Here is a 56,940-nt window from a genome sequence, read left to right as displayed (position 1 = left end):
ACGCTCTGGAGAAGGTGTACGGGAGGCACGCCGGCCAGATCCGTACGATCTCCGGTGTGTACCGCAACGAGGCTGGGGAGTCACCTTCCGTGGACCGTACCCGGACGCTGGTCGACCGGTTCGAGGAGGCGGAGGGGCGCCGTCCGCGCATCCTGGTCGCCAAGATGGGCCAGGACGGCCACGACCGGGGTCAGAAAGTGATCTCGACGGCCTTCGCCGACCTGGGCTTCGACGTCGACGTCGGCCCGCTGTTCCAGACGCCGGCGGAGGTGGCGCGGCAGGCGGTCGAGGCGGACGTCCACATCGTGGGTGTCTCCTCGCTGGCGGCCGGACATCTCACCCTCGTACCGGCGCTCCGTGAGGAGCTGGCCGCCGAGGGCCGCGACGACATCATGATCGTCGTGGGCGGGGTGATCCCGCCGCAGGACGTCGAGGCGCTGCACGAGGCGGGTGCGACGGCTGTGTTCCCTCCCGGCACGGTGATCCCCGACGCCGCCTTCGATCTGGTGACGCGCCTCGGTGCCGCGCTCGGCCATGAGCTGTGAGCCGCTGACCCGATGGCTCCGACGATCGATATCGACAGCTATGTGAAGGGAGTGCTCGACGGGAAGCGGGCGCACATCGCGCGCGCCATCACTCTCGTCGAGTCCACCCGCCCCGATCACCGGGCGCTGGCCCAGCAGTTGCTCCGCGAGCTGCTGCCGCAGTCCGGCAACGCCCGGCGCATCGGCATCAGCGGGGTGCCCGGAGTCGGGAAGTCCACTTTCATCGACGCACTCGGCACGATGCTCACCGGGCTCGGGCACCGGGTCGCGGTGCTGGCGGTCGATCCGTCCTCCAGCCGCACCGGCGGTTCCATCCTGGGCGACAAAACCAGGATGGAACGGCTCGCGGTCGATCCGGCGGCGTTCGTACGCCCCTCCCCCACCGCCGGGACACTGGGCGGGGTGGCCAAGGCGACCCGGGAGTCCATCGTGGTGATGGAAGCCGCGGGTTACGACGTGGTGCTGGTGGAGACGGTCGGCGTGGGCCAGTCGGAGACGGCCGTGGCCCAGATGGTCGACACCTTTCTGCTGCTCACGCTGGCCCGTACCGGTGACCAGCTGCAGGGCATCAAGAAGGGTGTCCTGGAGCTGGCGGACGCCATCGCGGTGAACAAGGCCGACGGTCCGCACGAGCGGGACGCGCGTGCGGCGGCCCGTGAACTGGCGGGCGCTCTGCGGCTGATGCACCCGGCCGACGCGGCGTGGACTCCCCCGGTGCTGACGTGCAGCGCCCGAGAATCGACCGGTCTCGACACCCTGTGGGAGCGGCTGGAGCAGCACCGTGCGCTGCTGGATTCGACGGGGCGGCTCGCCGCGAAACGGCGCGAGCAGCAGGTCGACTGGACCTGGACGATGGTCCGGGACGAGCTGCTGGACAGTCTGCGCAGCCATCCCGAAGTCCGCGCCCTCACGCCGGCTCTCGAACAGCGCGTGCGCGAAGGCGAGTTGACGGCGACACTCGCCGCCGAGGAGATCCTCGCCGCGTTCCGGGGCGAGACGCGCAACGGCTGATCCGCGGTTCCTCGGCCCTCACCCCGCCGTGCGGTGCATGGTGAGGGCCAGGTGGACCTGGAGCCGGTGGTCGCCGTGGCGCCACTGCGGGCCGAGGAGCGCCGAGATCCGGTCGATGCGCTGGTAGAGCGTGTTGACGTGGATGTACAGAGCGGTGGCGGTACGGCCCAGATTGCCGTCGCAGGTGAAGTAGGTGAGCGCGGTCCGCACGAGATCGCTGCCGCGGGTCGCGTCGTGGTCGACCAGCGGGCCGATCGTACGGCGGACGAACCGGTCGAGTTCGTCGCGGCCCGCGGGGCCCAGCAGGATGCCGTGAATGCCGAGGTCCTCGCGGCAGGCTCCCTCGCCGGCGCGGTCCAGGGCGATCAGTACGTCCAGACAGCGGGCCGCGTCACGGTGTGCCTCGACGACAGCCGCGGCGCCGGGTGCGGCCCGCTCCGCGCCGACTGTGACGGGGTGTCCGGTCGCGGTGGTCAGGGCTTCGGCGAGGGTGCGGGCGGCGCTGCCGGGATCGTCGGCGCCGGGCAGCAGCACAACGGTGTTGCCGCCGTACTCGCCCGCGACACCGCCGGAGCCGGCCGCATGACCGCCCGCCAGTTCCGTGACGCGACGGCGTCTTCCGTGGTCCCCGCCACGGGCCACCAGCACCGCGTGGCGGCGCTCCAAGTCGAGGCCCACGAGCGCGGCCCGGCGGCGCAGCCCTTCGGGGTCACGGTGCGGGGCGCCGAGCAGGTCGTCGAGGATCTCGCCGCGCAGCCGGTGCTCCACCTCGGCGACCGTGCGCTCGCCGAGCAGCATCAACGCGGCGGCCTGCGCGGCCCGTTCGAGGGCGTGGATGTCGGAGGCGTCGAGTCCGCCGCGTACGAACAGCAGCGTGCCGAGGTGCTCGTCGGCGGCAACGATCGGGGTGACACAGGCGGTTCCGCGTACGGCGGAGCTGCGACGCTCTCGCGCCTGTGCCATCTCCGCCACGAGAGCTGCCCGTTCGGGTGGTGCGGCGCCGGCTGCGGCGAGTGGCCGGTCCTGTGTGTCGAGGACGAGGACGCTGCCGCGCAGCACCTCGGCGAGCGCCGTGGCCAGTCCCGTCGGTCCGCCGCCGTCGAGGGCGACGGCGGTGAGCTGTTCATGGACGGCGGCGGTCTTGCGGACCTCCTCGAAGAGGGTGGCGTTCTCGATCGCGAGGGCGGCGTGGTTGGCGAGGGAGATGAGCAGGTCGACCTCGTCGGGTGAGAACGGCCGCACCCTGCGGTTGGCGGCGAACAGCACGACCAGAACCGGTACGTGCCGGGCGGCCTGGCCCAGTGGTACAGCATGGGCAGCAGCAGCTTCCTCTACACGCCGGATTCCTGCGCGGCCGGGGCCGCGTGCAAGCTGGTCGTCGCGCTGCACGGCTGTCTCAGCGACAACAGGTTCGTCGGTGACCGGTTCGCCCGCGAGTCCCATCTCAACGAGTACGCGGACACCAACAAGCTTGTGATCCTGTACCCGCAGACCGACATCAGCCTGCTGCGCGGCAACCCGCAGGGCTGCTGGGACTGGTGGGGGTACACCGGCGGCGACTACGCGCAGAAGTCGGGACCGCAGATGCGGGCGATCCTCAACGAGGTGCATGCGCTCGGCGGCTGAGCGCGGGTGTGCGGGTCAGGGGCGGTGGCTGCGGGGCGGCCACCGCCCCTCCTGTCGTCCCGGCGCGATTCGCGTCCGGCGGGTGGTACAGTGCGAGTGGCACGTGTGTACGCCCCAGTTTCGGGCGCCGGTGCCGGTTCTCCTTTCCGAGGCTGTTTCTCCCGTCCTTCCCGGTCGGCGGCGCAGCCTCCCGCACCACCTTCTTTCAGTCCGGTACGGACTTTCCTGCCCGTCGTCCGGGGCGTGACCACACCGCCCCTCACACCCGCCGGGCCCCTCATTCGCCATGTCCGCGAAAGGACCACCCTGCATGACCACCACACTCGAACGCTCCCTCGACCAGCAACCGACCCCCACCGCCGTCACCGGTGTCCTGGACATCACGCGCCAGGGGCACGGTGCTCTGCGCACCGACGGCGGCCACCCGTCCCCCGTCGACGTGCAGGTGTCCGCCGGCCTCGTCCGCCGGTACGGTCTGCGCAGGGGCGATCTCGTCGAGGGACCCTGCGACCGGGCCCGCTCCCTCACAGCGGTCGAGCGCGTGAACGGACGCACTCCGCAGGCGCTGCGCGACCGGCCGCACTTCGCCGATCTCACCCCCCTCCACCCCCGGCAGCGGCTGCGCCTGGAGACGCCCGGCGGCAGTCCGGCGACGCGCGTCGTCGATCTCGTCGCCCCGGTCGGCAAGGGACAGCGCGGGCTGATCGTCGCCCCGCCCAGGACCGGAAAGACCGTGCTGCTGCAGCAGATCGCCGCCGCCGTCGCGGCCAACCACCCCGAGTGCCATCTGATGGTGGTGCTGCTCGACGAACGCCCCGAGGAGGTCACCGACATGCGCCGTACCGTGCGGGGTGACGTGCTCGCGTCGACCTTCGACCGGCCCGCGAAGGAGCACATCGCACTCGCCGGACTCGCGGTGGAGCGTGCGAAGCGGCTCGTCGAGCAGGGGCAGGACGTCGTGATCCTGCTCGACTCGCTGACCCGGCTCTGCCGGGCCCACAACAACGCCGCCACCGCCGGTGGCCGCACCCTCAGCGGTGGCGTCGACGCCACTGCCCTGCTCGGCCCCAAGCAGCTCTTCGGCGCCGCCCGGCGCACCGAGGAGGGTGGCTCGCTGACGATCCTCGCCACGGCGTTGGTGGACACCGGTTCCCGCGCCGACGACTTCTTCTTCGAAGAGCTCAAGAGCACCGGGAACATGGAACTCCGGCTGGACCGCACACTGGCGGACAAACGGGTCTACCCGGCCGTGCACATTCCACAGTCCGGCACCCGCCGCGAGGAACTACTGCTCCCTGCCGCCGAACTGGCCGCCGTCCGAGGTCTCCGGGGCGCACTGCACACCCGGGACGCGCAGGCGACCCTCGAAGTGCTGCTGGACAGGATCCGGCAGACCCCCGACAACGCGACGTTCCTCCGCCGCATCCGCGGCACCGTCCCCGCTGCCTGAACCTTCCCGGCGGAAGTAGAACCCTCGGCATAGCATGACGTGTTCACGTATCAGCACAGGGAGAGCAGGCACATGGAGTTCCGCCGACTCGGCCGCAGCGGTCTGACGATCAGTGAAATCGCCTACGGGAATTGGATCACCCACGGCTCCCAGGTCGAGGAGGACGCGGCCGTCGCCTGTATCCGCGCCGCCCTGGACGCCGGAATCACCACCTTCGACACGGCGGACGTCTACGCCGAGACCCGCGCCGAGGCCGTCCTCGGCCGGGCGCTCAAGGACCAGCGCCGCGAGAGCATCGAGGTGTTCACCAAGGTCTACTTCCCGACCGGCCCGGGACAGAACGACCGCGGCCTGGGCCGCAAGCACATCCTCGAATCGATCGACAACTCCCTGCGTCGACTGCAGACCGACTACGTGGACCTGTACCAGGCGCACCGCTACGACCACTCCACGCCGCTGGAGGAGACCATGGAGGCGTTCGCCGACGTGGTCCGCTCCGGCAAGGCCCTCTACATCGGCGTCTCCGAGTGGACGGCCGACCAACTGCGCGCCGGACACCGGCTGGCCCGCGAGCTGAACGTTCCGTTCATCTCCAACCAGCCGCAGTACTCGGCGCTGTGGCGCGTCATCGAGGCCGAGGTGGTGCCCGCCTCCGAGGAACTCGGCATCGGTCAGATCGTCTGGTCGCCGATCGCCCAGGGCGTGCTGACCGGCAAGTACAAGCCGGGGGCGCAGCCTCCGGCCGGTTCTCGGGCGACCGACGAGAAGGGCGGTGCGGACTTCGTCGCCGGGTGGCTCCGCGACGACGTCCTGGAGCGCGTACAGCGGTTGCGGCCGCTCGCCGACGAAGCCGGCCTGAGCCTTGCGCAGCTGGCCGTCGCCTGGGTGCTGCAGAACTCCAACGTCTCCGCCGCGATCATCGGCGCCTCCCGGCCCGAGCAGGTCACGGAGAACGCGAAGGCGGCGGGTGTGACGTTCGACGCGGACCTCCTCAAGGCCATCGACGACGTTCTGGAGCCGGTGGTGGAACGGAACCCGGCGCTGACCGCGGGCCACGGGGGCGACGACTGAGAGTGCCCGGCAGTAGGCAGCCCGGGTGAAGGAGCGGGGCTCGGGTGCGTGCATCGCAAGGCGGAGGATCGAGCCGACGCGAAGGGGGTCCCCCATGCCCCGTCAGGGCTATGGGGAAGTTGGTGATCGACGACAACGCCGCGAGGTGCGTGCACCGGCCCCGCAACGCCACGACGCCTACGGCCGGGCACTCCGAGTCGACCGGTCACCCGCGACGGGGAGGGCCGGGCCCACCGTCCGGGTGACCCTGCCCTCCCGTCCGGGGCGTTCCGACGGCGTGTCGGCGTGCGCCCCCGGTCACAACGTGCTGGTCCCATGGGTCACACGTACGACACTGCGCGACGTAAGGAACGTGACCGATGGACGAACAGGAACTTCTGGCGGGGCGCTTCGAGCAGCACCGGCCCCGGCTCAGGGCGGTGGCCTACCGGATGCTCGGATCTGCGGCCGAGGCGGACGACGCCGTCCAGGAAACCTGGCTGCGGCTCACCCGCACCGACGCCGAAGCGGTGGAGAACCTCGGTGGGTGGCTCACCACGGTGGTCGCGCGCGTGTCGCTCAATATGCTGCGCGCCCGCGACACCCGGCGTGAGGACCCCTGGGAGACGCACCGGCCGGAACCCGCCGTGGGACACCAGGACGGCACCGGTCCCGAACAACAGGCGGAGCTCACCGAGTCGGTCGGTCTGGCAATGCTCGTGGTGCTCGACACGCTGTCGCCGACGGAGCGCCTGGCGTTCGTGCTGCACGACATGTTCGCCGTGCCGTTCGACGAGATCGCCCCCATTGTGGAACGCACCCCCGCCGCGACCCGCCAGCTCGCCAGCCGTGCGCGCCGACGCGTCCAGAGCACCGTGCCGATGCCGGCTCCCGGGTCGGATCCCGCCCGCCGTCGCGAAGTCGTCGACGCGTTCCTGGCCGCGTCGCGCGAGGGCGACTTCGAGGCGCTGCTGGCCCTGCTCGACCCGGACGTCGTCCTGCGCGTCGACGCCGCGGCCGCCCTGTCGGGCGCGGCCGCGGCCGTCGGGGCCCAGGCGGTCGCCGACACGTTCTCGGGGCGTGCCAAGGCGGCGCAGCCGGCGCTGATCGACGGTGTTCCGGGCGCCGTCTGGGCTTCGGGTGGGCAGCCGCGGGTGGTCTTCGACTTCACCGTCGAGGACGGCAGGATCGTCTCGATCGATCTCCTCGCCGACGCCGATCACCTCGGCCGGATGGATGTGCGGATCCTCGACGCCTGAGCGCGCGGCCGGCCGGGCCCACTGCTCCGAGGGAGCAGCGGGCCCAGGTCCTGTCGCCGAACTGCCGTCGTCGCCCGCAGAAGCGGTTCGGCGACGGGACCTCGGGACTCAGGCGGGCTGGATGAGGCCGATCGCATTGCCGTCCGCGTCCTTCAGCGAGGCGGTGAGCTTGCCTCCGCCGACGTCCTGGATCGCCTGCACGGTCTCCGCACCCGCTTCGAGGAGCTTCTTCACGTCGGCCTCGATGTCGTCCACGTGCCAGTAGGCGAGCGGACCGGTCATCCCCTTGCTGTGGCCGTGGGGATCCAGACCGATGTCCTGACCGGCGACCCGGTAGCCGACGTAGTACGGCTCGTCCATCACGGGCTCCGCCCCCAGCAAGATGTTAAACAGGGACTTTGCCCCGGCCAGGTCCTTGACGGGGTAAATGATCGTCTTGATGCCTGCGGTCATGGCGTGCTCCTCGTGTCGCGTGTTCTGCTGCCTGTCACAGCGACGGAACTCCGTCCGTCGGTGCTATGACACGCGCCGCCGGAGGAATGTGACCGGACCCGATGAGGAATTCCGAAATCAGCCGCGCGCGGTCATCGACGCCGTGTGCTCACGGACCTGCGCCGGCGTGAGATAGGCGTCCGTGTACTCGAAGTCGCGCAGCGTGGCGGGGTGCCTGGCCTGGAATCCGGTGCGTACGAAGTCGTCACCGGCGATCGCGTTGAGCATCCAGTTGGTCATGACCCGGGCCTTGGCCACATTGGTGCGCAGTGCTGACCAGTGATAGCCACGGGCCACGGCCTGCGCGGTGATGCCGTGCATCTCGATACCGAGCGGCTTGGAGACCGCGTCCTTGCCGCCGAGGTCCACGACGAGCCCGAGGTCCCTGTGGACGTACGGCTTCAGCGGCTGGTGGCGCAGAGTCGCGATCAGGTTGTCGGCGAGCCTGCGTCCCTGGCGCATGGCGTGCTGCGCGGTGGGCGGGCACACGGCGCCGTCACCCTTGATCAGGTCCGGGACGGCGGCGGCATCGCCGAGCGCGAAGACGCCGTCGAACCCCGGCAGGGTCATCTCGGGTGTTACCGCCAGCCGGCCCCGTACCGTTTCGGCGTCGAAGGTGGCGACCAGCGGGCTCGCGGTGACACCGGCCGTCCAGATCAATGTGCGGCAGGGCAGTACGCGGCCGTCGGTGAGCGTCACCTTGTCCGGTTCGGCTTCGGCGACGGAAACGCCGAGCGATACCTCGATGCCGCGCTCGCGCAGGACTGCCAGGGCGCTGAGCCCGAGCTTGTCCCCCAGCTCGGGCATCAGCTTCGGGGCGATGTCCACCAGGTGCCACTTGATGAGCTTCGGGTCGAGCCGGGGGTACTGCCTTACGGCGTTCATGGTGATCCGCTGCAGACACGCCGCGGTCTCGGTGCCCGCGTAGCCGCCGCCGACGACGACGAACTGCAGCCGGGAGGCCCGTTCCTCCTCGTCGTGGCTGGCATCCGCCAGGTCGAGCTGGGCGATCACATGGTCGCGTACATAGGCGGCCTCGGCCAGCGTCTTCATGCCGCGGGCGTTGTCGAGCAGCCCCGGGATGTCGAACGTACGGGTGACGCTGCCGGGGGCGAGGACGATGTAGTCGTACGGTTCGTCGACGATCTCGTCGGTGATCTTACGGATGACGCAGATCTTCGCCTTCGGGTCCACGCCGATCGCTCCGCCGGGAATGATCCGGGTGCGGTGCCGACGGCTGCGGCGCAGCGACACCGCGACCGATTGCGGGGTGAGGACGCCCGCGGCCACCTGGGGCAGTAGTGGCAGGTAGAGCTGGTAAGAGAACGGGGCGACGAGCGCGATGTCCGCCTCGCCGAGGTTGAGTCCGCGCTCCAGTCGGCGTACGCACTCGACCCCGCCAAATCCGGCGCCGACGACGAGAATCCTGGGTCGTGCCACGGTGTTCGTCCCTCCTCGGGTCTGCGCGGTCGCCCGTACTCCTGCCCGGTCACACGCGCCCATCACCCCTCATCCTCACGAACCGCGTCCGACTTCGCCCGCTGAGGGCGGCGGAACGGACGACGGCAGGGAGTCAGCGGGTCAGCAGGGTGAGGGCCGTGCAGGTGCCACTGACCGCGCCTGCGGTGACGACGGCGGTCGCGATGCAGCGTGCTCTGAGCGCGCGGTAGCGGTCGTTGTACTCGCCGCGCAGTTCCATGGCGCGGGCCGAGATCCGGGACAGCATCGCCCGGGATGCGGCAACCCGCTCCGCCGTGTAGACGCGTTCCACGTCCTCACGCTGGGCGGTGGTGAGCCAGGGCAGCTCGCCGGTGAACCGGGAAGCCCGTCTGCGCGCCTCCTCGACCTCGGCGTTCCACAACAGGTAGCCCTCCATCTGTGCCAGGCCGCGGGCGGTGCTGTCCTTGTCGTCGTCCATGCGTCCTCCTTCACCGGGGCTCCGTCACGCCAGGTTCCGCCCCGGACCCCCGGGGGCGGTGTGCGGGCGGTTCTGCGCCTCGTCGAGGGTGCGTACGGCGGGGTGGTGCAGGTCGAACGCCGGGGATTCGGAGCGGATCCGCGGCAGGGTGAGGAAGTTGTGCCGCGGGGGCGGGCACGACGTCGCCCACTCCAGCGAACGGCCGTAACCCCACGGGTCGTCGACCTCGACCGGCTTGCCGTACTTGGCGGTCTTCCACACGTTGTAGAAGAACGGCAGCATCGACAGTCCGAGGAGGAACGAGGAGATCGTCGAAATCGTGTTCAGCGCGGTGAAGCCGTCGGCGGCGAGGTAGTCCGCGTAACGACGCGGCATGCCCTCCGCGCCGAGCCAGTGCTGCACCAGGAACGTGCCGTGGAAGCCCACGAACAGCGTCCAGAACGTGATCTTGCCGAGCCGCTCGTCCAGCATCTTGCCGGTGAACTTCGGCCACCAGAAATGGAATCCGGCGAACATCGCGAAGACCACGGTGCCGAACACCACGTAGTGGAAGTGCGCGACGACGAAGTACGAGTCCGAGACGTGGAAGTCCATCGGCGGCGAGGCCAGGATGACGCCGGTCAGACCACCGAAGAGGAACGTCACCAGAAAGCCGATGGACCAGAGCATCGGAGTCTCGAAGGACAGCGATCCCTTCCACATCGTGCCGATCCAGTTGAAGAACTTCACGCCGGTCGGTACCGCGATGAGGAACGTCATGAACGAGAAGAACGGCAACAGCACACCACCGGTGACGAACATGTGGTGCGCCCACACGGTTGCCGAGAGGCCCGCGATGGAGATGGTGGCGCTGATGAGACCGATGTATCCGAAGACCGGTTTACGGCTGAAGACGGGGATGATCTCGGTGACGATGCCGAAGAACGGCAGCGCGATGATGTACACCTCCGGATGGCCGAAGAACCAGAAGAGGTGCTGCCAGAGCAGCGCGCCGCCATTGGCCGCCTCGAAGACCCGCGCCCCGAACTTGCGGTCCGCCTCCAGCACCAGAAGGGCCGCTGCCAGCACCGGGAAGGCCAGCAGGACCAGCACAGCGGTCAGCAGAACGTTCCATACGAAGATGGGCATCCGGAACATCGTCATGCCGGGTGCGCGCAGGCAGATGATCGTGGTGATGAAGTTGACCGAACCGAGGATCGTGCCGAAGCCGGAGAAGGCCAGCCCCATGATCCACAGGTCGCCGCCGATGCCCGGCGAACGGACCGCGTCGGTCAGCGGGGAGTAGGCGAACCAGCCGAAGTCCGCCGCCCCCGCCGGAGTCAGGAAACCGGCCACGGCGATGATCGAGCCGAAGAGGTACAGCCAGTACGCGAACATGTTCAGCCGTGGGAACGCCACATCGGGCGCGCCGATCTGCAGTGGCATGATCCAGTTCGTGAACCCGGCGAACAGCGGCGTCGCGAACATCAGCAGCATGATCGTGCCGTGCATCGTGAACAACTGGTTGAACTGCTCGTTCGAGATGATCTGCGTGCCGGGGCGGGCCAGCTCGGCGCGCATGATGAGTGCCATCACGCCGCCGACGACGAAGAACGCGAACGAGGTGACCAGGTACAACGTGCCGATCGTCTTGTGATCGGTGGTGGTCATCCATCTGACGACCACATTGCCCGGTTCCTTGCTCCGTACCGGCAGCTCGTTCGCGTACGACTCGTCTGCCTCGTCCGCCCCAGCTGTGCCCATCGTCGTCACTACGACGCTCCTTCGATCGGTCCTTCGCGGGTGGACTCGGCACCCGGCCGGGCGCCGCTCCCACCGGGGCGGCCGGCAGGTCCCCCGGCGCGTCGCGCCAGTCTCCTGGTGCAGCAAACCAGCCACGGGACCGACGTGGGCTGCCCGGCGCCCACCACGGCGTGACATTCACCCATCAGGGTGCGCTGAACCGCCGCGGTGTCCGGTCCGGATCAGCCATGAACTCGGCGGTACCAAGGGGCGGCCGGGGCGTTCGCAGCCGTGTGCGCTCCGGCATCCGGCGGCGCCGGCGTCACCGTCGGCGGGGCATCCGGTGCCGTCGATGTCACACGTCCCCAACCCGGCTTCCGTGAGCATCCGTTGCTGCCCACGACGCGGCCCAGGCAGAGATGAGTGGGCAGGGTGTCGATGCCCGTGACCTCGACGACCAGAGGGGCGCCCTCGACGGGGTGGGGAGCTGGGCGTGGATGGCCTCGTCGATCCGGTCCAGGGTCACCTGGGCCGAGGGCGAGTCAGGGCCGGATGTGTTTCAACATGAACTCGGGCAAGGCATACGGGCCGGCTTGTGGAGCCTCGGGATCGGCAGAGACGTCGGCGTCGGTGATTCGCGACGCATGTGTTTCGGCGTTGTCGATGGGCGTGCAGGCCAGTTCGGATTCCGCAGAAAGCTCCCAGAAGCGGCGGGTGTTGGCAGAGACGACGGCGTACACCGTGGCAAAGCGCGTGGAGAGCGGGGCGGTGAGCGCGGCGCGGCAGAAGCCGAAGGCATCGCGCGGGCTGAGCCAAGTCGCCGGATGACGCGACTCGGTGGGTGCCCGGCGGATCGACGCCGGTCGGCGGGCCCGCCTCTCCAACCCCGACCTGGAGGGCCACCCTCGGGTCGCGGCGGCGACCCGAGGCAAGCACCCCGCTCCGCCCGAGGAGGCGGCGGGGTGACACGTGGAGCCGGCGGAGGGGGCCTGACCCCAGACGTCGGCCCTGCGCCGCCCGGAGTCCACTACTCGATGACGAGCTCGACCGGGATGTTGCCGCGAGTCGCGTTGGAATAGGGGCAGACCTGGTGGGCCTGCTCGACCAGCTTGCGGCCGGTGGCCTCGTCGACGGCCCCGGGCAGCTCCACGCGCAGCGTGACCGCGAGACCGAAACCCTCCCCCAGCTTGCCGATGCCGACTTCGCCGGTCACGGCGGCGTCGCTGACGTCGACTTTGGCCTGCCGGCCGACGAGGCCCAGGGCGCTGGCGAAGCAGGCCGCGTAACCGGCGGCGAACAGCTGCTCAGGGTTCGTGCCCTGGGCGCTCCCACCCATCTCCACCGGAATGGCCAGCTGCAGATCCAGCTTGCCGTCGGGGGTGACGGCGCGGCCCTCGCGGCCGTGGGTGGCGGTGGCAACGGCAGTGTAGAGCGCTTCCATGGAAACCATCCCTCTCGAAAGTCATGTTCCAGCGGCGCTGTCCGACCGCCTCCCCATCAGGAAAGCACACAATTAAGTTGTGCGCAATTGAATGGCCCGCAGAGGTACGCTGGATTCATGACCTTCACGCCCGGCCCGAGCCGCGAAGCCCCGTCCGAGGCCGACTACCTCCGCCTCGACCAGCAGATCTGCTTCTCCCTGAACGCCGCCTCACGCGCCTTCGGCGGCATCTACCGCGTCCTGCTCAAGGACCTCGGGCTCACCTATCCTCAGTACCTGGTGATGCTGGCGCTCTGGGAGCACGGCGAACTGCCGGTGAAGAAGCTCGGCAAGTATCTGCGGCTGGACTCCGGCACGCTGTCGCCGCTGCTGAAGCGCTTGGAGGCGGCGGGCCTGGTACGGCGCGAGCGCAGCGCCCAGGACGAGCGCTCGGTGTACATCGACCTCACCGACGAGGGCGCCGCACTGCGCGAGCGGGCGCTCGCCGTCCCCCGCCGGATCGCCGCGGCAACCGGCTTCGGCCTCGACGAAATCGCCGATCTTCAGGCCCGCCTCAACCGCCTCACGGCAGCGCTGGACACAGCGGTACTGGAGGAGAACCCGAACTGCGCCGACGGAGCGTTCGAGGGATAGCGCCGTACAGCGAGCAGGCGGACAGGACCTCCCGAACACGCCCGCAGGGATCGCCTGTTGGATCATGGCCGAACAACCCCCGATCCACCGTGCAGGCCAGTGCCCGGCCCATGCGGCGATGGTCGGCATCGGCGAGCACAGCGTGGAAGGCCACGGCGGCCCCGGGCCCACAATCGCGAACCGAGTGCGAGATCAGTCGCCGTAGGCGTAGAAGCCGCGCCCCGACTTACGGCCGAGGGCGCCCGCGGCAACCATGCGCCGCAGCAGCGGCGGGGGCGCCTCAAGCGGTTCCTTTGTCCTCTCCGCGGGCAGCCCTCGGCCGCCGTAGAGGTCCGGGGGCCTCCGGTTGCCTCGGGGCCGGCCTACTGCCATTCGGCATACGCACCGGGGTCGCAGAGTTCGAGAACGATCTCGCCTGTCTCCGGGGCAGCTTCCGCCACGGGGCGCACCCGCGCGCCGACGTGCACCAGGTGCGGCGCGGCGCCCACGACACGGCACCGGAACACGAAGCCCTCGGGCAGCCGGACGAGGGACTCGTTGCGTGCCGCCTCTGTGTACCGGTGCACCACGCTGGTCCGCACGACGACGCCGAGACCGTCACTGCGTACGGAATCCAGATCGCTCGACGCGCACACAGGGCACAGAAGCCGCCTGAAGGACGCGGTGCCGCACCAGCGGCAGAGCTGATAGATCAGTCCGGCTTCACCCTGCGCCGCCGGTGCGGCACCGATCGCTGAAACGGAGTGGGACACGTCTCGACCCCCTGAACTCGGCTCGGTGCGTCAGCGTCGTGGCTCGACACAGACGCCCACGCATCATATGGAACTGAGTGCCGAGACGTAAAGGTACTGAGTTCCTTCTCTGTGATCAGTCCTCGGCGAGAGCCGACTCGATCCTCTGCACCACACGCCACATCGGCGTGCTCCTGGAGGCGACCACCACGACGACCTCGTCGTCGTCCGCGGTCGGCCCTGCGGCGCCCGCGGCCTTCGCCCCCCAGACTTCCTGCACGACACCGAGGGCATGGTCCACCGCGGCCTCGGCGTCACCCTCGCCACCCGAACGCAGCCACGACCGCAGGCCGTTGTTGTGCGCGGCGACCACGGCAGCGGCGATCACCTCGGCGTGCAGCGGGCCGTCCGGCGTGCCGACATAGCGACCCCGCAGGTATTCGGCCATCGTCCGTTCGTAGCGGCGCACCACGGACAACTCATAGGTACGCAGGCCGGGAACCTCCCGCGTGAGGCGGTAGCGCTGGACCGAGAACTCCGGATTCGCCGCATACATCCGCAGGACGAGCCGGGCCGCATCGCACACCGTGCTCACCGGGTCGCCTTCGTCGGCGGCCTCCAGCAGCGCGGTCATGTCGGCGAGGCAGCGCTCGTGGTCGGGGAAGACCACGTCCTCCTTGGAGGGGAAGTAACGGAAGAACGAACGCCGTCCGACTCCGGCCCGGGCAACGATGTCGTCCACGGTGGTCCGCTCGAAGCCCCGTTCCAGGAAGAGCTGGAACGCCGCTTCGGCGAGCACCTCCCGCATGGGGGGTTTCTTCACTGGTCTGCGTGCCTCGGTCATGCCCGGAACCTAACACCGATCCCAACCGTTCGACACTACGTACCTTTACAGAGGGTACTGAGTGCCATATGGTCATCTCAGGACCCACACCCAAGTAGGAGAGCCGGCGTGAGCTTGAGGATCGTTGTCTGTGTGAAGTATGTGCCCGACGCCACTGGCGACCGGCACTTCGCCGATGACCTGACGCTGGACCGTGAGGATGTGGACGGTCTGCTGTCGGAGCTCGACGAGTACGCGGTGGAGCAGGCGCTGCAGATCGCCGATGAGGCGGACGATGCGGAGATCACTGTGGTGACGGTGGGTCCGGAGGATGCCAAGGACGCGTTGCGCAAGGCGCTGTCGATGGGTGCGGACAAGGCCGTTCACGTCGAGGACGACGATCTGCACGGTACGGATGTGATCGGTACGTCGCTGGTGCTGGCGAAGGCGGTCGAGAAGGCGGGTTACGACCTGGTGATCTGCGGTATGGCGTCGACGGACGGCACGATGGGTGTGCTGCCGGCGGTGCTGGCGGAGCGTCTGGGTGTTCCGCAGGTCACGTTGCTGTCCGAGGTGAAGGTCGAGGGCGGCACGGTGACCGGGCGTCGGGACGGTGACAGTGCCAGTGAGCAGCTGCAGGCGTCGCTGCCGGCGGTGGTGTCGGTGACGGACCAGTCCGGTGAGGCCCGGTATCCGTCGTTCAAGGGGATCATGGCGGCGAAGAAGAAGCCGGTTCAGTCCCTGGATCTGGAGGACCTGGAGATCGGGGCGGACGAGGTCGGTCTGGCGGGTGCGTGGACCGCGGTCGATTCCGCGGCGCAGCGTCCGGCCCGTACGGCGGGCACGATCGTCAAGGACGAGGGCGAGGGCGGCAAGCAGCTGGCCGAGTTCCTCGCGGGCCAGAAGTTCATCTGACCTGTCGGCCTGTTCGGCCCTGTATGTCCCTCTCACCCTCGTTTGTGCAGGAGATTGAAGTCCCATGGCTGAAGTTCTCGTCTATGTCGACCACGTGGACGGTGCCGTCCGCAAGCCCACTCTGGAGCTTTTGACGCTGGCCCGCCGGATCGGTGACCCGGTCGCGGTCGCGCTGGGCGGTGGTGCGGCCGGCACCGCGGCGGTGCTCGCCGAGCACGGTGCGGTCAAGGTCCTGACCGCCGAGGCGCCGGAGTTCGCCGATTACCTGGTCGTGCCGAAGGTCGACGCGCTGCAGGCCGCGTTCGACGCGGTGTCCCCGGCCGCGGTACTGGTGCCGTCGTCCGCGGAGGGCAAGGAGATCGCGGCCCGGCTCGCGGTCCGGATCGGGTCCGGGATCATCACGGACGCGGTCGACCTGGAGGCCGGTGAGCTGGGTCCGGTCGCCACCCAGTCCGCGTTCGCCGCGTCGTTCACCACCAAGTCCCGTGTCTCGCACGGCGTCCCGGTCATCACGGTCAAGCCGAACTCGGCGCCCGTCGAGCCGGCCCCGGCCGCCGGTGCGGTCGAGACCCTGCCGGTCACCTTCTCCGCGCAGGCCACCGGCACGAAGGTCCTCTCCCGCACCCCGCGCGAGTCGACCGGGCGCCCGGAGCTGACCGAGGCCGCGATCGTGGTCTCCGGCGGCCGCGGGGTCAACGGTGCGGAGAACTTCGGACTCATCGAGGCGCTCGCCGACTCCCTCGGCGCGGCCGTGGGTGCCTCGCGCGCCGCGGTCGACGCCGGCTGGTACCCGCACTCCAACCAGGTCGGCCAGACCGGCAAGTCCGTCTCCCCGCAGCTCTACATCGCCTCCGGTATCTCCGGCGCGATCCAGCACCGGGCCGGCATGCAGACCTCCAAGACCATCGTCGCGATCAACAAGGACGCCGAGGCCCCGATCTTCGACCTCGTCGACTACGGCATCGTCGGCGACCTCTTCCAGGTCGTCCCCCAGCTCACCGAAGAGGTCAACTCCCGCAAGGGCTGATGCCCGTGCAGCGTGTCGTGCGGCGGTTCCGCACGACACGTCTGCTCACCGTCTCAGACCCGCCGCCCGTCGCTGGTCGTGCAGTGGCACAGCCACGCGGGAAAGGCGGGGGAGACAGGCACTGCCCGTCTCCCCCGCCTTCGGTATCCGTGATCAGCCTGCGGCCGCCTCTTCGATGAAGTCCGTGACCGGGCCGGGCCGGGAGGACAACGAGGCGTGGCCCGCGACCAGTTCGATGGTCTTGCGCGGATTCATGCGCTGGGCCATGCGGCGTTCGTTGTCGGGGTGGATCATGCGGTCCGCGGTGGAGACCTGGTACCAGCTCGGCTTCGCACGCCAGGCCGCCGAGGTGACATTGTCGCCGAACGTCGATGCCAGCGGAGCCTTCTGCGTCACGGCCATGACCAGCGCCTCATCGGCCGACAGGTCCTGCGCAAAACTCTCGTGGAACTTGTCCTGCTTGATCCACAGGTAACCGTCGGAGTCCGGGGCGAGGTTCTCCACAGCGGCCGGCGGCATCTCCTGGCTGATCGCACCGGGACTCTCCCCGGCATCCGGGGCGAACGCGGCGATGTAGACGAGACCCTTCACGTTGGGCAGATCTCCGGCCTCGGTGATGACGGCGCCTCCATAGGAGTGCCCGACCAGGAGAACAGGCCCGTCGATCTTCTGGACCATCTTGCGCGTGCGTGCGGCGTCGTCGGCCAGCGAGGTAAGCGGCATCTCCACGGCGTGCAGGGAGCCGAAGCCGCGTCTGTGCAGCTCGGTGATGACCTTGCCCCAGTGGGCGGCGCCTCCCCAGAAGCCGTGGACCAGAACTACGGCGGGTTTGTCAGCCATGGCATGTGCACCATTTCCCTCTCGCCGGGGGGTCTGCTTGCATCGGCAACGCTAAGCGGACCGCCCAAGGGTCGCCACCGCACACAGATTCACTCAATCCTGTCCACGAGGCAGCCCCTGACCACGGCTTTCCGGCACGGGTCAGCTATCGGCCGGCGGCCTCCTCGCGTTCCAGCGCACGGATCAGGGCCTCGAACCCGCGGCGACGCCTGCGGTGTCCCCGCTGGTCACTCGCTCCACCAGGAAGCCCCGGAGGGTCGCGAGGATCATCTCCACGACCTCGTGCCTGCGTCGGTCTGACCAGTCCTCGGGACAGATGGACAGGAGGGCGGCCAGGCACTGCTGCGAGACCTCCCGGCCGGGCTCGGCACAGCGCGATCCGCTACGACGACACCCCGGTCAGCCCCCGCTTACGCCCCGCCCACGTCTGAGCGCTGTGCTCCAGACCATCCGCACAGCGGGCCTTGAGATCACCGGAAGCCGGCGCCCCCTGATGCGCACCGACCGCGCGCAGCACCATCTCGTCCTGGGGCGTGAGGTGTTTGAGGCGGTCACGGATCGCCACCCCGCAAGGCCCGGGCACCACGAAGGAGGCTGTCAGCTTCCGTAAACCACCCACCACACCACTCCCACCCAAGTCGGACCCTGCCGCCCAGCCCAACGAGCCACAGCCGCCAAGGTCACCGATTCGACCCCAGAACGCCCGTTCCCACCCCCACAAACCCACCCACAGGACTCACTCCCGCACGCCACCACTCACTTCGGCTCAGTAAACCGACAGCAGCTCGCAACCCCCTACAGCTTCCACTTTCGGACGCGCTGAACCGACTGCACCCCCGCGCGTCCGCGTGCGCGCCGCGGTACAACTCCGTGTCAGGAGTTGCGGAGCATTCAGAGGTTGGCGTCCAGGAACTCCCTGAACTGCGTCCTGTTCATGGGTCCGGTCCGAGTCGCTGTCACTTCCCCCTGCTTGATCAGGAGAAACGAGGGCGCGCCGGTGACCCCGTAGCGTCGGGTCGGTTCCGCGCACCGGGCCATGTCGGTCCTGACGACGGTCAGCCGCTCCCCGTACGCGTCGGCCATCTCGCGCACGAGGGAGTCCATCTCCCTGCACACCTCAGCCACCTTCGCCCAGGTCCCGCAGAAGTACGCAAGCACCGGTGCGTCGGCCCTGGCCAGAACAAAATCGAACTCAGCGTTCTCCAGCGGCTGGTGGACCCGACTCGCCATCGGCGCTCCTGAGGTGGTGATCAACACGGCAGTACCCATCATGACCTGCCCCTGCCGCCGAAGCATGCGCGGGCCGGGCGGTACGCGGAGGCCGGGGCGGGCCCGGCCGGTCGCCGGTACGGCGCCCGCGGAGCCGACGACGGGAGGGCAGTCGATACCCAGGACCGTCACGGCGGGTCGTGCCCACAGCCGGCAGGCGATCGTGCCGGTCCCGGCGAGCCGCAGAGAATTCCCGCGTTCGCGCCGGAACTGATCGTCGTCGTATTCAGCGCCCTGCCGTGTGGCGTCGCGGTCGAGACCTTCGATGCGGGTGCTGCCGTCGGCCGGGTCCCGTAGCGAGGTGAGGGCCCGGACGAGGGGGCCCGACCCGCCAGGTCATGTCCGGGGCGCGATCCCGGCATCCCCGGTAGACGTGCAGCCGACTGCTTCAGCACCACTCGTGCGGCTCCCGCCAGGACCCGCTGTCGGGAACCACTGTCACTCCGACCTGTACGTTACGAGCGATCATTCGCCAGCGACGAGAAGGAACGATGACGTACCTCCCGAGACCTTCGACCGAGGCGATACTCCATGCTCTGCCGGGCCTTGCGCCTTTTGCGCGCGAAGCCATCGTGCTCCACCCCCAGCGGGGAGAACCGGGTCCGGAGAACAGTTCGATCGGCGGCCCACTGCTCTGGCCGCGCGACGAACCCTGGCCTACGTGCGCCGTGCCCGACGAAGTCGAACCTGCGGGCCGCCCGGCTACGGCCATGGTGCCGGTCGCCCAGATATTCGAGCGGGACATGCCGGGGCCGTGGTGGCCCTCCGACCGCGATCTCCTGCAGATTCTGTGGTGCCCCAACGAACACTGGGATCCCCCCGCGCAACAGGCCGACGTCAGCCCCATCGTGGAGGTGCGATGGCGGCGAGCCGCGGACGTCGACACCCCACTGGAGGCCCCTCCCTCGCCTTCACGGCACTCCGAGGACGGTTATCTGCCGGAGCCGTGCACCCTCACCGGCGAGTTGCTGACCGACTTCCCGTTTCGGGAGCAACTGCCGTCGGAGATCCGTCCGGCGCTGCAGGAGTTGGTACGCCGGACCGGCAACGGCGGCGACGTGATCACTCGTCTCGCGGGCTGGAAACTCGGGGGCTGGCCGACCTGGCACCTGACGCACCCGGTGGTCTTCCGTTGCCGCACGTGCGAGACCGATATGACACTGCTGTTCACCGTGGCCAGCGATGACGAAACGGGAGTCATCGTAGGGCGGTGACTCCTCCACCCCGTGAACGGGGTGGCTTCTCGCTATGCCGGTTGGGCTTCGCGACGGACCAGCCCGGCCCGTAGAACGTTGAGAGCACCGACGGTGTCCGCGTGCGCGCTGTGGCCGCACGAGACGCAGTGGAACGTCTCCTGTGTGGGCCGGTTCTCCTTGGCGGTGTGCCCGCATTCGGGGCATCGCCGGGAGGTGTTGCGGGGGTCCACGGCGATCACTTCCCGCCCGGCGCATTCTGCCTTGGCATTCAGGATCGCGAGGAACACCCCCCAGCCGGCATCGGCGATCGAGCGGTTCAGCCCGGCCTTGGCCGCTGCCCCGTTGGGCAGGAAGCTGCCCGGCTGGTCGGGGTCGGGCTTGGGGGCGGGTGCCCGGCTCATGTTGCGGATCTTGAGGTCTTCGTGCGCGATGAGGTCGTGTTCCCGCACGAGGCCGAGGGCGGTCTTGTGGGCGTGGTCGAGGCGCTGGCACCGCACCTTGCGGTGCAGACGTGCCACAGCCTCTACCGCCTTGCGGCGGCGCTTGCTTCCGCGCTTGCACCTGCTCAGTGCCTGCTGAGCTGCTTCGAGCTTCGCTGCGGCCTTTCGCCCGTGACGCGGGTTGGGCACGAACTCGCCGTTCGAGCCGGCGAGGAAGTTGGCAATGCCCAGGTCGATGCCGACCACGCTGCCGGTCGCGGGCAGCGGCTCGGGCCGGGGCCGCTCGGCCGTCAGGATCACATACCAGCGCTTGCCCTCACGCTTGACCGAGACCGTCTTGACATGGCCGACCACCGGCCGGTGCTGGTGCACCTTGACGTGCCCGACACCTTGCAGGCGCACCCGCGTGACCGGGTCGTGCGCGGTGGCATCCCAACGGCAGCCGTCTCCGTCCCTGGGGAACTCCACCGTGTCGAACCGGCCCACTGTGCGAAAACGCGGATAGCCCGGCTTCTCACCGGCCTTGACACGACGGAAGAACGCCGCGAACGCCTTGTCCAGACGCCGCAGCGTCGCCTGCTGGCTGGAGAACGACCAACGGCCCTGACGCTCCGGGTCGAACGCCCGGATCTCCTTGAGCTGCGCGGACTGCTGCCCGTATCGGACCGTCGTCTTCGAGGCGTGCCGGTAGGCGTCGCGGCGCTCTTGCAACGCGCCGTTGTAGAGCGCGCAGTGATCGCGCAGCATCTCGCGAAGGGCCTGGTCCTGCCGGGCGGTGGGTCGCAGGAGGAACGTGTACGCACGGATCATTCAGCCCACCCCCTCCGACTCGAATCGACCTTAACCGTAACATTGGTTCATGTCACCACGTTGGGAACCAAACCCCGACGTACGGCGCGGCCGTCACGTCATCCACCACCTCCACACGCAATTGATGTTCGTCACCAGATACCGGCGGACCGTCTTCAACGACGAGATACTGACACGCTACGAAGAGAGGAGTTCACCGGCCACGTCAACCAGGCCATCATGCACGGCCGCTTCTGGTCCGGCTCCTACTTCACGGGGTCATGCGGCGGCGCACCCCTCCACGTGGTCAAGGACTACATCGAGAACCAGAAGCGGCCCGACTGAGCACGGCTCCGCGGGCGAGGCACTCCGGAGCGAAACCGCGGCGCTCCGCGCCGCAGGGTTCAGGATCGGATTCCCTCCCCGCCTGAAGGCGGGGATTCCCTCCGAAGAAGAGGGATGGGGCGACCTGCGGATCTTCGTCTGCCCCGCCGACCGTCGTCATCCTTTCCAAGTGGACCTGCACTGAACGGGGCTCGCCATCGCCGTACGACGCCCCGGACACACCCCGGCGGTCCGGTCGTCGATCGGCCGTAGAACCCCCTGCACACCGCCGCGCCGGCGCATCCGCCGCGGCCGCCCCCGGGCGTGCCGCAGCACCGAACGGGTGACGACCGTGCGGGCGGCCGAGTGCCGACCGCTCACCACCCCGTACATGCGATAGATCGACATCATGATGAATCGAGTCCCGGACGAGGGGCTGACCAAGGTCCCCGGCAACAGCCTGATCACCCAGACTCCCGAAGAGGGCCGTGAACTGGCCTTTCTGATCGCCCGCCACACCATCCACGTTATTCAGCCGGACCTTGACGTACTCAAGGGCGGCCGTCAGGACTATGCGACGACCCCCGAGAGCCTCATCGCGGCATCCCATGTGGTGGCCGTGGAGTTTGCCACCATCGCAGCCGCGAACAACTACTGGCGCAGCTGATCCTGCCGTCGGAGCCGTCCGGTCGGCCGAACCGGTTTCCGTGGGCGGGCTCCCCCGCACATATGCGTCCCGCACCACGGTCATGGCCGCCCGGCAGACCGTGGACGCGATGTACGCCGCCCTGCCGCGTGCCTACCGCGATACCTTGCAGGCTGTCCCCTCGCCCGGGATCGACATCAACATGACGCAGCGTCTCGCCACAGCGGCGCCCGCTCGGGGCTGTCCGGCTTCGCAGCGCTCTTCAGGAACGTCCACCTCGTCGGGAGCACCAGCGGGATCGTGCGGTTCTTCGACGCGGGCCACCAGGTCGTCGCGGTGGGCCGCGCCCGCGGCGCCGCGCAGCAGCCGACAGCTCATCGACGCGCCGTCGTGCATGTGCTGACCGTGAGGACTGTTTCGCGCCGGGCCGCGTCCGCTGCGCGAGCCTCGCGCTCACGTATCCGCGCGGCGCCGATACCGGCCGAAACCCGGGAGGCGGGCCGGCGCGAGTGCAGACGGGAAGAGCCGCGGGGGCGACAGCGAGCAACTTGACGAGGGTGCGGGCGCCGGTGCGGCGCCACTTCGGGGGCAGGGGGTCCTCCCCCTCGCGCTGCACCCGGAATCCGCCCAACAGTTGGATGCTCAGCAGACGGTGCCCGCGCTGCCCCTCGGCAACGTATGGCTCAGCTGTCTCCTTCACGGGCGATGCTGTATCCAACACGCGTTGCCGGAGCACGGGCGCCTGTTGTCGTACTCCTCTCCTGGCCGTCTCTTCTCATGTCGGGAGAGGGAACCGGGCCCCCTCAGGGACGGCGCAGCGCCCGAGGCAGGACGAACCACAGGCCGGCGAACATGGCGACCGTAGCCGCAGTGATCACCACAGCCGCCGTGAGTCCGAGCACGACGTCCATGAGAAGCAAGGTGGCGCCGCTGAGCGCGAGTGCGAGAAAGACGAGGCCGACTTCGGTGAGCCGGGCCGACAGGGCCACGATGCGCACCTTTTCGCCTCGGTGGAACAGCGCCCGATGCAGCGCGACCGGGGTCGCGAGAATCGCGGACGACACCACGGCGAGCAGCAGCGTCGCCACATAGGTGTAGCGCTCCATGGCGTCGAGCGTGGGAAACCTGCTGGTGAAGGCCAGGCCGAGGAGAAACGCGAAGACGATCTGCACACCGGTCTGGATGACCCGCAGTTCCTGCAGGAGTTCGATCAGATTTCGGTCGGCCCGTTCTTCGGAGGTCTCCTGACGGCCCGGCTGCCGACTGTCGTCCCGCTCTGCGTCCACGCGCGACATCCTCCCTCCCGCCTCCGGGATCCAGGGGGGCAACGCACCGGACCACCGCATCGGCGCACGGCATGTGGGCGAGGCCGTTGCAAGGACGCCAAGGCCCACGACGGCGGGCCGTGCCCAGGGAATGAACAGGCTGAGCTCACCCGACATCGAGGCCCGATCCCGTGGCGGACCGGCTTGAAGCAGGCACACTGCTCCATCATTCGGCGGAGGGTCCTCCGGCAGGTGGCCGGATCCACCGCCGACGCGGGTCACAGCAGGTCTTCGATGGTGATGGGCAGCTTGCGGATGCGGCGCCCGGTGGCGTGGTGGATGGCGTTGGCGATCGCTGCGGCCGCGCCGACCTGTCCGACCTCCCCGACGCCCTTGACACCGAGCGGGTTGACGATCTTGTCTTCCACCTCGACGAGCTCGATCTCCACCTCGAGGGCGTCGGCGTTGCCCGGGACGAGGTAGTCGCCCAGGCCGGAGGCGACCCACCGGCCGCGGCTCGGGTCCATGTAGTTCGCTTCGAGGAGGGCTTGGCCCAGTCCCCAGAGCATCCCGCCCATGAGCTGGCTGCGGGTTGTTTTGGGATTGAGTACCCGGCCGGGGCGAAGGCGCCGACCATCCGCCGGACCCGGGCGAGCGCGAGGTCGGGGTCGACGGCCACCTCGGCGAACTGGGCGCCGAAGGTCATCATCCCGTAGTCGTGGGTCTGGGGTCCGGGAGACCAGGCGCCGACGGCTTCGACGTCGGGAAGGAAGTTGCGGTGGAGCAGGTCTCCGTAGCTCTCCCCGGTCTCCGGCTGATCGCGCAGCATCATGCGGCCGTCCTGCACGGTGACGGTGCTGGGATCGGCGCCCTGCAACGGTGATTGTGAAGCGGCGACGGCCTGGGCCACCAGCTGGTTGCGCAGGTGGGTGGCCGCGGTGTGGACCGCGGCGCTGATCATGCCGGATCCCGAGGAGCCGACCGCGGCCGCGATGGTGGGCAGAGCGGTGTCACCGCCCTCGAAACGGCAGCGTTGGGTGGCGGCCACGCCCTGCGTGGCGTCGTAGAGGGTGAGCCGGTCGCCCCGTGTCGGTGAGTATGGACTCGCCTGCAGCCCCCGCGTCCGTGAGCCGCCCGGGGTGCCAGGCGCCGAAGGTCCGTACGAGGTCGTCGCCACGGGAGAGCACCCACGCGGTGGCGACCTGTGCGACCGGTGCTTCGAGGTCCTCGGCGACCGGGCGCAAGACCTCGACGCGTACGAGGTCCCTGTCGACATCCTCCCGGGTGAAGCGCGGAAATCCGGGCTTCGTCCGGGTCCATCGGCCGGTCCATGGACCACCCACTGAGCAGGCCGCGGGAGCACAGCTTCTCAGTGGAGCCGATGGCGCACGCGGTTCCCTGGAATGTCAGTATCCGCCCACCTCGGACGACCGCAAACCGCACGCCTTGCCCTGCACCTCGTCGCGGATGTGCCTGTCCGTCGCACGACGGAACCGGCGGGAATCGGCATGATCAACCGCCGAGAGCGAGTAGGCGCGGTGACGAGCAGGGCTCAATGAGGCCGAGGCCACAGACGCACGGCGAAGCTGGTCCGGAGCCCGCGAACTCACCCCTCACACATCGTCGCCCTTGCCACTCCAGGCGGCATGAGCCCAGCTCTTCAGGGGGTTCCGTCGTGGTCGGGGTCCGGTTCGGGCCGGAGAACCGTTCCTCTCCGCTCGCCGGGACCCGTCACGCCGGGCTTTGGCGCGTCGTCCCGGGCATGGTCGCCGGAGATCACGCCTGGCACGGTCACAGCGGGCCCGGTGCCCTGGATCTCGGTCCAGCTCGGGGAGTGCAGTCCGGATGACAGCTGGGTGTAGGTGACCGCGGCGGGCCAGCGGGTCCCGGAGTCGAGGATCAAGCTGACCGCGCCCCGCAGCAGCAGTCCTTCGCCGCCGGGAGCGGTCAGCCGGGCTGTCCAGGGCCGGTCAGGGTCCGCCGCGCTGCGCTCTTGGGCGACGGTGACCTCGGCCCACACACGGACCAGGGTCCCGTCGCTGCGCTCCACCGTTGCCAGCCCCTCGTAGGGGTTCATACCCCCAGTCTGCGCCGACTCCGGGCTGTCGCGCAGCGAGGGGAACCCGCCGACAGCACCCACCAGCCATGGCGGCTCGCAGGGCGGCCTTCCCTCGGGGCCCGTCCGGGGAAATCCGGCGCTGTCCCGGGTGGCGTGCGGGGCGTAGTGGGCGTATGCGTGGAGTGCATGCGGTGGCCCGGTACGGGATGGTGCACGGGGCGCGCGAATCGCCACCCGAGCTGCCGCGCACAGGTCGGACGGGAGGAAAGGTGCGGTGTGATGCCGGCAGGATCCAGTCGTAAGCGGGAGCGGCAGTACGAGCACATCAAGGAGAGTGCCGAGAAGCGCGGTGTCTCCGAGGAGCGTGCGAAGGAAATCGCCGCGCGCACCGTCAACAAGGAGCGGGCCCGCTCGGGAGAGGCGAAAACGGCGAGCAGGGCATCCCTGCGCGATCCGAAATCCGCCTCACAGCGTGGCGGCGAACGGTCCCATCGCGGAGCGCAGGGCCCCACCAAGGACCAGCTCTACGAAGAGGCGAAGAAGAAGAACGTCGAGGGCCGCTCGACGATGAACAAACAGGAGCTGCGCGAGGCACTCGGCCGCTGACAGCCCCTCGTGCGGGGGCGAGGAGACGAATCCTGATGACGCCTGCACGTCACGTCACTCCGGTGTGCGGTACACCGTGCTGGGTCAACCTCATGACCCGCGATCTGCGCGCCACGCAGGACTTCTACACGACCGTTCTGGGATGGGAGTTTCGCCCGGGCAGCCTGGGAACGGGTTTCTCGATCGCCTCTGTTCAGGGCCGACCGGTGGCCGGACTGGCTGAGGTGGCGCCCGGCCTGCCGGTGGCCGGGGCGTGGACCCCGTACTTCGCCGTGGAGGACGCGGATGTCACCGCAGCCCGGGCCCGTGAGCGCGGCGGCACCATCGCCGTCGGCCCGGTGCGCTTCGGCCTGGGCCGGGGCGTGATGGCAGCAGACCGCGACGGAGCCGTCTTCGGCTTCTGGGAAGGCCGCACCCTGCCCTGGTCGGCCGGCCGCGGCAACGCACCGGCCTTTCTCGAGCTGCGCACCCGTGACGCGTTCGACGCCGCCATCTTCTACGCCGAGATCTTCGACTGGGCCTCCGGCGAACCCGGCGGCTGCGAGGTCACCTACGCCTACGAGCAGGACACCGTCACCGTCCGCCAGGGCAAGAACACTGTGGCCACCCTGCGCGGAGGCGGCGTCGGGGAATCTCCCGACCCCCGCGTGCGGCCGCGCTGGCACGTGCACTTCCAGGTCGACGACGTGGAATCAGCCATCGTCGCAGCACGCGCGACCGGAGGAACCGCAACCCCCGTGGCCCCCTCGCCCGGCGGCGGGACCGAATCCGTCATCAGCGACCCCGGCGGCGCCCTTTTCACCGTGTGCACCAGATCGGTACTCGCCGGGCCGATGACCACAGCCGACCAAGAACCGGTGTGACCGATACCGGGAGACCGGCGATGGCGGCGCCGCACAGCCGGGATGGAGATCGCCGCAACCGGTGATACGGTCCCGCGGCCGCCGTCCTCACAGAATCGGCGGTCCCGGTGTCCGGGGCCACCGAGGTGAGCAGTCGTCTCGCTCCGGTCGGCCTGGCGCGGCAATCACCTCGCCAGAGGTCCGGTCGGAAAGGTACAGCCGGTCGCCGTGCCACCACGGAGACTCCACCGGACCGTTTCCGGCGAGCAAGGATGATCGCCGAGACGGTCTCATCACGGGCGACGATCTCCCCGGCTGAGGGTCGTCCCGTAATCCCTGGCAGAACGGCGCTGGGCCCGGCTGGAGCGCACCTCCCCCGCGACCTGGTCCACTTCTTGCCGGGGCACGACGACGCAGAGGTCCAGTCGACCGCCGACGCGCAGGCAACGGCATCGTCGACGCGGCTTTCTTCTCGGGCGACGTACTCAACATCATGTCTTCCACGCCTTGAGCAGGGCGGACGCGACACAGTGAGCGAAACTCTCCGCCCCGGAAGAACTACGCCTCCGGTGACCGAGCACGGTGAAGCGGCCCCACCTCGTCCTTCGCGTCAGGCGAACGCTCTCACTTCCCAGCTGTCTTCACCTCACAGTGGTGACCATGCTGAACCGAGTAGCCGTCCTTTCCGACATTCATGGAGTCCTGCCCGCGCTCGAGGCCGTGCTGGCCGAACCGGAGGTGAGCGCCGCTGATCACATCGTGCTCACCGGCGACATCACCGCAGGTCCCCAACCGACCCAGGTCCTGGACCTGTTGACCAGCCTCGGCGACCGGGTCATCTGGATCAGTGGCAACGCCGACCGCGAGCTTCTGGAGTACCGCCGCGGGCAGCGCGACTCGATCCCTGATCCGATCGCCCCTTGGGCTGCCGAACAGCTGCGCGAGGACCACCTCGCCCTCCTCGGCCGGCTGCCGCGATCACTCTCCCTGTCCGTGCACGGCCTGGGCAAGGTGCTGTTCTGCCACGCCACCCCCCGGAACGACGAAGAGGTGGTCCTGGTCGACTCGCGCCTCGATCGCTGGAAGGAAGTGTTCAGTGGGCTCGACACCGACATCCGCACCGTCGTCTGCGGCCATATCCACATGCCATTCGTCCGCCTGGCCCACGGCCGACTGGTGATCAACCCCGGGAGCGTGGGCATGCCCTACGGACGGAGCGGAGCCCACTGGGCCATCCTGGGCCCTGGCATCGACCTGCGCGTCACCGACTTCGACATCGAGGCCGCCGTCACCCAGGTCAGCCAGGACTCCTCGTACCCCGAAATCGCGGAGTGGGCCGACTATTTTCTGCACGCGCGCGCAACCGACGCAGACGTTCTCGAAGCCTTCGGCCCGCGGGACGGACGCGAGCACGCAGGGTGACCGTCTCCTCCGTCTGCGACAGCAGGCGGCACAGCACCGACTACACCATCAACGATGACCTGCCCGTCTGCATCCCCGTCGGCGCACCGCCCTGATCCACTGCTCGGCGCCGGCCCGTCGGCAGAGGGGCACTCCCCCATCCAGCTCAACATGGCGCCCCGATCTGTGGCGTTCTATGGTCGAAATTGACTACCGGAGCGGAGCGCAGCGTCCGTGACGGTGGGTGCGATCGGTGAAGCGTCCCAGGAGCTGGACCCGCACATACAGGGCCGTCGGCGGGACGGGGACCGTCGCCGGTGCGACGGCTCGGGAAAGTCAGCCGGGAGGAACCACGATGAGCACGTTCACCACTGCTGACGGGACAGAGATCTTCTACAAGGACTGGGGCAGTGGGCAGCCGGTCGTGTTCAGCCACGGCTGGCCTCTCAACGCCGACGCATGGGATGGCCAGCTCCGCCTGGTCGCGGAAAACGGCTACCGGGCCATCGCCCACGACCGGCGCGGGCACGGCCGCTCGGGCCAGCCGTGGAACGGTAACCACATGGACACCTACGCCGACAACCTTGCGCAGCTGATCGACACCCTCGACCTGCGCGACGCCGTCCTGGTCGGCCACTCCACCGGCGGCGGAGAGGTGGCCCGCTACATCGGCCGCCACGGCACCGGCCGCGTCGCCAGGGCTGTGCTGCTGGGTGCGGTGCCTCCACTGATGCTCAAGACCGAGACCAACCCGAAGGGCCTGCCGATGGAGGCGTTCGACGCCATTCGCGAGGGTGTCACCGGCGACCGCTCCCAGTTCTACTGGGAGCTCGCGGATCCCTTCTACGGCTTCAACCGGCCAGGGGCCACCGGCTCGGACGGGATGCGCCGGGCCTTTTGGATGTGGAGCATGCAGGTCGGCCTCAAGGGCGCGTACGACTGCATCGAGCAATTCTCGGAGCAGGACTTCACCGAGGACCTCAAGCGCTTCGACGTTCCGACGCTGATCGTGCACGGTGACGACGACCAGATCGTGCCCTTCGTCGCCTCGGCGCCCAAGTCCGCCGAACTCATCAAGGACTCGACCCTCATAGTCCACTCCGGCGCCCCGCACGGCCTGGTCGGCGAGCATGAGAAGGCCTTCAACGCGGAACTGCTGGACTTCCTCAAGGGCTGACCGCCACCCACCTCCGGCCGGGCGACGCGTCCGCGCCTCACGAACGATTGTTCCGCCACCGTCCAGAACCAGCCGCGAGGGGAGCCTTGGTATGAACGACCCCGGATACGCCGGCGAGACGACCGCACTGCTTGTCGTTGACCCGTACAACGACTTCTTGTCCGAGGGCGGGAAGTTGTGGCCGCGAACAAGGGCAGTTGCCGAGCAGGTCGGCCTCCTCGACCACATGCGTCAGGTCCTGGCGGCCGCCCGTGCCTCCCGTATGCGCGTCTTGTTCGTGCCCCACCGACGGACTTCCCCAGGCGATTACGACACGTGGGCGTATCTGTCCCCCTCGCAGGGCGCAGCGCGCAAAGAACAGGTCTTCGCCGCGGGTACGTGGGGCGGAGAGTTCCACCCGGACTTCCAGCCGCGCGAGGGAGAACTTCGCGTGCACGAACACTGGTCCGCCAGTGGCTTCGCCAACACCGACCTGGACTTCCTGCTGAAGCAGCATCATGTCTCAAGGATCGTGCTGATCGGCATGCGGGCGAACACCTGCATCGACACCACTGCGCGATTCGCCCAGGAGCTCGGCTATCACGTCACGCTGATCAAGGACGCCATCGCCGCGTTCCGCCCTGAGGAGATGCAAGCGACGTTCGAGCTCAACGCTCCGACCTATGCCCACGCCATCCTCACCGCGGACGAGTTCACCTCAGGGCTGACCCAAGCGGCAACCAGCCCCTGAGCGGATTCATTCACGGGTTGTGAAGTCGGTTGTGTTTGGGAGGTGCCCAGGTCCGCGGGCGGGTGATGTTCACCAAGTCTTGGTCCTGGCTCGCTGGATGAGATGTTGTTCCCATCCATCGCAGACGTGGCGGTGCTGTGGACGCGAACGACGAGGCGAAAAGCGTTGGGGCCCGGAGCACGGCCGCAACGGAAGCATGTCCTGATTGAGGGAGCAGGTCGAACCGGATGCCTACCTGCGGTCTCCCGTCAACGTACCCACTGCGGGACAGCGGGTGGTCCCCTGTCCGCGGGTCCGCAGGTTCCCGGACGCTTCATGCAAACGACGGACGTTCGCCGAGCCGATGCCAGGGCTGCCCCGGCGGCACAGCAGGTGGACAGAGCGGTTGCGTTCGACGCTGGCCGCAGTCGGCCTCGCCCTCGCTGGCCGGGCCGACGGCCGGTGGATCGGCTACCTGTTCGTGAGGTCTCCACCCTGGCCACGTCGCCGGCGAACCCGTACCCGCTCTGGCATCCGCGCGTGATCTCGCCTCATACTCTGTCATGCGGAGATCCCAGGTGGCGTGTAGTGACGCAAGTAGTCGCGCAACCGCGGTTCGAGCCGTGACAGGTCATCGCCGTTGACCGCATGCCAGAGACGGTTCTCGATCCAGAACCGATAGGCGAACTCACCAGCTGCGCTTCGGCCGCCACGGCAGTGCTGGGGCCGGTGGACGCGGGTTCCACCTCGCTGGTGTCGAGTTCGAAGTAGGCGGTACCGCACCCGCATGTGCAGCGCGCTCGCACGTTGAGGTACGGAACCTGCCTTCGGAGCGCGACATGAACCGGATCGTCCGCGTGCAGGACCAGTGCAAGCACATCGGCTACGTCGGCAGGCAGGCCCTCGGTCATCCCCTCACCGTATCTGACCAGCGACCTTCGGTTCTGACCATGCCGGGCCGCCCCGTAACAAGGTGCCTGGGTCCGCCGCCTGGAAGTCAGTAGCCGTCGCCATAGCCACCATGACAGGGTCCCTCTCCCACGGCGGATAGGGACCGACCCGGATGACCAAGGAAGAAGCCATTCAACTGCTGCGGAGACTCGAACGAGAGCCCGCGTTGGGTCGGCACGTCGGATCGGACCCGACGAACTGCAACCCATCGTCCACTGCGCCGTCATGCTCGACAGATGGGACGACGACTGGGACGTCTCGCTTGAGACGCTCAGGGCAGATGCCGTCCAGACAGCGCAGGACCTCCTGAGGAACTGTGCCGGACGGATTGACGACTCGTCCCATGTCGCACACCAGCGATGAGGCCTTCGATGTCTGATCAAGCAGGGCGAACCGTCACGGAAGTTTCACCGAACCCCAGTCTTGAAGTCACCAGGGTCCTTGCCAGGGCAGTATCGGGATGCTCCTGCCGCGGCCGGGCGGCGGTGACTGTCCTCCGCTGTTCATCCGCGGCGTCGTACGTCCGGGCAGCCGACCTCCGGGGACGCGCCATACGGTTCGATGGCGGTCCTCACACCGCTGACGCTGCCGGACAGACACAGTTGGCCGCCCATCACCCGCAGGTCGACGATGAACTGCACGGTCTCGCCGGAGCGTTGCGGGCCGTGGATCCGCTCGTCGATGTAGCCGAGACCACGCAGGGCCTCCCGGACGCGCGACGGCGTCGGGCCGGGCATGCGGTTGAGGGCCTTGGTGATGCGGCGGGCGTGAAGGGGTGCCTCGCACCTCTCGACGGAGTCCAGCTCGACTTCCCCCTTGGCGGTTTCATCGGTCCGGGGCTCACCCGTGGGCGGCGGTTCAGCCGGGAGGGAGAGCTCGGGCAAGGGCGCGGTGGGCGGCGCTGTTGGAGCCGGCTCCACAGGCGGCGCCTGGCTCGGAAGGTCCGCCTGACACGGTTCGGCGACGGAGATGAGGAGTTCCATGAACGCGAGGAACTCGGAGTCGCCGGGCTCGGCGGCACCGGGCTCGGCGGCACCACGGCCGAGCTCGATACGGTCCCCGCCGCCCGCTCGCTCGGCACCACAGGAGGTAAGGGCGAGTGCGCACAGCGCCGCCAGTGCCGCGCCGCGCCAGACGTGGGACCGCCGGCGCGTACACCCCATGCGGGCGCCCCTCGTGGAAATTTGTGTCATGGCTGCAGTGTGGGGTTCGAGCGGTGGACCTCGCATGAGTACCAGTACTCAGCACCAAGGCCGGGAAATGGACGCCGGGCAGGATTCCCCGCTCGGCCGCAGAAAGAACCACCCGGTACGACAGCGGCTCCTGACACCAGGCCTCGTCGGCTGCGGAACACGTCGCCGCGAGTGCTGAGGCAGGCCCGACGCCGGCCGCCTGGGCCCGGTGGGCAACGTGGTTGGCCACGGGCGCCGTGGCTCAGCGGTAGGCGTACACCAACGGGCGGGCGGCACCCGGACCCGGCCTGTTGAAGGCAGCAGGATGGGCGACCACGGCTGCTTGATCACGCCGTCGGCCGGTAACGATGACTCAGCCCACGCTCATGCCACAGGTCAGGTTCACCACTGATCCCGACATGGCGGCGGCGCCGTCCGAGGCAAGGATTGCCGCGGTGCGAGCCACGTCGCTCAGGCTGGGCAGGCGCTTGAGCAGTGTCATGTCTTCAAGGAAGGCACGGAATTCGGCATCGGGCATGGCCAGGTCCGGCGCGACGGACGTCTCGGCGATGCCCTGGGGCCGCAAACAGACGCCCCTCACGCCGTCAGGTCCCACGTTCGGCCGCGAGTGTCCGGCTGAGCGCCTCGACGCTCGCGCAGGCGACCGCGAATCCACCGGTCCCCGCGATGGCCAGCGTGGCCGGCGACGCGGAGAGCGTGAGATTGGCGCCCGACCCCCGCTGGACCATGTGTCGTCCGGTGATGCGCGAGGTGAGGAATTGCGACGACGCCCAGGCCGTGATCGGGGACATGAAGTCGGCAAGGGAAAGTTCGAGCAGCGCAACGCGCTGTACCGCCTGGATACCGATCACGTTCAGCACCACGTGCGGCGCCCCGCCCGACCGGCCCCCTCCGCGAGGTAGTAGCCCTCGACGTCGGACTCGTTGGTCGCGTCGACCTGCGCGGCCTGAGCGGCACCCCCTTGGCAACAATCTCTCGCTGGACGTCCTGCACGGACGTTGACGTACGACCGCTGAGGAAAACTGTCGCGCCTTCCGCGGCGAACTGACGCACGCCGGCACTACCCACCGCGCCACCAGCGCCGAAGACCACAGCAACCTTGCCGTTGCGGCACCGGCCGACACGACCCTGCTCGCCGCGGCGGCGCCAGGACGCCTCCGAGCCACCCGTTCCCGCGTCACGCAACGTCACTGATCCATTACCAGTCCGGACTCAGCGGCTGTCGTGACCCGGTGCGGCTCGACATCGCCGCGTCGGGCGCATCGCGGCACACTGAGAACAGCAGATGGGGATCAGCGCCTCACCTGCGGGATCACCGAGAGTCGGGGCGGTCACCCGTCGGATGGGTGATTGCCCCGACGGCGACGGAGGTGCCTTGGCCGTGAGAGGCGACGCACTCATGATCATCGATGGTTCCGGCGTGATCATGGAGTGGAGCCACGAGGCCGAGTCCTTGCTGGGCCTGCCTGCGTCCGAGGTACTGGGCTCTCCCGCAACGGGACTCTTCACGGTCAGCAAGGGTGGTATCGGCGGGGAAGAGGTACGGCTGAGCAGCCGGGACGGCCCCATGGCAACGTGTGAGTTGTGGGTGCGGCCGGTGATGAGAGACGGCGCTGTGGCCTGGGAAATCGGGCGACAGCCGACGGAACCCGCGGGCGCGGCCAGTGCAAGCAGCATCAGTGCCGGTGAGATCGAGACCCTCTTCAACCAGTCACCCATCGGCTTGCACATCCTCGACCCCGAGCTCCGGGTCGTGCGCATCAATACGGCCACACTGGCCATGCACGGAGTAACGGCCGAAAGCGTACTGGGCCGGCCACTCACGGAGGCGTACCCCTTCGCGGACCCTGCGGCCGAGGAAGCCGTGGCCCGCCGAGTACTGGAGCAAGGCCTGCCGGTGCTCGACCGCTTGGTGCGCGTTCGTTTTGATGCTGATCACGGCGGGAGACGAGTGTTCTCGGTATCCGCCTTCCGGCTTCGGAACGACCAAGGTACGGTCCTCGGGCTTGCGATCTTCACCGTCGATGTCACCGCCCGGGAGCGGGCGCACACACACGCCTCTGTCCTCGCCGATGTTCGCGAATGCGTCGGCCGAACCCTCGATGTGGTTGCCACCTGCCAGGAGGCAGCGGATGTCCTGGTGCCCGGGTACGCCGACATTCTCGTGGTCGAGGTGGTGGACGACGTCGTACGGGGTGAGGACCCCCCACTCGGTCCGCTCAGCCGGGATGTGCCCCTACGGCGTGCCGCCTTCCGCAGCCGTGCCGCGGAGCCTGTGCATCCGCTCGGCGATGTACGCAACGTTCCGTACGGGACCCCCTTCGGACGGGCTCTGTCCGATCTGCGCCCCCGGCTCCTGGAACTGACTGCCGAGAGTGCGTGGTTGGCTGCGGACCCGGCACGGGCCGAGGCCATCCGCGCGGCGGGAGCGCATTCGCTCATCACGGCACCGTTGACGCTCCGCGGCACGGTGCTGGGGCTGATGAGCCTGTACCGCTGCGGGCAGACCGAACCATTCGGCGAGGACGACGTCGACCTCGCCCTCGCACTGGCCGCCCACACCGCGCTGTGCGTCGACAATGCCCGCCGCTTCACCCGCGAGCGGAGCATCGCCGCCACAACCCAGCGCCGACTCCTGCCCCAGAGCCCCTCTCCGCAAACAGGCCTCGACACAGCATGGCTCCACCTCCCCGCAGACCGGGGCGCGAGCTGGTTCGACGCCATCGCCCTTCCTGGCGCCCGCACGGCTCTGGTCACCGGCCATGCGTCCGGGAACGGAATCTCCGCCGCCACCACCATGGGGCAACTGCGCACCGCCATCCACGCGCTGGCCGCACTCGACCTGGAACCCGACGAACTCCTCGCCCGACTGCACGACACGACCGACCGTCTCGCCGAGGAACGCGCGGCGCTCCCGTCCGCCGATCCGCTCCACAAGGAGACGCTCACGGCAGGCTGCGTCTACGGGGTCTACGACCCCCTCACCCGCATCTGCACCATCGCCCGTGCGGGTCACCCCGCACCGATCGTCGTCCATCCCGACGGCACGACCCGCGTCTGCGATGTCCCGACAGGCCCCCCGCTGGGATGCACCCAGAACATGCCCAGGGCTTCCGCGAGCCTCGAACTCGCCGAGGGCAGCACCCTCGCCTTCTACACGTCAGCCCTGCTCCCGGAGGCGGAGACGGAGACGGAGACAGATCCTGGCCTGCTCCGGAGCGTCCTGGGCCGATCCGACCGCTCTTTGCAGTCCCTCTGCGACGACGTCGTCTACGCACTGGGGAACGAGCGCCCACGAGGCGACGCCGCGCTTCTCCTGGCACGAACCTCCGACATCGCCTCCGGCCACGTGGCCACCTGGCAACTCACCCACGACGCGACAGCCGCCGGCGAAGCCCGGGCGCTTGTCCGGCGCCAACTGGCCCAATGGAACCTGGACGAGGAAACGGCCTTCACCGCGGAGCTGATCGTCAGTGAACTGGCCACCAATGCCCTGCGCTACGGATCCCCTCCCCTGCAACTGCGCCTCATCCTGGAGCGCACACTCACCTGCGAGATGACGGACGCCGGCGACTCCGCACCCCATCTACGGCACGCCCGGGTCGTGGACGAAAGCGGTCGAGGGCTGTTCATCGTCTCCCAACTCGCCCACCACTGGGGCACCCGCTACAGCCAGAACGGCAAGACCATCTGGACCGAACAGAACCGCTCGCCCGATTGAAGGCTGATGAACCGCAGGTCCGCCATCGTCCGATCCGGGCATGGCGAGGCTGCAGGACGAAGCTCCGCGTCCCGGTCGGAACGAGGCGCGACTGCCAACGGGATGACGCACTGCCAGCAGAAGGGGACACCCGCTCGTCGATCATCGGCGAAACCCGGACGGCTCGTGCCGGCGAATCTGCTCGGGCGGTCCCCTATCTGTAGCGATCAGGCAGGGCCCTTCGCCTATCGCCGGGGTGCAGGTGCCACCGCGTCGAGTGCGATCCGGACAGGGCGCAGCACGACTTCACCGGCCTTCGAGCCATGCCGACCCTGCACCCCGCAGACGGAACCGGAGCAGTGCGGTACAGGCCGATTCAGGCTCTTCCGGGCGATGGCTTTCGCACGGTTGTCCGTCGTGCGCGTGGCACAAATCGTTGATCGGCCTGGCCGCGCATTCTGCATGGAGGCGGATGCGTGCAGGAGTGCGCGGCCGACCGGCCCCGGTCAGCGGTGCGGCCGCTGCCGCGCACGCCTCGACATGACCAGGAGCGACCAGGAGGCCCTCGTGAGACGGCACGTCGACCGCAGTCGTGCACAGCCCCGATGCATGGCGCCCTCCTGTGTGCCAACCGGCACAGGATGCCGATCTTTCCCCAGGCGGCCCCGCGTCACGGACGTCTCGGCGGGTCCGGGGCGACCGAGGGGAAGAGGAGCTGGATCCGTCGTGCGGGGGCTGGGCATCGACTTCGTTCCAGCGCCCGCAGGCGCCGGTCACACGCCAAGGGCCGGCGCCACGCGTCACCGGGCTGCTGCCGCGACAGAAGCGACGGAAGCCCGAGCCCTGCTGGTCGACCTCCCACACGGACATTCACCGCTGTTTGAGGCGCACCCCTGGAGCAGCAGCGATGTCACCGATGCGGCCGTTGCTGCGCCGTTCTTGTCGTCCAGGTCGGCGGTCGACCGGCCGGGGGCCGGAGACAAGGGAGGGCGGAGGGCGTGCGGTTTTACGCCCACTCGGGGTTGCGGCCACTGGCCGCGAGGGCGCGGTCGAAGGCGGGGCCGTCGGCCGACGCTTCGAGGGCCGGGCCGTAAGAACCATTGGCGCGGGCCTGTTCGGCCAGCTGCTCGACGACAGTCAAGGTGACCTCAGCGGTCTCCTCGCTGACGGTGAAGGTGCGGCCGATCGCTCGGCTCAGGTCCCAGCCGTGCAGAGCGAGTTCCTGCAGAGTGATCGCCGCAGCGAACTGGGCGGGCATCTCGCCGGGGCCGAAGGCGGTCATGCCTTCGTACGCGGCGGGTTCGGCCCAGGCCGCGGCTGCCTTGAGGGCGAGATCGGCGACGGTCGCGGGCTCGGCGGCCGTGGTCTCGGGAGTCTGCGGCTGCTTGCGGGCGGCGCGCTCTGAGCCGGCCAGCACTCCGGCGAGGTGGCCGAGAAGCTCGGCAACGGTGAACTTCTCGCAGGGGGTGCGTGTTTCGAGCTGGTCGGGGTGTACGGCGCGGGCCACACCGGCAAAGGCGGTGGCGAGTTCGTCGAGTGGGGCATTCATGGCGGGCTCCTGGTCCTTGGTCTCGTACGGGCAGGTCAGACGGTGAAGAAGGGAGTGGGCTTGCCGGTTTCGATGAAGTCCTTGAGTCGGGTCATCAGCTGACCCCAGGTGTCACTGATCATCGGCAGCTCGGATTCGCCCTCCGTGAAGCCGGAGTGCGAGAAGGCCACGCGGGTACCGACGCCGTCGGGGCCCGTGGTCAGTTCCCAGGTGATGGTGGTGCCGGCCCAGTGCGGAGGGAAAGCGCCGATGTTCACCCAGACGACGCTGTCCTCGTCGGCCTTCTCGCGGCGGAGCTGGAAGGGCTCGGGTACGCCGGGGAAGTTGAAGAACAGGACCTCGTCCTTGCGGTTCACATCGTTGGTCCACCAGCCGGTGAGGCCGTCGTGGGTGTTGAGCGCCTCGAGTACGCGGCCGCGATCGGCGGCGATGTCGGTCTGGAAGTTGATCTCGGCCATGAAGAGCTCCTGAAGGGTGATGCGTCCGTCGTACGGCGGAAGCGATCTATTTGAGTTCACACTAAAATAAGCCCTCCCCGGATAGCAAACTGAAGCGTCGACTAAAATTCGGAACATGGACGCGGTACAGGTCATCGCCGAGCCCAGACGGCGCGAGATTCTGCGGCTGATCTGGGACGACGAGCTGCCCGCCGGGGACATCGCAGCCCGCTTCGAGGTCACCTTCGGCGCGGTCTCCCAGCATCTGAAAGTGCTGCGGGACGCCGGCCTGGTTACCCTGCGGAAGGACGGGACCAAAAGGTTCTACCGGGCGGACCGCGAGGCCCTGGGCCCGCTCGCCGACTATCTCCAGGCGATGTGGGGCGCCAAGCTCGACGCCCTGGCCGTCCTCGCCGAAGCGGCCGAACGGAACGAGAACACACCATGAACACCCCCACGGACACGGTCACGCTCGAGCGGCACATCGCCGCCCGCCCGGAGACCGTCTTCGGCTTCTTCACCGACCGCGAGAAGTGGCTGTCCTGGATGGGCGCCGACGGCACGTTCTCCTTCGAGCCGGGCGGCGCCTACCGCACGCGGGTCACCGGGGAGAACGTCGCCTCCGGTCGTTTCCTCTCGGTCGACCCACCCAACCGGCTTGTCTTCACCTGGGGTTGGGAGGAGGGCGGCATGCCCGTGGCGCCCGGGTCCAGCACGGTGGAGATCACCCTCGAACCCACTCCGGACGGCACCTTGCTGCGGCTGGTCCACAGTGGCCTGCCCACCCCGGAGTCGTGCGCCGCGCACGAGGAAGGCTGGAAGCACTACGTCGAGCGGCTCGCCGTACGCGCGGAGGGCGGCGACCCCGGCGCCGACAGCTGGATGCAGTAACCCTCGGGCTCGAGGGCGATGAAGGGCGTATCCGGCCAGCGGCTCGCGGTTTCCGGGCCGCGCAGCGTCCGAGCAGCTGACCTCAGTCACGGCGGGCAGGCGAGAGGCACCCGTCCCTGAGAGGTTCGCCGCCCGACTACTGGACTTCATGGATCTGGCCAGCGGCATCGCTCGCAGCGTGGGATGGCTTCCGGCGAGGACCTGGACGGGTGGCAGGCCGACCCGGGGCGGTGCCGTCCGGTCGTACCGGCGGATCGGTGTGCCGGCACGATGGGCCACGGTTCAGCCCGCGCCGTCGGGACCGCCCGACGGACGGCAGGCCACCAGTCCCGCCGCTGCAACTCAACAAAGTCAGGGGCGGCTTCGGCCGCCCCTGACGATTCGTGGCGCGGCGGTCTGCAACCGAACACCGAGGCGACCTGCTGCAGGCAGAAATCTGGCGTTGGCTCAAGCGTGGTCAACCAGTTGTGCGTGGCCTTTCTGGCGTGCGCAGTGGGCGCAGCAGAAGAACTGGCCGTTTGTCTGGAGGCCATGCCCCAGGATCCGACATTGACAGTTCTCGCAGGACGGAGCGAGCCGTTGGGCGGCGCACTCAAAGCTGTCGAAGATGTGAACAACCCCTGCCGCACGCACCTCGAATGCCTTCTCGTAGTCATTGCTACAGACTTCACATACCGCCATGGCCGCTTGCTCCTCGCGCTGTGTCGGGCATCTCTCCTGGACGTTACGAGGCTGTGCCCGGCCTCACCCCAACGCAAGGCGACCAGCGGCATGGGCCTGCGTGATCACCCGCCTGGACGCGGTTCACGTACGACGGCACAGCACCGTCTCCTGCCGGCTTGGGAAAGGGTCACATCGGTGGCGCTCCAGTGGGCCAGGTCCCTGAACGCGTGTCCGACATGGTCTTCCCGGGTCATGGGCTGCTCCGTTGTTTTTCGGCGAGTACCACTCGACGCGCCCTTGGGTACCCCCGTTCCCACCCCCGCGAACCCACCGCCAGGACTCACTCCCGATCACCACAGCTCACTTCAGCTCAGTAAACCGACAGCAGTCCGCAACCCCTGCGAGGCACCGCCACAGTTCTGACCGCCCAATCGGAGACGCACGTCACACTCTCCTTCCTGTCACACTCCGCCCGGCCGTCTTGTCAATGGTGCGTAAACGTCAACACGGCACAGGAGAACGAATGAAGGACATCCTTGTCATCGGTGGAGGATTCGCCGGCGTGTGGAGCGCGGCAGGAGCCGTGCGAGCCACGCGTGAGGCAGGTGAGGAGGTGCGGGTGACTCTGGTCAGCGGTGGTGACGATCTGGTCGTGCGTCCCCGTCTCTACGAAGAGGATCCGGAGAGCAAGCGGGTGCCTCTGGACCGTGTTCTCGGACCCATCGGCGTGCGCCGGGTCACGGCGACTGTGACCGGTATCGACACCGGGGCCCGTACTGTGCGGGCCGTCGGGCGAGCAGGCGAGATGCTGACCCTGTCGTACGACAAGCTCGTGCTGGCCGCCGGCAGTCGGCTGGTGCGCCCCGACTTCCCGGGCGCACAGAACATCTTCGACATCGACACCCTGCCCGCGGCGGCCGCGTTCGACCATCACCTGCGGCGGCTGCCCCAGCGGGCGCCGTCCCTGGGCCGATGCACGGCCGTCGTGGTGGGCGCCGGCTTCACCGGCCTGGAGATAGCCACCGGCCTGGGCGAACGGCTGTGGGCGATCGCCCACGCGCACGGCGCGGGCGAGGAGGTGCGGGTCGTCCTGGTCGACCGCGCCGACGTCATCGGACCGGAGTTGGGCCCCGGACCCCGCCCGCACATCGACGGTGCGGTCGACGAACTGAAGATGGAGCGACGCCTGGGACGCACCGTGGCATCGGCCACCCCCGAGCATGTCACTCTCTCGGACGGTGAGGTGATCCCCACAGCCACCGTCGTGTGGACGGCCGGAATGGTCGCCAGTTCTCTGACAGCACAGATCCCGGGAGAACGCGACCGGCTGGGACGGTTGAGCGTGGACGCCTATCTGCGAGTGACGGGAGTCCCTGACGTCTACGCCGCCGGCGACACCGCCGTCGCCCTCGCGGAGGAAGGGCACTACACGACGCAGAGCTGCCAGCACGCCCAGCCGATGGGGAAATTCGCCGGACACAACGTGGCCGCCGACCTCCTGGGAACCGATCCGCTGCCCTTCACCCCCGATCCCTACAGCACCTGCCTGGATCTCGGTCCGGCCGGCGCCGTCGTCACACAGGGCTGGGACCGCACGGTCATGATGACCGGCAAGGACGCCAAGGCCCGAAAGCGGAACATCAATACGCTGTGGATCTACCCGCCGGTCGACGACCCCGAGCAGATCCTCGCCCAGGCAGGCCGCTTCTCCAACCTCTGACAGCGCAGGCGGCCGCGCATCCCGCCCGCCGATCCTGCGAGATCAATGCCGGTGGCGCGCATGAACGGCACCGCGGACAGGCATCGCACTCGCATGGCCGGTGCGGCGCCTGTCTCGTCATCGCGGCGCGGCCCGGCATCCAGCGCGCCGGCTACGCCGCAGGGGGGCCAGGCCGGTCAGCTGCTTCGACGACGTCGAGCACCGTGATCGACGCGGGTGACCGAGTCAGGACGTAGCCGCCCACCTTTCGCTGCAATGAATGCACGAGCCCGGCGCGCGAGACGGCTGGGGGCTGCTCGACAAGAAAGGCGGGCGAGAAGCCGCGCGGTTGCGCCGGCCGCGCGGCCTGGGTGAAGTTAGCGCCACCAAGGCATATATCGGACATCGTCATCGACGAAAGGACCATGCAATGAAGTTCGCAGTCATCGGCGGAACCGGGCTGATCGGGTCGCTGGTCGTGAAGAACCTGAACGCGGCCGGCCACCAGGCCGTCCCGCATTCCCTGTCCACAGGCGTGGACATCATCACCGGCCAGGGCCTGGATGATGCCGTGGCGGACGCCGACACCGTCATCAACCTGACGAATTCCCCGACCTTCGACGACGCTTCGCCTGCCTTCTTCCAAACGTCGATGGACAACCTCCTCGCCGCGAGTGAGAAGGGCCGCGTCGGGCACTTCGTCATCCTCTCCATCGTCGGCATGGATCAGGTGCCCGACCTGGACTACTACCGGGCGAAGGTGCTCCAGGAAGACATCCTCAAGGCCGGCCCTCTCCCGTACTCTATCGTCCGCGCCACGCAGTTCATGGAGTTCATCGACGCGGTCATGTCCGAGACCGCCGAAGGCGAGACCGTCCGCCTGCCGCGTACGCCACTCCAGCCGATCGCCGCCGCGGATGTCGCCCGCGTCGTCGCCGAAGTCGCCGCCGGCACCCCGCTCAACGGCGTACTTCACATCGCAGGCCCCGACGTCTATCCCCTCGACGAACTCGGCCGGCTCACCCTCACGGCCAAGGGCGACCGGCGCTCCGTCGTCACCGATGACACCGCCGGCATGTTCGCCGCGGTCCACGGCGATGTCCTCACCGCCCGGAACGACGCCCGCATCGCCCCCACCCATTACACCGACTGGCTCTCCTGAACCAGCCACAACCCTCAGTGGTCGGCCGTGTTGACCTCCCGTCCGACGACTCCACCACGTCCGGGCCGACGCCGACGTGCACCCGGGCATCGCGGGCTTCCAGGACATCGCCCACGACGTCGACTTGAAGTCCGCGGTGCTCGCGGCGCGCGACGATCGAGGCCGCACTCGAGCGCCGCGAGGCCCGCGGCTGCCACAACCGGTCCGACCACCCGGAGCTCGCCCCATCGCTGCAGGTCAACCTGGTGTGGTCGGGTCCGCGGCTGGTGGAACGGGAGGCCATCCCGCCGATCCCCGACGGCATCGCGGCGCTCATGCGTAAGGTCTCGACCATCGGCAAACTCGTCGAGTAGCAAGGGTTTCGAACAATGCCGTCGAAGAAAGATCCAGCGGAAGACGCCGAGAACCTTCAGGAAGCAGAGGCGGTGTTCCGCGGTGCACGCGGTCGCATGTTTGGGATCGCCTACCGAATGCTGGGCAGCGTCAGCGACGCAGAAGACATCCTCCAGGAGGTCTGGATCCGCTGGCAGACCTTCGACCGGTCCACGGTGCAGAACGCGCAGGCGTTTCTCACGACGACCACGACAAGGATCGCGATCAACGTCCTGCAATCCGCGAGGGTCCGCCGTGAGACCTATGTCGGCCCTTGGCTGCCGGAGCCGGTCGACACCAGCAGTGACCCGGCACTGGGCGCGGAGCGCGGGGAGGCTCTGGAGGTTGCGGTGCTGATGCTGCTGGAGAAACTCACTCCCACGCAACGGGCGGCGTACGTGCTTCGGGAGGCGTTCGACTACCCGTATGAGCAGATCGCGGAGATCATCGGTCAGACGCATGAGAACGTGCGCCAGCTGGTGAGCCGGGCGCGCAAGCATCTGGCCGCGGGAAAACGTGCAAGTGTCGCGGCCCCCGAGCACCAGCGGTTCCTGACCGCATTCGTGGCGGCCGCACAGACAGGGAATGTGACCGCACTGGAAGAGCTGTTCGCGAAGGACGTCGTCTCGTATTCGGACGGCGGGGGCGCCGTCCGGGCGTCGAAGTTCCCGGTCGTGGGCCCTCACCGAGTGGCGAAATATATCCACGCGTTCGCCGAGAACTTCTGGTCCGGTGTCTCGGTGGAGCCGGTCGAGACCAATGGCCGGGCTGCGGTGCGTCTGTACCGTGACGGGAGCGTGTTCGCCGTTGTCACGGTGAGCGTCACCGCAGACGGTATCGACCGAGTGCTGTGGATGATGAACCCGTCGAAACTCACTGCCATGGCCGCCTGAGCATTCAATCCCGCACCGGGCGTACATCGCGACCGTGTCCTCGGTACGGACCGTGCTCCCCCGGTGACCCAGTACCCCCACCCGGGCGCCCTGGGCCAGGAGTTCGAAGCCAGAGTCGAGGACTGGGAGAGAGCGACATTCCGCGACCCCGACGACCCTGAGGGGTACGAACCCCGTTACTCCTGGGACCTTTCGACAGCCCCGGGCTGGAAACTCGGTGGTCATGAGCCCTGGAACTACCAGGGCTACCACGGGCCGGTGCGGTAGGTGCGGCAGCGGGATGCGCTTCGTGGCGGCCCTCACCAGCAACGAATGGGACGGAGGCACGGAAAGCCGGGCCCCCGTCGGCTTCCTCGCGTAAGGCGAGACGCTCGGCTGAAGCGTCAGGCGGCGACAGACGTCGTACTCGGGAGTCGAGAAACCACACGCATCTTCGCCTGCCCCCTCTCCACGGACCACCCGGTCATCAGCGACCTGATGTAACCGAGCAGTGCCCGACCTGCTCACTGCTCACTCAAGCCGCGGCCGCCTCGGGGCGCTCGACCAGCCGACCGCGTTCGAAGCGGGCCCCGGCGCGAACGAGGGCGACACGGTGGGGTGCGTTCCCGGCCCGCCAGCAGGCCTGGGCCGACTCGATGAGCTTGAGGACCATGGCCAGTGCGGCGCCGAGGCTGCCGGCGGAGCGCGCCGTCGCCGACAGCCGGGACCGGGGCTCGCATGCCCGGGCGGGCGCAGTCCCGCAGCAGGCCCGCCCACACCTCGGACGACTCGCGGTAGCCGTCAAGCCTTCAGGGCCTGCCGCAGGTCGGTTGATCCGTGATTTTCCCCAGGGTTGCTCAGATTCCTCATGTGATTGACGGCTCAACAAGGTTGAGGTCGCCCTGAGGTTTCTCGCCCGCTGTGGGGGGTTTCCGCAGCCCCGAACCACCGCTGCATGGCCGCCCGGAGCGCATCCAGGTCTGCTGAGTCCGGGCGGGATGACGTCGATGCCCATGCCACGTAGCAGTCGGGACGAAGCAGCAGGGCGGTGGCTGCAGACGCGGTCGGCTGGGGCTGTGCGGTGACGATGTCCACGTGGTCGTGCCACTCGGACAGCGCCCCGGCAACCGATGCGTCTTCGGTCAGGTCGAGCAGCAATGGCCGCGCGGTTCTGGTCAGTTCCGTCAGCTGGACCACCCCGGTTGGGGTGTGCAGTTCCATGTCCGGTGCGAGCCGTCCGACCAGGGGGTACGTGTGGTGGCAGCCCATGTCGTAACGGATGTCGGTGCCGGCGGTGAGGTCGGCAAGGTGCTGGACGGTGTTCCGGTGGCCGAGCAGTTCGTTGAACAGCTCGCGCAGCGCGGTGACGTCACTGCCGGGCGCGGTCAGCGCGGCCTGCGCCTGGGCGTACATGACCATCCGGTGAGCGGCTTGCCGGCGTTCGGTCTCGTAACTGTCGAGCAGTCCGGGTGGGGCGCTGCCACGGATCTCGGCGGCGAGTTTCCAGCCGAGGTTGATCGCATCCTGCAGGCCGAGGTTGAGCCCGGGCCCGCCCCCTGAGGTGTACACATGGGCGGCATCGCCGACCAGGAACACCCGGCGGTCCCGGAACTGTTCGGCCACTCGGGTGTTCCCGCCGCTCAGCCGGCGCAGCACGTGTGGTCCCTCGCCGGTCGGCGGGCCGAGCGGCAGGTCGGCGCCGAGCACGCGGCGGATGCTCGCCCGCAGCTCGTCAAGGCTCATGGGAGCCTCTGTCCGGGGCTGGTCCCACTCCGTGGTGCTGACCAGCGGCGGGTGGCCGGGGAACGGCGCGTACGAGAACCCTCCGTGCTCGGTGCGGTGGGGCAGGAACGGCAGGATCGTCCCGTAGCCGGGCACGTTCAACGCGCCGGTCTCGGGATCCACCCACTCCGCGGGGACCGTGGCGTGTGCTGTCCGGTTGGTCCGCCGGTCGTAGGTGATGCCGGGAAAACCTATGCCGGACAGCTTGCGCGTGATGCTGTGTGCTCCGTCCGCGCCGACGACGTAACGGGCCCGCAGCCGGTAGGCCCGGTCCATGTCCGCGACGTCCAGGGTGACCTCGTCGTCCTGCGACAGGCCGACGAGCTTGTGTCCCCGCCGGATTTCGACGCCCAGTTCAGTGGCTCGCTCCTCCAGGACCTGCACGATGCGGTGCTGCGGCGCCGGCAGGCCGTAGACCGGGCTGTCCTCCAGCAGGCTCAGGTTCAGGCCCATCGCGGCGAACATGAAGTACGCAGAGTTCGGCTGCGGCGGCCCCGGGGTACCGCTCAGGCGCTCGTACAGGCCCCTGCGGTCGATCATCCTCACGACCTGGCCGAGCAGCCCGTTCGCTTTCGGCTCCGTGCTCGGCGCGGGAAGACTCTCCAAAATGACTGGCTGTGCCCCGGCCAAGGCCAGTTCACAAGCAAGCATCAGCCCGTTCGGGCCGCCTCCGACGATGACGACATCCTTGATCACGAACGTGTCCCCCTTTTGCGTGGACGAAGAAGAGCAGGACGGATCGGCCAGACAGCAGCCCGGCAGGATCGGTTACACGGTTTTGCTAGGGAATATGAAGGCCTGTGGCGATCCGGTCGAAGACCTCGCGCAACACCGGAACGAGCGGGGCGGGCGGATCCGTACGCAGGGAGTGCTCCACGGCCACGGCACTGCCCGCGCCGACCATCGCGGCAACCAGTTTCGGGTACACGTCACGGGCCACGTCGGTACCGGTGCGCTCGGCGATCGCCTTGGCCAGTTCCTCTTCCGCGGCCGCGTTCGCCTTGACGACCTCCCCCTGCAGCGCCGGTTCGGCCAGCATGAGCCGGAGCCCGTCCCTCCAGCGCTGGTCGTGGGACGACCTTGCGCCTGAATCGTCTCCCTGCGCGAACTGGGCCTGTACGACGTGAACGATCGAGTCCCACAAGGGCTCGGCGACTGGCCGTGTGCGTAGCTCGTCGGCGATCCGCAGCATGCGCTCCAGATGGCTGGCTGCGATCGCCTCGGCCTTACCGGAGAAGTAGTTACGGAAGGTGCGCACAGACACATTCGCCGCGGCGGCGATGTCCTCGACTGTCACGTTGTCCCACCCGCGCTGTACACACAGACGGATCGTGGCCTGGCTCAGCGCGACGCGGGTCTCCCGCTTCTTGCGCTCCCGCAGCCCGATGCGAGCGTCGTCTCCCTGTGTCATGTCAGCCACCGTAGCAAAACTTACCGAAATGGCAATGTTTCATTCGCGGCAAAATTATCCACTGCCTGTTGGCGGACGAGACAGGCTCTTCCCGGCCCGCCAGACAAGACCACACAGAGGTGAGTGAGGGGATCAACTGAGCAGGTCTGGGCAACCGCTGCGCACCCGGTGGGAAAATTCAAAGAGCGCCAACACGCACAAGAGCCGACGGTGATGGCGTCGCGCGACTCTATGCGCGCGGCTCCCCGCAGCGGCCGCTGACGACCTTCGTCGCCGGCTCCCCGCGCTCAAATGCCCCGACATCTCAAGCACTCACTCACCAACTGGAGCGCTCAGTCACCCTAGTTGTGAGACCTGAATTGGCAGCGCTCGCCAGCTGAGTTGCCCAGTCGGCCTTCGCGCGCACTCGTACCGACCGCCGTCGTCCGTCGTAAGGCTGCACGCAGCGCGGCGGCCCCATGGTCGGCTCACGTCCTGTCGTACCTGCGCCTCGACCACGATGGGCTCATCGGACAAGCCGGCCACTACGCGCGGCTCTCAGGGCTCCACGCCCCAGCGTCGCGCAATTTCCTTGAGGCGTTCGAGTTCGCGTCGCGCTGCTGTCGGGTGGGCGAGGTCGAGAGCCATCCCGGCGCGGGCGGTGATGTAGAGGATGTCCTGGCGGGTGGCGGCATCGAGGCCGGGGGCGGTCTGAAGGCGGCGGCCCGTGACATGCAGGTAGATCGCGATGCTCTCAAGATGCTCGCGCAGGTGCACAGGAAGCACCTGCCGCAGTTCGTCCTTGACGTAGTCGCGCGCCTGCCCGTCGGCCTCGCAGGGGCGAGGCGGCAAGGGAGCCCGGAGAAGGCCGGCTTCCCGCGCGTTGTCGTACATGTCCGCCACCAGGGCGCGTGCGGACGCGGGGTCTCCCTCGGCGGCGGCCGCGCGGGCCGACTCCAACGTGGAGCGCAGTCGGGCACGAACCTGGAGGTCCTCGCCTGTGTGGGCGTCCAGATAGCCGGACCACACGTCGAACGCCTTGCTCAGTTCGGCGTTCAGCATGATCTTGTATGTGTCCGGCACTCCGCCGCCTCTCCCCTCGGGCCGTCCCGGCGTGGACGGCAGCGGTACACGATAGGAGGGGTAATGGGCGCACTGCCCGCGAATTACCTGGGGGCGGCCAGCCGAGGTTCGCGAGAACGCCGGCCGCGAGGCCGTCCTGCTGTTCCTCGCCGCGCACGGCGTGACGGACGTCGAGAATCGCACTCACACCCTGCTGACCTGCATCGACGGACTGGTCTTCGACCGGCTGGTGAATGGCGGCGAAGTACCGCGCGAGGCCCTCGAAGGCCTGGTCGCCGCTGCCCTATGTCAGGACGCGGACATCCACGGTCCTGACGGATCCGGGAGAGCGAAAACGGTGGCTGGCATCCGACAGGCCAGGATGGCTGGATTCGTATGAGATCCGATCGCCAGGTGATTCAACACGGCGGACGCGCAACCGGCTGTGCCTGAGGACGCGCGATGAGCAGAGCCACGTCGTCGTGGTGCTCCGGGTCGCGCAGTGCACTGAGGAGCCGGTCGCATGTCTCCTCCAAGGGGCACTGGGGGCCTTCCAGCAGCTGGAGCAGTCTCTTCAGGCGCTCGTCGATGGGATGTTCGCGGGTTTCGACCAGTCCGTCGGTATAGAGGACGAGCAGATCGCCGTGCCCCAATCGGACGGTGCCGGCTTCGAAGGGGACGCCGCCGACGCCGAGGGGGACGCCGGTGGGCAGGTCGACCAGTTCCGGTGGATGGCCTGTGCGTACCAGGACGGGAGGCATGTGTCCTGCTGTGGCGATGTGACACTCCGCGCGGCGAGGGTCGTAGACGGCGTAGACGCAGGTGGCGATGTAGTGCTCCAGGCGTGTGGTGGTCTTGTCGAGCTGTCGGAGCACCTGTGCCGGGTCGAGGTCGAGATCGGCCAGCGTGCACGTCGCGGTGCGCAGTCGGCCCATGGTCGCGGCGGCGTCTATGCCGCTGCCCATCACGTCACCTACCACCAAGGCGGTCTTGTCGCCGTCCAGGGAGATGACGTCGAACCAATCCCCGCCGACCTCGCTGGCAGCTCCTGCGGGTTCATAGCGGGAGGCGACGTCCAGGCCCGCGTGGTGCGGAGGGTGATCCGGCAGCAGGCTGCGTTGAAGGGTGACCGCGATGTTGCGCACGCTCTGGAACCAACGCGCATTGTCGATGCACACCGCGGCGCGGCCGGCGAGCTCACCGGCCAGGGTGGCGTCGTCCTCGTCGAAGGGCAGCGGATTGCGAGCACGTATGAAGTCCACGGCGCCCAGGACTTCGCCGCGGGCGATCAGGGGGACCGCGAGATACGAGTGGACGCCGGCCTGGGCCAGAAGGGCGGCGGCAGCCGGGTCGCGGGCGATGCGGGGCAGATCCTGATCGGTTGCGTGCGGCACCAGCACCGGCCGACCAGTGTGTACGCACTGCGTGACCAGGCGGTCAGCGCCATAGGTGGCAAGGTCTCCGGGCCTGTCGGCGGCGCGGACGACCTCGGTGGGATAGGCGGCTACGACGGCGAGGGCACGGAAGAGTTCCGGGCCGGTCGCGGGCGCGGCCGAGCGGCGCAGGGCCAGGACGGAGTCGAGCACGTCCACCGCGACCACGTCGGCGAGGTCCGGCACCGTGGCCTCGGCCAGCTCCCGGGCGGTCTGGTCCACCTCCAGGGTGGTGCCGACGCGAGCGGAGGCGTTGGCGATGAGGGCAAGGCGTCGGCGAGCCCGTGCGGCCTCGGTGGCCGCACGGTGCCGCTCGGTGATGTCCACCACCGAGGCAGCCACACCGAGCACCCGCCCGACGCGGTCCTCCAGCCGGAAATACGAGGTGGACCACGCGTGCTCGGTCTCGGGTTCGGCGGGGGTGCGTCCGACGACGTACCGGTCCAGGACCGGGATACCGGTTGCCAGGACCTGGCGCATCACGGACTCGATGGCAGTGGTGTCCAGGAAGGGCAGGGCTTCATGGACGTTCCGGCCGATGTGGTCGGCGGCGGGCAGGCCGTTGATGTGGGCCAGGGCTGGGTTGACGGTGACGTACCGCAGGTCGGTGTCCATGACCTTGAGCCCGATCGGGGACTGCGAGACCAGCCGCTCGGAGAGCGCGAGCTCGGTTTCGACCTGCTGGAGGGTGGTGTGGTCGGCCGCGATGCTCAAGGCGTATACGTCTCCGAGGGGGTCCAGCAGCCGCATGTTGCGGAACTCGACCAGCCGGGTACTGCCGTCCTTGTTCCTGATAGGGAAAGCACCGGCCCAGCTCTGGCCCGTGTCCATCACCTCGGCGAACAGCTTGATCACCAGATCCAGGTGCTCCTCGTGGACCATCAGGCGTGCCGCGTACTGGCCCAGAGCCTCCTGGGCGGTATAGCCGAACAGCTCCTCGGCCTGCGGGCTCCAGAAAGCGATCCGCCCGTCGGCGTCCAGCACCACCGCGGCGACAGTCAGCAGGTCCAGCAGCCCACCCGGGTGTGAACGCCCGGGGCGCAGCCGTCTGATGTCGGCCTGGAAGGATTCGATGCTGTTCATGCAAGGCACTCCCTCCGCCTGCCAACCGACGCGGGGCCTCCTGCCGGTCTTCGGTTGCGCCGGTCTCCTTGCTGCTCCGGATACCCCCATACTCCCCCTGGCCCCGTCGTCATCCCAGCGCAAGACGGTTGGCAGACCGGAGAGGACTCGCCTGACGGACAGCAGGCGGTACCCGGCCTGCGGCTGCCCGTGACGGGGGTTCTTCCTGGTCGCGCGGATCGAGCTGAATCGGGAACGTGTCGTCGGCCAACTCCGTACCCGGCCACCGCAGCCCTGCCGGTCATCGCGGCCGTGTGTCCGGCGTGGCGGTCCGGACATCCGTCTCCGCAGCCACCGCCACGGTCGGCGGAGGAGGCCTGGACGGCTCGGCGGTGCCGATGGGCACCGGCATCCCCTTCGCGCTCGCGGTCCTCGCGGTCCTGGCCGTCCTGAGCACCCACCTGCCCTCTGCGCTGCGGGCCTTCCCGCCGACCCTTGCGGTCGCCGACGACCGGGGTCCGAGCGCTCACCAACGGTATGGCCGCCGTCCCGCCGGACGGGACACTCGGCAGTCCGCTCCCCACGGGTCCTGCTGACAGCCGCGTAGGTCGTCCAGCCGGTTTCCCGTGGCAGGCCTCATCACCTGCGGCGAAAATGGTGGGCGGAAGGCAAATGAGGAGGTTGGCATCCGGTGTGAAGCTCTCCCGTAGGCCTGCGGCGTCCGACGCGCCTCTGGCGCTCGGCCCGGGCGCAGGCAGGAAAGGGCTCAAATCCGGTGCCCTGGGACTGTGTTCCTCTGTTGTCATCGGCGTGGCGTCCACCGCCCCGGCGTACAGCATCGCGGCCACGCTCGGCCTCATCGTGGCGGGGGTCGGCCTGCAGGCCCCGATCATCGCGATCCTGGCCTTCATCCCGATGCTGCTGATCGCGTACGCCTACAAGGAACTCAACGCGAGCAACGCCGACTGCGGGACCACCTTCACCTGGGCGACCCGTGCCTTCGGTCCGCGCACCGGCTGGATGGGCGGCTGGGGCATCATCGTCGCCGACATCATCGTCATGGCGAACCTCGCCGAGATCGCCGGCATCTACGGCTTCCGGCTCCTGGGCTACGACTCACTCACGGACAACAGGGTGTGGGTCACGATCGCGGGCGTCGTCTGGATCATCGTGATGACCGCGATCTGCTACATCGGCATCGAGATCTCGGCCGCCGTTCAGCGCTGGCTCCTGTTCTTCGAGGTGGCCGTACTGGTGCTGTTCGCCGTCACCGCCCTGGTCAAGGTCTACACCGGTAATCCCGAGATGGCGATCCATGTCTCCGCGTCCTGGTTCAACCCCCTCCACGTGCCATCGGTCGAAGCGCTGACCACGGGCATCCTCGCCGCCGTCTTCATCTACTGGGGCTGGGACACCGCCGTCACGGTCAACGAGGAGACCGCGGACAGCACGCGCATCCCGGGGCGCGCCGCCATCATCTCCGTTGTGCTGCTGCTGATCCTCTATGTCCTGGTCACCACCTCGGCGCAGGCCTTCGCCGGAGTCGGCTCCACCGGAATCGGGCTGGGCAACAGGGACAACGCGGGCGACGTGCTCTCGGGCCTGGGCAACGCCGTCTTCGGCAGCTACGGCCTGGGGCCGCTATTCGCCAAACTGCTGATCCTCATGGTGCTGACCTCCGCGGTGGCCTCCACCCAGACCACCATCCTCCCGATGGCCCGGACCGTCTTCTCCATGGCCGCGCACAAGGCCGTGCCCTCCCGATTCGCCCGCCTGCACCGCAGATTTCTCACCCCGACCTGGTCGACGATCAGCTTGGGCCTGGCCTCCATCGGTTTCTACGTCCTCCTGACGGCGGTCAGCCGCAACGTCCTTGCCGACTCCGTCGAGTCGGTCGGCCTCGCAATCGCGTTCTACTACGGCCTCACCGGCTTCGCCTGTGTCTGGTACTTCCGCAGCGTGCTCACCCGCAGCCCCAGAGACTTCCTGTGCAAGGGGCTGCTGCCAGGCCTGGGCGGGCTGATGATGCTCTTCCTCTTCTGCTACGCCGCCTTCGACGTCTACGCCGACCGCGGCTACGGTGAGACCTCCATCGACCTGCCGTTCATCGGACGGACGGGCGGGGTGACCGTCATGGGCCTCGGAGCCCTGCTGCTCGGTGTCGTGCTGATGCTCATCGTCACGCGCGAGCACACCGCGGCCCTCAGGCTTCAACGCAGCATGCTGCCTCACCGGCTGCCGCAGCGGACCGCTGTCGAGATGGCGAGCCGCTATGTGCCCGCCGACAGCCGGTCCGGGGTGGGCGGCGACTGGTTCGACGTCATCCCCCTGTCGGGAACCCGTGTCGGCCTGGTCGTCGGCGAGGTCACCGGCTACGGACTGCTCGCCGCCGCCACCATGGGGCGCCTGCGTACCGGTGTACGTGTCCTCGCCCGCCTCGACCTCGCCCCGGACGAGCTCCTGTCGCGCCTGGACGACCTGGCCGGGCAGACCGCCGAGGAGAGGGCGGCCGTTCATGGTGCGGGCGGCGCGCGGCCCGGGGAGGACGCAGCCCTGGGATTGACGTGCCTGTACGCGGTGTACGACCCGGTGTCAGGACAGTGCAGCATGGCGCGTGCCGGCCACTCGCTGGCTGCGGTCGTCCTGCCGGACAGCGGCGTCACCACCTACCCGGAGCTCCCGGCGGGCCCTCCGCTGGGACTGGGGGGTCTGCCCTACGAGACCACGGAATTCCAGCTGCCGCAGGGCAGCCTCGTCGCCCTTTTCACGGACGGCCTCGTCCAGGCGGCCGCCGACGACCTCGACGTCGGCCTCGGCCTGCTCGCCGAAACCCTCGCCCAGCACCGGCGTTCCCTGGAAGAACTCTGTGACCGCGCAGTCGCGACCCTGGTGCCGGGGCCGGCGAACGATGACGCGGTCCTGCTCCTCGTACGCACACGGATGCTCGGCGAGCACCAGGTGGCGGTGTGGGAACTGACCGCGGAACCCGCGATGGTCGGCAAGGCCCGCGCCATGACCATGGGGCAACTCGGAGCGTGGGGACTCGACGAACTGTCGTTCACGACCGAACTCATCGTCAGTGAGCTGGTCACCAACGCCATCCGCTACGCCGCCGGGCCGATCCACGTCCGGCTCATCCGCGACCAGACCCTCATCTGCGAGGTCGCCGACACCGGGCACACCTCACCCCATCTGCGCCACGCCGCCGCTGACGACGAGAGCGGCCGCGGCCTGTTCATCGTCGCCCAGATCGCACAGCAGTGGGGCACGCGCTACACGCCCACCGGCAAGACCATCTGGGTGGAGCAGGCCCTGCCGGAATCCCCTGCCGTCGATGAAGCGCTCTGACAGCGCGATTCGTCCTGGGAGTGGTGTTCGAACGCGTTGCAGGCGGTGAGACGGCCAGAGGCCCGCCAGACTCTCGACATCGGCCGCGGCCCGGTGTGGTCGGTGGTGGCATACGCGAGTCCGTCGACGGTCAAGGCCGGCATCGGCAAGCTTCGCAAAGGTCGCCCGGGGCACCGGATTCAAGTTCGGCGAACGGTGGCCCGCACCGGAATGCCCGACCCGGCGCCCCGGCTTCTGTGCCGCCCTCGTCTCCACCGCCCGCGTCAGCATGCACCGCAAACCGCCGGTGAGGAGGTAGGCACGGCGTCCAGGCCTCGGATGCCCCGAAGGAACATGACCGTCAGCGCCACAAGGAACAGGACGGGAAAGGCCGCTGCCACGAGGGCCCCGGCCACGGGCCCCGCGAACACGCCTACGATCACACTCGCGACGATGACGATTCCCAGGCCGACGTGCACGGCACGCACGTCGGCCCTGATCACCTCTCGCAACGCCCGCATACCGGAGTCGTACCGCTCCCGCGCTGCTTCCGGCTCAGAGCCTGTCGGGTGACCTTCGATCGGATAGCGGACGCGGTCTGGTGCGTGCGATTCCAAGGCGGCGGGATGTCCTCGGATGGGGTCTCCCCTGCTCGAACGAAGCTGAGAGCTCGGGGAAGGAGCTACTAGGATATTTCGGCAACGCGGGAAGCGTGCGTGCCAGGGCGTGGCCGCCCGATCAGAGGTCACCCGACAGGCTCTAAGCCGAGGGGCCCTCGGGCCACTGTTTCACCGACACCCTCCGTTGGGGTCGAACCGCCCCTCATGCTCCCGCCGCCGCGGCGGTCAGCGCAACGACTCGGGCAGTTCTTCCCGGTGGACGATGCCCAGGCGCTGCGTCGCACGGGTCAGCGCCACGTACAGGTCACTGGTCCCGAACCGGCCCGGCTCCACGACCAGGACATGGTCGAATTCGAGCCCCTTGGCCTCACGCGGGCCGAGCAGCACCACGGGACGGGTGAGGTCGGGTTCGGCGCCGGCCGTGACTCCGTCGAGCGGGGCCGCGATCTCCTCGTGCAGCGCTCGCGGTGCGATCACCGCGAGGCGCCCCTCTTCGGGCGTCAGCTCCGCGACGGCCTGTGCCACCGCGCCCGCCAGATCCGCACCGGCCTCCCGCGTCCACGGCGTCTCGCCGGTGGACCGCACCGACGCGGGCGGCTCGAACGAGGGGTCCTGGACCCGTACGACCCTGGCGGCCAGCTCCATGATCTCCGCGGGCGTACGGTAGTTGACCCCCAGCCTCACATGCTCGAAACGGTCGCCGACGTACGACTCCAGGATCCTCTCCCACGAGCCGACGCCCGCCTCCTCGGAGGTCTGCGCCGGATCACCGACCAGGGTCAGCGAGCGGGTCGGTGACCGGCGCATCAGCAGCCGCCACGCCATCGGCGACAGTTCCTGCGCCTCGTCGACGATGATGTGGCCGAACGCCCAGGTCCGATCGGCGGCGGCCCGCTCGGCCGCGCTCCGGTGATCGGCCTCCTCCTGCCGCTCGGCCATCCGCTCGGCGTCGATGATGTCGTGGGCGGCCAGGCGCTCGGACTCCTCGTCCTCGAACTCGTACGTCTCCGAACCCCGGGACAGCTCCAGGACGCCCTGTGCATAGGCGACCCGCTCCTGGCGCTCGGCCTCGGCGGCGGCCCGCTCGGCACTGTCGTCGGCCCCGAGCAGCTCGGCCGCCTCGTCGAGGAGCGGCACATCGGCCGGGGTCCACTCCCCGTCACCGGGAACGCGCCGGATGGCCTCGGCGTCCTCTTCCGGTACGTACACCGGCTCGGCCAGATAGTCAGCGAGGAACCGCTCGGGGGTGAGCGCCGGCCACAGCTCTCCGACGGCGGCGTGCACCTCCTCGCTCGCGGCGACGCTCTTGCCGAGCTGGGCGATGTCGTCCGCACCGAGGAAGTTCGGGCCGCCGTACGGGTCCGCGCCGATGCGTTCGGCGAGCTGCGCGGTGAGGGCGTCGATGACGTGGAACGCGAAGTGCGGACGGGCGAGGTTGTGCGGCAGACGGGTCTCGCGGGCCGACTGCCGGGCCTCGTAGGCGATCTCCCAGTCCAGGACGAGGTCCCCGTCGTCGTGCGGGATGACCACCGGCGCGCCGGGCTCGGGCAGCCCCTGCCGGTCGCGTACGGCGCGGGCGAGCGCCTCGGCCATCCCCGCGCCGCCCTTGACGGCGGCCGCACGGGGGGTATCGGTTCCGCGGGCGTGGACACCGGGGAAGAGCTCGGCCTGCGTGGCCAGCATGACCCCGGTCTCGCCGAGGGCGGGCAGCACCTCGCCGATGTAGCGCAGGAAGGCCGGATTGGGGCCCACGACCAGGACCGCGCGCTTGGCCAGAAGCTCACGGTGCTCGTACAGCAGGAAGGCCGCACGGTGCAGCGCGACCGCGGTCTTGCCCGTGCCGGGGCCGCCCTCGACGACGAGGACACCACGGTGCGGAGCACGGATGATGCGGTCCTGTTCCGCCTGGATGGTCCGCACGATGTCGCCCATGCGGCCGGTGCGGGCGGAGCTGAGCGCGGCGAGCAGCACGGTGTCACCGCTCGGGTCCTCGAAACCGCTGCGTTCGCGGTCCCCGAGATCGAGGATCTCGTCGTGCAGTTCGGTCACCGTGCGGCCCTCGGTGGTGATGTGCCTGCGTCGGCGCAGATCCATGGGCGTATGCCCGGTGGCGAGATAGAAGGGCCGGGCGACAGGTGCCCGCCAGTCGATCAGCAGAGGCGTGTGTTCGGTGTCGTCCTCACGGATTCCGATACGGCCGATATGGTGCGCGGCACCGTCGCGGAGGTCTATGCGGCCGAAGCACAGCGAGCCGTCCACCGCATTCAGGGCTGCCAGCAGACCGGAACGCTCGGCGAGGAGCACATCGCGTTCGAGACGGGCCTGCAGGCCGTTCCCTACCGGGGTCAACGCGTCCTCGACACGCTGCGCGGTGACCCCGCGCAGCGTGTCGACACGGCTGTAGAGCCGGTCGATGAATTCCTGCTCCTTCTGCAATTCGACGTTTTCGCGAGTTGACAAAGTCGCTCCCTGCCGGATATGGTGTTCCTAGGGGCCCCGGTGAGGGGTTTTTTCTGTGAGTGCACAGAACCACTCAATATACGTGAGGAAATCCCCGTTCCGCAATTGC

General features: G+C 68.8%; 51 protein-coding genes and 8 pseudogenes (1 of these 59 only partly in view). 28 read left to right on the top strand and 31 right to left on the bottom strand.

Annotated elements, in window-relative coordinates; translation table 11 throughout:
* Positions 1–545, top strand: partial view of a methylmalonyl-CoA mutase gene (gene scpA, locus OG395_RS45810; RefSeq protein ID WP_327248203.1) — the 3' portion only. It extends 1,657 nt beyond the left edge of the window; 545 of the gene's 2,202 nt are visible here — the last part of the coding sequence; its start codon lies off the left edge, out of view; it ends in the stop codon at positions 543–545.
* A gap of 12 nt (positions 546–557) precedes the next feature.
* A complete protein-coding gene (gene meaB / locus OG395_RS45805) occupies positions 558–1,556 on the top strand; it encodes a methylmalonyl Co-A mutase-associated GTPase MeaB (RefSeq protein ID WP_327248202.1) in 999 nt (332 codons plus the stop codon).
* Positions 1,557–1,574: 18 nt separating this feature from the next.
* Here the strand turns inward: meaB and OG395_RS45800 are convergent, their stop codons facing one another.
* Positions 1,575–2,822 carry a helix-turn-helix domain-containing protein gene (locus OG395_RS45800; RefSeq protein WP_327248201.1) on the bottom strand — a complete coding sequence of 416 codons (1,248 nt, stop codon included), beginning with the start codon at positions 2,820–2,822 and terminating at the stop codon, positions 1,575–1,577.
* 15 nt (positions 2,823–2,837) lie between these two features.
* On the opposite strand from OG395_RS45800, the gene OG395_RS45795 reads away from it, so the two are divergent.
* From OG395_RS45795 to OG395_RS45780, 4 genes are all read left to right on the top strand, one after another.
* The gene (locus OG395_RS45795) at positions 2,838–3,182 is read left to right on the top strand and encodes a PHB depolymerase family esterase (protein ID WP_327248200.1); all 345 of its coding nucleotides are present in this window, start codon (positions 2,838–2,840) and stop codon (positions 3,180–3,182) included.
* Positions 3,183–3,492: 310 nt separating this feature from the next.
* On the top strand, positions 3,493–4,632 hold the full coding sequence (rho, locus tag OG395_RS45790; RefSeq protein WP_327248199.1) for a transcription termination factor Rho: 1,140 nt from the start codon (positions 3,493–3,495) through the stop codon (positions 4,630–4,632).
* 72 nt (positions 4,633–4,704) lie between these two features.
* The gene (locus OG395_RS45785) at positions 4,705–5,703 is read left to right on the top strand and encodes an aldo/keto reductase family protein (RefSeq protein ID WP_327248198.1); all 999 of its coding nucleotides are present in this window, start codon (positions 4,705–4,707) and stop codon (positions 5,701–5,703) included.
* Positions 5,704–6,062: 359 nt separating this feature from the next.
* The gene (locus tag OG395_RS45780; RefSeq protein ID WP_327248197.1) at positions 6,063–6,941 is read left to right on the top strand and encodes a sigma-70 family RNA polymerase sigma factor; all 879 of its coding nucleotides are present in this window, start codon (positions 6,063–6,065) and stop codon (positions 6,939–6,941) included.
* Between the two features lie 108 nt (positions 6,942–7,049).
* Here OG395_RS45780 and OG395_RS45775 read toward each other — a convergent pair whose 3' ends face one another.
* The 6 genes from OG395_RS45775 to OG395_RS45750 form a co-directional block, all read right to left on the bottom strand.
* Positions 7,050–7,394: a VOC family protein gene (locus OG395_RS45775; protein ID WP_327248196.1), complete on the bottom strand. Its 345-nt coding sequence runs from the start codon at positions 7,392–7,394 to the stop codon at positions 7,050–7,052.
* Positions 7,395–7,511: 117 nt separating this feature from the next.
* Positions 7,512–8,873: an NAD(P)/FAD-dependent oxidoreductase gene (locus tag OG395_RS45770; RefSeq protein WP_327248195.1), complete on the bottom strand. Its 1,362-nt coding sequence runs from the start codon at positions 8,871–8,873 to the stop codon at positions 7,512–7,514.
* 133 nt (positions 8,874–9,006) lie between these two features.
* A complete protein-coding gene (locus tag OG395_RS45765; RefSeq protein WP_327248194.1) occupies positions 9,007–9,351 on the bottom strand; it encodes a hypothetical protein in 345 nt (114 codons plus the stop codon).
* Positions 9,352–9,375: 24 nt separating this feature from the next.
* Positions 9,376–11,094 (bottom strand): aa3-type cytochrome oxidase subunit I, encoded by a 1,719-nt coding sequence (gene ctaD / locus OG395_RS45760; RefSeq protein WP_442818798.1) that lies wholly within the window; start codon positions 11,092–11,094, stop codon positions 9,376–9,378.
* 521 nt (positions 11,095–11,615) lie between these two features.
* Positions 11,616–11,957 (bottom strand): hypothetical protein, encoded by a 342-nt coding sequence (locus tag OG395_RS45755; RefSeq protein WP_327248192.1) that lies wholly within the window; start codon positions 11,955–11,957, stop codon positions 11,616–11,618.
* Positions 11,958–12,100: 143 nt separating this feature from the next.
* Positions 12,101–12,514 carry an organic hydroperoxide resistance protein gene (locus tag OG395_RS45750; RefSeq protein WP_327248191.1) on the bottom strand — a complete coding sequence of 138 codons (414 nt, stop codon included), beginning with the start codon at positions 12,512–12,514 and terminating at the stop codon, positions 12,101–12,103.
* A gap of 117 nt (positions 12,515–12,631) precedes the next feature.
* Between OG395_RS45750 and OG395_RS45745 the strand changes: the two genes are divergently transcribed.
* A complete protein-coding gene (locus OG395_RS45745) occupies positions 12,632–13,147 on the top strand; it encodes a MarR family winged helix-turn-helix transcriptional regulator (protein ID WP_327248190.1) in 516 nt (171 codons plus the stop codon).
* A 192-nt stretch (positions 13,148–13,339) separates the two neighbouring features.
* Here the strand turns inward: OG395_RS45745 and OG395_RS45740 are convergent.
* The 3 genes and pseudogenes from OG395_RS45740 to OG395_RS45730 form a co-directional block, all read right to left on the bottom strand.
* A pseudogene (locus OG395_RS45740) lies at positions 13,340–13,450 on the bottom strand (3-hydroxyacyl-CoA dehydrogenase family protein); the annotation flags it as partial.
* Between the two features lie 59 nt (positions 13,451–13,509).
* The gene (locus tag OG395_RS45735) at positions 13,510–13,899 is read right to left on the bottom strand and encodes a Zn-ribbon domain-containing OB-fold protein (RefSeq protein WP_442818676.1); all 390 of its coding nucleotides are present in this window, start codon (positions 13,897–13,899) and stop codon (positions 13,510–13,512) included.
* A gap of 115 nt (positions 13,900–14,014) precedes the next feature.
* Entirely contained in the window at positions 14,015–14,722 is a 708-nt protein-coding gene (locus tag OG395_RS45730) for a TetR family transcriptional regulator (RefSeq protein ID WP_327248189.1), read from the bottom strand.
* 108 nt (positions 14,723–14,830) lie between these two features.
* Between OG395_RS45730 and OG395_RS45725 the strand changes: the two genes are divergently transcribed.
* On the top strand, positions 14,831–15,616 hold the full coding sequence (locus OG395_RS45725; protein ID WP_327248188.1) for an electron transfer flavoprotein subunit beta/FixA family protein: 786 nt from the start codon (positions 14,831–14,833) through the stop codon (positions 15,614–15,616).
* A gap of 64 nt (positions 15,617–15,680) precedes the next feature.
* Positions 15,681–16,643 carry an electron transfer flavoprotein subunit alpha/FixB family protein gene (locus OG395_RS45720; RefSeq protein WP_327248187.1) on the top strand — a complete coding sequence of 321 codons (963 nt, stop codon included), beginning with the start codon at positions 15,681–15,683 and terminating at the stop codon, positions 16,641–16,643.
* A gap of 153 nt (positions 16,644–16,796) precedes the next feature.
* On the opposite strand, the gene OG395_RS45715 is transcribed toward OG395_RS45720, so the two are convergent.
* The 3 genes and pseudogenes from OG395_RS45715 to OG395_RS45705 form a co-directional block, all read right to left on the bottom strand.
* Positions 16,797–17,483, bottom strand: coding sequence for an alpha/beta hydrolase (locus OG395_RS45715; RefSeq protein ID WP_327248186.1), 687 nt, complete (start codon positions 17,481–17,483; stop codon positions 16,797–16,799).
* Between the two features lie 385 nt (positions 17,484–17,868).
* Positions 17,869–18,102, bottom strand: a pseudogene (locus OG395_RS45710) (IS200/IS605 family accessory protein TnpB-related protein); the annotation flags it as partial.
* 272 nt (positions 18,103–18,374) lie between these two features.
* On the bottom strand, positions 18,375–18,713 hold the full coding sequence (locus OG395_RS45705; protein WP_327248185.1) for a thioredoxin family protein: 339 nt from the start codon (positions 18,711–18,713) through the stop codon (positions 18,375–18,377).
* Between the two features lie 707 nt (positions 18,714–19,420).
* Between OG395_RS45705 and OG395_RS45700 the strand changes: the two genes are divergently transcribed.
* Complete coding sequence (locus OG395_RS45700) at positions 19,421–19,966, top strand: hypothetical protein (RefSeq protein ID WP_327248184.1); 546 nt, start codon at positions 19,421–19,423, stop codon at positions 19,964–19,966.
* A gap of 32 nt (positions 19,967–19,998) precedes the next feature.
* Here OG395_RS45700 and OG395_RS45695 read toward each other — a convergent pair whose 3' ends face one another.
* Complete coding sequence (locus tag OG395_RS45695; RefSeq protein ID WP_327248183.1) at positions 19,999–21,198, bottom strand: RNA-guided endonuclease InsQ/TnpB family protein; 1,200 nt, start codon at positions 21,196–21,198, stop codon at positions 19,999–20,001.
* A gap of 49 nt (positions 21,199–21,247) precedes the next feature.
* Between OG395_RS45695 and OG395_RS58620 the strand changes: the two are divergent.
* Both OG395_RS58620 and OG395_RS45685 read left to right on the top strand, forming a co-directional pair.
* Positions 21,248–21,522 (top strand): annotated as a pseudogene (locus tag OG395_RS58620) (transposase).
* Positions 21,523–21,910: 388 nt separating this feature from the next.
* Positions 21,911–22,168 (top strand): hexameric tyrosine-coordinated heme protein, encoded by a 258-nt coding sequence (locus OG395_RS45685; protein ID WP_327248182.1) that lies wholly within the window; start codon positions 21,911–21,913, stop codon positions 22,166–22,168.
* 132 nt (positions 22,169–22,300) lie between these two features.
* Here the strand turns inward: OG395_RS45685 and OG395_RS45680 are convergent, their stop codons facing one another.
* The 5 genes and pseudogenes from OG395_RS45680 to OG395_RS45660 all read right to left on the bottom strand — a co-directional run bounded on the left by OG395_RS45680 (position 22,301) and on the right by OG395_RS45660 (position 25,489).
* Positions 22,301–22,543 carry a hypothetical protein gene (locus OG395_RS45680; protein WP_327248181.1) on the bottom strand — a complete coding sequence of 81 codons (243 nt, stop codon included), beginning with the start codon at positions 22,541–22,543 and terminating at the stop codon, positions 22,301–22,303.
* A gap of 407 nt (positions 22,544–22,950) precedes the next feature.
* A complete protein-coding gene (locus OG395_RS45675) occupies positions 22,951–23,433 on the bottom strand; it encodes a DUF6328 family protein (RefSeq protein WP_327248180.1) in 483 nt (160 codons plus the stop codon).
* A gap of 257 nt (positions 23,434–23,690) precedes the next feature.
* Positions 23,691–23,981, bottom strand: coding sequence for a hypothetical protein (locus tag OG395_RS45670; RefSeq protein ID WP_327248179.1), 291 nt, complete (start codon positions 23,979–23,981; stop codon positions 23,691–23,693).
* A 116-nt stretch (positions 23,982–24,097) separates the two neighbouring features.
* Positions 24,098–24,688 (bottom strand): annotated as a pseudogene (locus OG395_RS45665) (molybdopterin cofactor-binding domain-containing protein); the annotation flags it as partial.
* Between the two features lie 384 nt (positions 24,689–25,072).
* Complete coding sequence (locus OG395_RS45660) at positions 25,073–25,489, bottom strand: hypothetical protein (protein ID WP_327248178.1); 417 nt, start codon at positions 25,487–25,489, stop codon at positions 25,073–25,075.
* Positions 25,490–25,750: 261 nt separating this feature from the next.
* On the opposite strand from OG395_RS45660, the gene OG395_RS45655 reads away from it, so the two are divergent.
* From OG395_RS45655 to OG395_RS45635, 5 genes are all read left to right on the top strand, one after another.
* Positions 25,751–26,077 carry a plasmid stabilization protein gene (locus OG395_RS45655; RefSeq protein WP_327248177.1) on the top strand — a complete coding sequence of 109 codons (327 nt, stop codon included), beginning with the start codon at positions 25,751–25,753 and terminating at the stop codon, positions 26,075–26,077.
* 35 nt (positions 26,078–26,112) lie between these two features.
* Positions 26,113–26,940, top strand: a complete 828-nt coding sequence (locus OG395_RS45650) for a VOC family protein (RefSeq protein ID WP_327248176.1) — start codon at positions 26,113–26,115, stop codon at positions 26,938–26,940.
* Between the two features lie 639 nt (positions 26,941–27,579).
* A complete protein-coding gene (locus tag OG395_RS45645) occupies positions 27,580–28,341 on the top strand; it encodes a metallophosphoesterase family protein (protein WP_327248175.1) in 762 nt (253 codons plus the stop codon).
* 334 nt (positions 28,342–28,675) lie between these two features.
* Positions 28,676–29,497: an alpha/beta fold hydrolase gene (locus OG395_RS45640; protein ID WP_327248174.1), complete on the top strand. Its 822-nt coding sequence runs from the start codon at positions 28,676–28,678 to the stop codon at positions 29,495–29,497.
* A gap of 91 nt (positions 29,498–29,588) precedes the next feature.
* Entirely contained in the window at positions 29,589–30,227 is a 639-nt protein-coding gene (locus OG395_RS45635; RefSeq protein WP_327248173.1) for an isochorismatase family cysteine hydrolase, read from the top strand.
* A 1,433-nt stretch (positions 30,228–31,660) separates the two neighbouring features.
* Here OG395_RS45635 and OG395_RS45630 read toward each other — a convergent pair.
* The 3 genes from OG395_RS45630 to OG395_RS45620 all read right to left on the bottom strand — a co-directional run bounded on the left by OG395_RS45630 (position 31,661) and on the right by OG395_RS45620 (position 33,213).
* Positions 31,661–32,320 (bottom strand): hypothetical protein, encoded by a 660-nt coding sequence (locus OG395_RS45630; RefSeq protein WP_327248172.1) that lies wholly within the window; start codon positions 32,318–32,320, stop codon positions 31,661–31,663.
* A 382-nt stretch (positions 32,321–32,702) separates the two neighbouring features.
* Positions 32,703–32,915: an SDR family oxidoreductase gene (locus OG395_RS45625; protein ID WP_327248171.1), complete on the bottom strand. Its 213-nt coding sequence runs from the start codon at positions 32,913–32,915 to the stop codon at positions 32,703–32,705.
* Positions 32,916–32,934: 19 nt separating this feature from the next.
* Positions 32,935–33,213, bottom strand: coding sequence for an SDR family oxidoreductase (locus OG395_RS45620; RefSeq protein WP_327248170.1), 279 nt, complete (start codon positions 33,211–33,213; stop codon positions 32,935–32,937).
* Between the two features lie 518 nt (positions 33,214–33,731).
* On the opposite strand from OG395_RS45620, the gene OG395_RS45615 reads away from it, so the two are divergent.
* Positions 33,732–36,071 (top strand): SpoIIE family protein phosphatase, encoded by a 2,340-nt coding sequence (locus tag OG395_RS45615; RefSeq protein WP_327248169.1) that lies wholly within the window; start codon positions 33,732–33,734, stop codon positions 36,069–36,071.
* Between the two features lie 985 nt (positions 36,072–37,056).
* Here the strand turns inward: OG395_RS45615 and OG395_RS45610 are convergent.
* Positions 37,057–37,599, bottom strand: a complete 543-nt coding sequence (locus tag OG395_RS45610; protein WP_327248168.1) for a TIGR03086 family metal-binding protein — start codon at positions 37,597–37,599, stop codon at positions 37,057–37,059.
* Positions 37,600–37,634: 35 nt separating this feature from the next.
* A complete protein-coding gene (locus tag OG395_RS45605) occupies positions 37,635–38,057 on the bottom strand; it encodes an SRPBCC family protein (RefSeq protein WP_327248167.1) in 423 nt (140 codons plus the stop codon).
* 115 nt (positions 38,058–38,172) lie between these two features.
* Between OG395_RS45605 and OG395_RS45600 the strand changes: the two genes are divergently transcribed.
* The 3 genes from OG395_RS45600 (at position 38,173) to OG395_RS45585 (ending at position 41,310) form a co-directional block, all read left to right on the top strand.
* A complete protein-coding gene (locus tag OG395_RS45600; protein WP_327248166.1) occupies positions 38,173–38,484 on the top strand; it encodes an ArsR/SmtB family transcription factor in 312 nt (103 codons plus the stop codon).
* A complete protein-coding gene (locus tag OG395_RS45595) occupies positions 38,481–38,927 on the top strand; it encodes an SRPBCC family protein (protein WP_266989396.1) in 447 nt (148 codons plus the stop codon). The genes OG395_RS45600 and OG395_RS45595 overlap by 4 nt, the downstream gene beginning before the upstream one ends.
* A gap of 1,186 nt (positions 38,928–40,113) precedes the next feature.
* Positions 40,114–41,310: an NAD(P)/FAD-dependent oxidoreductase gene (locus OG395_RS45585; RefSeq protein ID WP_327248165.1), complete on the top strand. Its 1,197-nt coding sequence runs from the start codon at positions 40,114–40,116 to the stop codon at positions 41,308–41,310.
* Positions 41,311–41,461: 151 nt separating this feature from the next.
* On the opposite strand, the gene OG395_RS45580 is transcribed toward OG395_RS45585, so the two are convergent.
* Entirely contained in the window at positions 41,462–41,695 is a 234-nt protein-coding gene (locus OG395_RS45580) for an Rrf2 family transcriptional regulator (RefSeq protein WP_327249670.1), read from the bottom strand.
* A 24-nt stretch (positions 41,696–41,719) separates the two neighbouring features.
* Between OG395_RS45580 and OG395_RS45575 the strand changes: the two genes are divergently transcribed.
* From OG395_RS45575 to OG395_RS45560, 4 genes and pseudogenes are all read left to right on the top strand, one after another.
* A complete protein-coding gene (locus OG395_RS45575; RefSeq protein WP_327248164.1) occupies positions 41,720–42,451 on the top strand; it encodes an SDR family oxidoreductase in 732 nt (243 codons plus the stop codon).
* Positions 42,452–42,527: 76 nt separating this feature from the next.
* Positions 42,528–42,804, top strand: a pseudogene (locus tag OG395_RS45570) (succinate dehydrogenase); the annotation flags it as partial.
* Positions 42,805–42,819: 15 nt separating this feature from the next.
* Positions 42,820–43,716, top strand: a complete 897-nt coding sequence (locus OG395_RS45565) for an RNA polymerase sigma-70 factor (RefSeq protein WP_327248163.1) — start codon at positions 42,820–42,822, stop codon at positions 43,714–43,716.
* Positions 43,717–43,779: 63 nt separating this feature from the next.
* On the top strand, positions 43,780–43,983 hold the full coding sequence (locus OG395_RS45560) for a hypothetical protein (protein ID WP_327248162.1): 204 nt from the start codon (positions 43,780–43,782) through the stop codon (positions 43,981–43,983).
* Positions 43,984–44,230: 247 nt separating this feature from the next.
* Here OG395_RS45560 and OG395_RS45555 read toward each other — a convergent pair.
* The 4 genes and pseudogenes from OG395_RS45555 to OG395_RS45540 all read right to left on the bottom strand — a co-directional run.
* Positions 44,231–44,392 (bottom strand): annotated as a pseudogene (locus OG395_RS45555) (IS256 family transposase); the annotation flags it as partial.
* 185 nt (positions 44,393–44,577) lie between these two features.
* On the bottom strand, positions 44,578–46,173 hold the full coding sequence (locus tag OG395_RS45550) for an FAD-dependent monooxygenase (protein ID WP_327248161.1): 1,596 nt from the start codon (positions 46,171–46,173) through the stop codon (positions 44,578–44,580).
* 85 nt (positions 46,174–46,258) lie between these two features.
* Positions 46,259–46,888 carry a TetR/AcrR family transcriptional regulator gene (locus tag OG395_RS45545; RefSeq protein ID WP_327248160.1) on the bottom strand — a complete coding sequence of 210 codons (630 nt, stop codon included), beginning with the start codon at positions 46,886–46,888 and terminating at the stop codon, positions 46,259–46,261.
* 537 nt (positions 46,889–47,425) lie between these two features.
* Positions 47,426–47,950 carry a hypothetical protein gene (locus OG395_RS45540; protein WP_327248159.1) on the bottom strand — a complete coding sequence of 175 codons (525 nt, stop codon included), beginning with the start codon at positions 47,948–47,950 and terminating at the stop codon, positions 47,426–47,428.
* A 109-nt stretch (positions 47,951–48,059) separates the two neighbouring features.
* Here OG395_RS45540 and OG395_RS45535 point away from each other — a divergent pair.
* Positions 48,060–48,329: pseudogene (locus tag OG395_RS45535) on the top strand (hypothetical protein); the annotation flags it as partial.
* A gap of 19 nt (positions 48,330–48,348) precedes the next feature.
* Here the strand turns inward: OG395_RS45535 and OG395_RS45530 are convergent.
* Positions 48,349–50,445 carry a SpoIIE family protein phosphatase gene (locus OG395_RS45530; protein ID WP_327248158.1) on the bottom strand — a complete coding sequence of 699 codons (2,097 nt, stop codon included), beginning with the start codon at positions 50,443–50,445 and terminating at the stop codon, positions 48,349–48,351.
* Positions 50,446–50,644: 199 nt separating this feature from the next.
* Here OG395_RS45530 and OG395_RS45525 point away from each other — a divergent pair.
* Positions 50,645–50,942 (top strand): annotated as a pseudogene (locus tag OG395_RS45525) (Na+/H+ antiporter NhaA); the annotation flags it as partial.
* A 19-nt stretch (positions 50,943–50,961) separates the two neighbouring features.
* Positions 50,962–53,772, top strand: a complete 2,811-nt coding sequence (locus tag OG395_RS45520) for an amino acid permease (protein WP_327248157.1) — start codon at positions 50,962–50,964, stop codon at positions 53,770–53,772.
* Positions 53,773–54,596: 824 nt separating this feature from the next.
* Here OG395_RS45520 and OG395_RS45515 read toward each other — a convergent pair.
* Positions 54,597–56,807 carry a HelD family protein gene (locus tag OG395_RS45515; protein ID WP_327249669.1) on the bottom strand — a complete coding sequence of 737 codons (2,211 nt, stop codon included), beginning with the start codon at positions 56,805–56,807 and terminating at the stop codon, positions 54,597–54,599.
* Positions 56,808–56,940: the final 133 nt, after the last annotated feature.

Origin of the sequence: Streptomyces sp. NBC_01320 (genome assembly GCF_035974375.1) — a bacterium.
Lineage (GTDB): Bacteria > Actinomycetota > Actinomycetes > Streptomycetales > Streptomycetaceae > Streptomyces > Streptomyces yanii.
This window is presented reverse-complemented; position numbering and strand designations above follow the sequence as displayed.

Coding starts and splice junctions, on each gene's coding strand:
- meaB (WP_327248202.1), top strand. CDS start 558: ATGGCTCCGACGATCGATATCGACAGCTATGTGAAGGGAGTGCTCGAC.
- rho (WP_327248199.1), top strand. CDS start 3,493: ATGACCACCACACTCGAACGCTCCCTCGACCAGCAACCGACCCCCACC.
- OG395_RS45785 (WP_327248198.1), top strand. CDS start 4,705: ATGGAGTTCCGCCGACTCGGCCGCAGCGGTCTGACGATCAGTGAAATC.
- OG395_RS45780 (WP_327248197.1), top strand. CDS start 6,063: ATGGACGAACAGGAACTTCTGGCGGGGCGCTTCGAGCAGCACCGGCCC.
- OG395_RS45775 (WP_327248196.1), bottom strand. CDS start 7,394: ATGACCGCAGGCATCAAGACGATCATTTACCCCGTCAAGGACCTGGCC.
- OG395_RS45765 (WP_327248194.1), bottom strand. CDS start 9,351: ATGGACGACGACAAGGACAGCACCGCCCGCGGCCTGGCACAGATGGAG.
- ctaD (WP_442818798.1), bottom strand. CDS start 11,094: ATGGGCACAGCTGGGGCGGACGAGGCAGACGAGTCGTACGCGAACGAG.
- OG395_RS45750 (WP_327248191.1), bottom strand. CDS start 12,514: ATGGAAGCGCTCTACACTGCCGTTGCCACCGCCACCCACGGCCGCGAG.
- OG395_RS45745 (WP_327248190.1), top strand. CDS start 12,632: ATGACCTTCACGCCCGGCCCGAGCCGCGAAGCCCCGTCCGAGGCCGAC.
- OG395_RS45730 (WP_327248189.1), bottom strand. CDS start 14,722: ATGACCGAGGCACGCAGACCAGTGAAGAAACCCCCCATGCGGGAGGTG.
- OG395_RS45720 (WP_327248187.1), top strand. CDS start 15,681: ATGGCTGAAGTTCTCGTCTATGTCGACCACGTGGACGGTGCCGTCCGC.
- OG395_RS45715 (WP_327248186.1), bottom strand. CDS start 17,483: ATGGCTGACAAACCCGCCGTAGTTCTGGTCCACGGCTTCTGGGGAGGC.
- OG395_RS45705 (WP_327248185.1), bottom strand. CDS start 18,713: ATGGCGAGTCGGGTCCACCAGCCGCTGGAGAACGCTGAGTTCGATTTT.
- OG395_RS45695 (WP_327248183.1), bottom strand. CDS start 21,198: ATGATCCGTGCGTACACGTTCCTCCTGCGACCCACCGCCCGGCAGGAC.
- OG395_RS45685 (WP_327248182.1), top strand. CDS start 21,911: ATGATGAATCGAGTCCCGGACGAGGGGCTGACCAAGGTCCCCGGCAAC.
- OG395_RS45680 (WP_327248181.1), bottom strand. CDS start 22,543: ATGCACGACGGCGCGTCGATGAGCTGTCGGCTGCTGCGCGGCGCCGCG.
- OG395_RS45670 (WP_327248179.1), bottom strand. CDS start 23,981: ATGCTCTGGGGACTGGGCCAAGCCCTCCTCGAAGCGAACTACATGGAC.
- OG395_RS45660 (WP_327248178.1), bottom strand. CDS start 25,489: ATGAACCCCTACGAGGGGCTGGCAACGGTGGAGCGCAGCGACGGGACC.
- OG395_RS45655 (WP_327248177.1), top strand. CDS start 25,751: ATGCCGGCAGGATCCAGTCGTAAGCGGGAGCGGCAGTACGAGCACATC.
- OG395_RS45650 (WP_327248176.1), top strand. CDS start 26,113: ATGACGCCTGCACGTCACGTCACTCCGGTGTGCGGTACACCGTGCTGG.
- OG395_RS45645 (WP_327248175.1), top strand. CDS start 27,580: ATGCTGAACCGAGTAGCCGTCCTTTCCGACATTCATGGAGTCCTGCCC.
- OG395_RS45640 (WP_327248174.1), top strand. CDS start 28,676: ATGAGCACGTTCACCACTGCTGACGGGACAGAGATCTTCTACAAGGAC.
- OG395_RS45635 (WP_327248173.1), top strand. CDS start 29,589: ATGAACGACCCCGGATACGCCGGCGAGACGACCGCACTGCTTGTCGTT.
- OG395_RS45630 (WP_327248172.1), bottom strand. CDS start 32,320: ATGGGGTGTACGCGCCGGCGGTCCCACGTCTGGCGCGGCGCGGCACTG.
- OG395_RS45610 (WP_327248168.1), bottom strand. CDS start 37,599: ATGAATGCCCCACTCGACGAACTCGCCACCGCCTTTGCCGGTGTGGCC.
- OG395_RS45605 (WP_327248167.1), bottom strand. CDS start 38,057: ATGGCCGAGATCAACTTCCAGACCGACATCGCCGCCGATCGCGGCCGC.
- OG395_RS45600 (WP_327248166.1), top strand. CDS start 38,173: ATGGACGCGGTACAGGTCATCGCCGAGCCCAGACGGCGCGAGATTCTG.
- OG395_RS45595 (WP_266989396.1), top strand. CDS start 38,481: ATGAACACCCCCACGGACACGGTCACGCTCGAGCGGCACATCGCCGCC.
- OG395_RS45585 (WP_327248165.1), top strand. CDS start 40,114: ATGAAGGACATCCTTGTCATCGGTGGAGGATTCGCCGGCGTGTGGAGC.
- OG395_RS45580 (WP_327249670.1), bottom strand. CDS start 41,695: ATGTCCGATATATGCCTTGGTGGCGCTAACTTCACCCAGGCCGCGCGG.
- OG395_RS45575 (WP_327248164.1), top strand. CDS start 41,720: ATGAAGTTCGCAGTCATCGGCGGAACCGGGCTGATCGGGTCGCTGGTC.
- OG395_RS45565 (WP_327248163.1), top strand. CDS start 42,820: ATGCCGTCGAAGAAAGATCCAGCGGAAGACGCCGAGAACCTTCAGGAA.
- OG395_RS45545 (WP_327248160.1), bottom strand. CDS start 46,888: ATGACACAGGGAGACGACGCTCGCATCGGGCTGCGGGAGCGCAAGAAG.
- OG395_RS45530 (WP_327248158.1), bottom strand. CDS start 50,445: ATGAACAGCATCGAATCCTTCCAGGCCGACATCAGACGGCTGCGCCCC.
- OG395_RS45520 (WP_327248157.1), top strand. CDS start 50,962: ATGGCCGCCGTCCCGCCGGACGGGACACTCGGCAGTCCGCTCCCCACG.